This window comes from Paenibacillus germinis (assembly GCF_013141785.1).
Lineage (GTDB): Bacteria > Bacillota > Bacilli > Paenibacillales > NBRC-103111 > Paenibacillus_E > Paenibacillus_E phytorum.
Map to the genome: position 1 here is coordinate 1 of NZ_WHOC01000094.1, position 56,876 is coordinate 56,876.

General features: G+C 45.1%; 65 protein-coding genes (1 of these 65 running past the window's edge). 25 read left to right on the plus strand and 40 right to left on the minus strand.

The annotated features are described in order from the left end of the window. Positions 1–554: 554 nt before the first annotated feature. Both GC102_RS18785 and GC102_RS18790 read right to left on the minus strand, forming a co-directional pair. Positions 555–1,484, minus strand: coding sequence for a 1,4-dihydroxy-6-naphtoate synthase (locus tag GC102_RS18785; RefSeq protein WP_171690903.1), 930 nt, complete (start codon positions 1,482–1,484; stop codon positions 555–557). A gap of 2 nt (positions 1,485–1,486) precedes the next feature. After that, the gene (locus tag GC102_RS18790) at positions 1,487–2,125 is read right to left on the minus strand and encodes a futalosine hydrolase (protein ID WP_171690904.1); all 639 of its coding nucleotides are present in this window, start codon (positions 2,123–2,125) and stop codon (positions 1,487–1,489) included. 199 nt (positions 2,126–2,324) lie between these two features. On the opposite strand from GC102_RS18790, the gene GC102_RS18795 reads away from it, so the two are divergent. Then, positions 2,325–2,930, plus strand: a complete 606-nt coding sequence (locus GC102_RS18795) for a DUF2087 domain-containing protein (protein ID WP_171690905.1) — start codon at positions 2,325–2,327, stop codon at positions 2,928–2,930. 517 nt (positions 2,931–3,447) lie between these two features. Here GC102_RS18795 and GC102_RS18800 read toward each other — a convergent pair. Next, positions 3,448–4,713: a hypothetical protein gene (locus GC102_RS18800; protein ID WP_171690906.1), complete on the minus strand. Its 1,266-nt coding sequence runs from the start codon at positions 4,711–4,713 to the stop codon at positions 3,448–3,450. Between the two features lie 206 nt (positions 4,714–4,919). On the opposite strand from GC102_RS18800, the gene GC102_RS18805 reads away from it, so the two are divergent. The 7 genes from GC102_RS18805 to GC102_RS18835 all read left to right on the plus strand — a co-directional run bounded on the left by GC102_RS18805 (position 4,920) and on the right by GC102_RS18835 (position 8,546). Further along, positions 4,920–5,942, plus strand: a complete 1,023-nt coding sequence (locus GC102_RS18805) for a glycosyltransferase family 2 protein (RefSeq protein ID WP_171690907.1) — start codon at positions 4,920–4,922, stop codon at positions 5,940–5,942. 7 nt (positions 5,943–5,949) lie between these two features. After that, a complete protein-coding gene (locus tag GC102_RS18810; protein ID WP_246320996.1) occupies positions 5,950–6,396 on the plus strand; it encodes a GtrA family protein in 447 nt (148 codons plus the stop codon). A gap of 20 nt (positions 6,397–6,416) precedes the next feature. Next, positions 6,417–6,710, plus strand: a complete 294-nt coding sequence (locus GC102_RS18815; protein WP_171690908.1) for an alpha/beta-type small acid-soluble spore protein — start codon at positions 6,417–6,419, stop codon at positions 6,708–6,710. Between the two features lie 100 nt (positions 6,711–6,810). Then, positions 6,811–7,254 (plus strand): Hsp20/alpha crystallin family protein, encoded by a 444-nt coding sequence (locus tag GC102_RS18820; protein ID WP_171690909.1) that lies wholly within the window; start codon positions 6,811–6,813, stop codon positions 7,252–7,254. Positions 7,255–7,429: 175 nt separating this feature from the next. Next, on the plus strand, positions 7,430–7,648 hold the full coding sequence (locus GC102_RS18825; protein ID WP_171690910.1) for a hypothetical protein: 219 nt from the start codon (positions 7,430–7,432) through the stop codon (positions 7,646–7,648). An 8-nt stretch (positions 7,649–7,656) separates the two neighbouring features. Beyond that, positions 7,657–8,184 carry a hypothetical protein gene (locus GC102_RS18830; RefSeq protein WP_171690911.1) on the plus strand — a complete coding sequence of 176 codons (528 nt, stop codon included), beginning with the start codon at positions 7,657–7,659 and terminating at the stop codon, positions 8,182–8,184. A 26-nt stretch (positions 8,185–8,210) separates the two neighbouring features. Then, positions 8,211–8,546: a hypothetical protein gene (locus GC102_RS18835; RefSeq protein WP_246320997.1), complete on the plus strand. Its 336-nt coding sequence runs from the start codon at positions 8,211–8,213 to the stop codon at positions 8,544–8,546. A 20-nt stretch (positions 8,547–8,566) separates the two neighbouring features. Here GC102_RS18835 and GC102_RS18840 read toward each other — a convergent pair whose 3' ends face one another. The 10 genes from GC102_RS18840 to GC102_RS18885 all read right to left on the minus strand — a co-directional run bounded on the left by GC102_RS18840 (position 8,567) and on the right by GC102_RS18885 (position 19,540). Next, a complete protein-coding gene (locus tag GC102_RS18840; RefSeq protein ID WP_171690912.1) occupies positions 8,567–8,827 on the minus strand; it encodes a hypothetical protein in 261 nt (86 codons plus the stop codon). Positions 8,828–8,848: 21 nt separating this feature from the next. Next, complete coding sequence (locus GC102_RS18845; RefSeq protein WP_171690913.1) at positions 8,849–9,091, minus strand: spore germination protein; 243 nt, start codon at positions 9,089–9,091, stop codon at positions 8,849–8,851. A 539-nt stretch (positions 9,092–9,630) separates the two neighbouring features. Continuing rightward, a complete protein-coding gene (locus GC102_RS18850) occupies positions 9,631–9,942 on the minus strand; it encodes a 50S ribosomal protein L33 (protein ID WP_171690914.1) in 312 nt (103 codons plus the stop codon). Between the two features lie 193 nt (positions 9,943–10,135). Beyond that, entirely contained in the window at positions 10,136–10,360 is a 225-nt protein-coding gene (locus GC102_RS18855) for a DUF1128 domain-containing protein (protein WP_056831766.1), read from the minus strand. Between the two features lie 112 nt (positions 10,361–10,472). Continuing rightward, positions 10,473–11,768, minus strand: a complete 1,296-nt coding sequence (locus GC102_RS18860; RefSeq protein ID WP_171690915.1) for a purine/pyrimidine permease — start codon at positions 11,766–11,768, stop codon at positions 10,473–10,475. Then, positions 11,768–13,336, minus strand: coding sequence for a glutathione ABC transporter substrate-binding protein (locus tag GC102_RS18865; protein ID WP_376769385.1), 1,569 nt, complete (start codon positions 13,334–13,336; stop codon positions 11,768–11,770). Before GC102_RS18865 ends, GC102_RS18860 begins: the two co-directional genes overlap by 1 nt. 141 nt (positions 13,337–13,477) lie before the next feature. Continuing rightward, positions 13,478–15,034 carry a glutathione ABC transporter substrate-binding protein gene (locus GC102_RS18870; RefSeq protein ID WP_171690917.1) on the minus strand — a complete coding sequence of 519 codons (1,557 nt, stop codon included), beginning with the start codon at positions 15,032–15,034 and terminating at the stop codon, positions 13,478–13,480. Between the two features lie 529 nt (positions 15,035–15,563). Continuing rightward, positions 15,564–16,790 (minus strand): amidohydrolase family protein, encoded by a 1,227-nt coding sequence (locus GC102_RS18875; RefSeq protein WP_171690918.1) that lies wholly within the window; start codon positions 16,788–16,790, stop codon positions 15,564–15,566. A 43-nt stretch (positions 16,791–16,833) separates the two neighbouring features. Then, positions 16,834–18,318, minus strand: a complete 1,485-nt coding sequence (locus GC102_RS18880; protein ID WP_171690919.1) for an amidohydrolase family protein — start codon at positions 18,316–18,318, stop codon at positions 16,834–16,836. Next, complete coding sequence (locus GC102_RS18885) at positions 18,311–19,540, minus strand: amidohydrolase (protein WP_171690920.1); 1,230 nt, start codon at positions 19,538–19,540, stop codon at positions 18,311–18,313. The genes GC102_RS18880 and GC102_RS18885 overlap by 8 nt, the downstream gene beginning before the upstream one ends. Before the next feature lie 187 nt (positions 19,541–19,727). On the opposite strand from GC102_RS18885, the gene nikC reads away from it, so the two are divergent. From nikC to GC102_RS18925, 8 genes are all read left to right on the plus strand, one after another. Then, positions 19,728–20,627 (plus strand): nickel transporter permease, encoded by a 900-nt coding sequence (gene nikC, locus GC102_RS18890; RefSeq protein ID WP_171690921.1) that lies wholly within the window; start codon positions 19,728–19,730, stop codon positions 20,625–20,627. Positions 20,628–20,722: 95 nt separating this feature from the next. Then, positions 20,723–21,643, plus strand: coding sequence for an ABC transporter permease (locus GC102_RS18895; RefSeq protein ID WP_171690922.1), 921 nt, complete (start codon positions 20,723–20,725; stop codon positions 21,641–21,643). Positions 21,644–21,657: 14 nt separating this feature from the next. Continuing rightward, positions 21,658–22,704, plus strand: coding sequence for an ABC transporter ATP-binding protein (locus tag GC102_RS18900; protein WP_171690923.1), 1,047 nt, complete (start codon positions 21,658–21,660; stop codon positions 22,702–22,704). After that, positions 22,685–23,680, plus strand: a complete 996-nt coding sequence (locus GC102_RS18905) for an ABC transporter ATP-binding protein (protein ID WP_171690924.1) — start codon at positions 22,685–22,687, stop codon at positions 23,678–23,680. The genes GC102_RS18900 and GC102_RS18905 overlap by 20 nt, the downstream gene beginning before the upstream one ends. Before the next feature lie 89 nt (positions 23,681–23,769). Continuing rightward, positions 23,770–24,537, plus strand: coding sequence for a sensor histidine kinase (locus tag GC102_RS18910; protein WP_171690925.1), 768 nt, complete (start codon positions 23,770–23,772; stop codon positions 24,535–24,537). After that, entirely contained in the window at positions 24,537–25,235 is a 699-nt protein-coding gene (locus tag GC102_RS18915; RefSeq protein WP_171690926.1) for a response regulator transcription factor, read from the plus strand. The genes GC102_RS18910 and GC102_RS18915 overlap by 1 nt, the downstream gene beginning before the upstream one ends. Before the next feature lie 2 nt (positions 25,236–25,237). Next, positions 25,238–26,551, plus strand: coding sequence for a sodium:solute symporter family transporter (locus GC102_RS18920; RefSeq protein WP_171690927.1), 1,314 nt, complete (start codon positions 25,238–25,240; stop codon positions 26,549–26,551). A gap of 15 nt (positions 26,552–26,566) precedes the next feature. Continuing rightward, positions 26,567–27,454, plus strand: a complete 888-nt coding sequence (locus tag GC102_RS18925; protein ID WP_171690928.1) for a DMT family transporter — start codon at positions 26,567–26,569, stop codon at positions 27,452–27,454. A 62-nt stretch (positions 27,455–27,516) separates the two neighbouring features. On the opposite strand, the gene GC102_RS18930 is transcribed toward GC102_RS18925, so the two are convergent. The 3 genes from GC102_RS18930 to GC102_RS18940 form a co-directional block, all read right to left on the minus strand. After that, complete coding sequence (locus GC102_RS18930) at positions 27,517–28,158, minus strand: TetR/AcrR family transcriptional regulator (RefSeq protein ID WP_171690929.1); 642 nt, start codon at positions 28,156–28,158, stop codon at positions 27,517–27,519. A 59-nt stretch (positions 28,159–28,217) separates the two neighbouring features. Beyond that, a complete protein-coding gene (locus GC102_RS18935) occupies positions 28,218–28,859 on the minus strand; it encodes a YigZ family protein (RefSeq protein WP_171690930.1) in 642 nt (213 codons plus the stop codon). Positions 28,860–29,026: 167 nt separating this feature from the next. Then, positions 29,027–30,382: a glucose-6-phosphate isomerase gene (locus tag GC102_RS18940; RefSeq protein WP_171690931.1), complete on the minus strand. Its 1,356-nt coding sequence runs from the start codon at positions 30,380–30,382 to the stop codon at positions 29,027–29,029. A gap of 205 nt (positions 30,383–30,587) precedes the next feature. Between GC102_RS18940 and GC102_RS18945 the strand changes: the two genes are divergently transcribed. Then, complete coding sequence (locus tag GC102_RS18945) at positions 30,588–31,871, plus strand: NAD(P)-binding domain-containing protein (protein WP_171690932.1); 1,284 nt, start codon at positions 30,588–30,590, stop codon at positions 31,869–31,871. Positions 31,872–32,100: 229 nt separating this feature from the next. Beyond that, positions 32,101–32,769 carry a DNA-binding response regulator gene (locus GC102_RS18950; RefSeq protein WP_246320998.1) on the plus strand — a complete coding sequence of 223 codons (669 nt, stop codon included), beginning with the start codon at positions 32,101–32,103 and terminating at the stop codon, positions 32,767–32,769. A 314-nt stretch (positions 32,770–33,083) separates the two neighbouring features. Here the strand turns inward: GC102_RS18950 and GC102_RS18955 are convergent, their stop codons facing one another. From GC102_RS18955 to GC102_RS18975, 5 genes are all read right to left on the minus strand, one after another. Next, positions 33,084–33,218 carry an N-acetylmuramoyl-L-alanine amidase gene (locus GC102_RS18955; RefSeq protein ID WP_171690933.1) on the minus strand — a complete coding sequence of 45 codons (135 nt, stop codon included), beginning with the start codon at positions 33,216–33,218 and terminating at the stop codon, positions 33,084–33,086. A gap of 17 nt (positions 33,219–33,235) precedes the next feature. Further along, entirely contained in the window at positions 33,236–33,664 is a 429-nt protein-coding gene (locus GC102_RS18960) for a glycoside hydrolase family 73 protein (RefSeq protein ID WP_171690934.1), read from the minus strand. Further along, positions 33,661–34,059 carry a phage holin family protein gene (locus GC102_RS18965; protein ID WP_171690935.1) on the minus strand — a complete coding sequence of 133 codons (399 nt, stop codon included), beginning with the start codon at positions 34,057–34,059 and terminating at the stop codon, positions 33,661–33,663. Before GC102_RS18965 ends, GC102_RS18960 begins: the two co-directional genes overlap by 4 nt. 110 nt (positions 34,060–34,169) lie before the next feature. After that, on the minus strand, positions 34,170–34,994 hold the full coding sequence (locus tag GC102_RS18970) for a minor capsid protein (RefSeq protein ID WP_171690936.1): 825 nt from the start codon (positions 34,992–34,994) through the stop codon (positions 34,170–34,172). 496 nt (positions 34,995–35,490) lie between these two features. Continuing rightward, positions 35,491–35,910, minus strand: coding sequence for an ArpU family phage packaging/lysis transcriptional regulator (locus tag GC102_RS18975; protein ID WP_171690937.1), 420 nt, complete (start codon positions 35,908–35,910; stop codon positions 35,491–35,493). Between the two features lie 164 nt (positions 35,911–36,074). Here GC102_RS18975 and GC102_RS18980 point away from each other — a divergent pair, with 164 nt between their 5' ends. The 3 genes from GC102_RS18980 (at position 36,075) to GC102_RS18990 (ending at position 37,582) form a co-directional block, all read left to right on the plus strand. Further along, on the plus strand, positions 36,075–36,482 hold the full coding sequence (locus GC102_RS18980) for a helix-turn-helix transcriptional regulator (RefSeq protein ID WP_171690938.1): 408 nt from the start codon (positions 36,075–36,077) through the stop codon (positions 36,480–36,482). A gap of 205 nt (positions 36,483–36,687) precedes the next feature. After that, on the plus strand, positions 36,688–37,212 hold the full coding sequence (locus GC102_RS18985; RefSeq protein WP_376769388.1) for an ImmA/IrrE family metallo-endopeptidase: 525 nt from the start codon (positions 36,688–36,690) through the stop codon (positions 37,210–37,212). Then, entirely contained in the window at positions 37,205–37,582 is a 378-nt protein-coding gene (locus GC102_RS18990; protein WP_171690940.1) for a hypothetical protein, read from the plus strand. The genes GC102_RS18985 and GC102_RS18990 overlap by 8 nt, the downstream gene beginning before the upstream one ends. Positions 37,583–38,144: 562 nt before the next feature. On the opposite strand, the gene ppnP is transcribed toward GC102_RS18990, so the two are convergent. From ppnP to GC102_RS19010, 4 genes are all read right to left on the minus strand, one after another. Continuing rightward, positions 38,145–38,462 (minus strand): pyrimidine/purine nucleoside phosphorylase, encoded by a 318-nt coding sequence (gene ppnP / locus GC102_RS18995; protein WP_029199427.1) that lies wholly within the window; start codon positions 38,460–38,462, stop codon positions 38,145–38,147. Between the two features lie 75 nt (positions 38,463–38,537). Beyond that, complete coding sequence (gene tkt / locus GC102_RS19000; RefSeq protein WP_171690941.1) at positions 38,538–40,559, minus strand: transketolase; 2,022 nt, start codon at positions 40,557–40,559, stop codon at positions 38,538–38,540. 189 nt (positions 40,560–40,748) lie between these two features. Then, positions 40,749–41,648, minus strand: a complete 900-nt coding sequence (gene purU, locus GC102_RS19005) for a formyltetrahydrofolate deformylase (RefSeq protein WP_171690942.1) — start codon at positions 41,646–41,648, stop codon at positions 40,749–40,751. 67 nt (positions 41,649–41,715) lie between these two features. Next, complete coding sequence (locus tag GC102_RS19010) at positions 41,716–42,843, minus strand: deoxyribonuclease IV (protein ID WP_171690943.1); 1,128 nt, start codon at positions 42,841–42,843, stop codon at positions 41,716–41,718. 167 nt (positions 42,844–43,010) lie between these two features. Here GC102_RS19010 and GC102_RS19015 point away from each other — a divergent pair, with 167 nt between their 5' ends. Further along, complete coding sequence (locus GC102_RS19015; protein WP_057305039.1) at positions 43,011–43,439, plus strand: DUF2621 domain-containing protein; 429 nt, start codon at positions 43,011–43,013, stop codon at positions 43,437–43,439. Between the two features lie 551 nt (positions 43,440–43,990). On the opposite strand, the gene GC102_RS19020 is transcribed toward GC102_RS19015, so the two are convergent. Further along, positions 43,991–44,419, minus strand: a complete 429-nt coding sequence (locus tag GC102_RS19020; protein WP_171690944.1) for a hypothetical protein — start codon at positions 44,417–44,419, stop codon at positions 43,991–43,993. 138 nt (positions 44,420–44,557) lie between these two features. Between GC102_RS19020 and GC102_RS19025 the strand changes: the two genes are divergently transcribed. After that, complete coding sequence (locus tag GC102_RS19025) at positions 44,558–44,926, plus strand: helix-turn-helix domain-containing protein (RefSeq protein ID WP_171691072.1); 369 nt, start codon at positions 44,558–44,560, stop codon at positions 44,924–44,926. Between the two features lie 234 nt (positions 44,927–45,160). On the opposite strand, the gene GC102_RS19030 is transcribed toward GC102_RS19025, so the two are convergent. Further along, a complete protein-coding gene (locus GC102_RS19030; RefSeq protein WP_171690945.1) occupies positions 45,161–45,667 on the minus strand; it encodes a tyrosine-type recombinase/integrase in 507 nt (168 codons plus the stop codon). 243 nt (positions 45,668–45,910) lie between these two features. Between GC102_RS19030 and GC102_RS19035 the strand changes: the two genes are divergently transcribed. Beyond that, positions 45,911–46,228: a hypothetical protein gene (locus tag GC102_RS19035; protein ID WP_171690946.1), complete on the plus strand. Its 318-nt coding sequence runs from the start codon at positions 45,911–45,913 to the stop codon at positions 46,226–46,228. 45 nt (positions 46,229–46,273) lie between these two features. On the opposite strand, the gene GC102_RS19040 is transcribed toward GC102_RS19035, so the two are convergent. Further along, positions 46,274–47,140 (minus strand): metallophosphoesterase, encoded by an 867-nt coding sequence (locus tag GC102_RS19040; protein WP_171690947.1) that lies wholly within the window; start codon positions 47,138–47,140, stop codon positions 46,274–46,276. Between the two features lie 198 nt (positions 47,141–47,338). Here GC102_RS19040 and GC102_RS19045 point away from each other — a divergent pair, with 198 nt between their 5' ends. Next, positions 47,339–47,539 carry an anti-repressor SinI family protein gene (locus GC102_RS19045; protein ID WP_057305033.1) on the plus strand — a complete coding sequence of 67 codons (201 nt, stop codon included), beginning with the start codon at positions 47,339–47,341 and terminating at the stop codon, positions 47,537–47,539. 12 nt (positions 47,540–47,551) lie between these two features. Here GC102_RS19045 and GC102_RS19050 read toward each other — a convergent pair whose 3' ends face one another. The 12 genes from GC102_RS19050 to GC102_RS19100 all read right to left on the minus strand — a co-directional run. After that, positions 47,552–47,893: a helix-turn-helix domain-containing protein gene (locus GC102_RS19050; protein WP_057305032.1), complete on the minus strand. Its 342-nt coding sequence runs from the start codon at positions 47,891–47,893 to the stop codon at positions 47,552–47,554. 135 nt (positions 47,894–48,028) lie between these two features. Then, the gene (locus GC102_RS19055) at positions 48,029–48,436 is read right to left on the minus strand and encodes a VanZ family protein (RefSeq protein ID WP_171690948.1); all 408 of its coding nucleotides are present in this window, start codon (positions 48,434–48,436) and stop codon (positions 48,029–48,031) included. Beyond that, on the minus strand, positions 48,420–48,770 hold the full coding sequence (locus GC102_RS19060) for a helix-turn-helix domain-containing protein (protein ID WP_312879993.1): 351 nt from the start codon (positions 48,768–48,770) through the stop codon (positions 48,420–48,422). The genes GC102_RS19055 and GC102_RS19060 overlap by 17 nt, the downstream gene beginning before the upstream one ends. A gap of 125 nt (positions 48,771–48,895) precedes the next feature. Then, positions 48,896–50,014 carry a DegT/DnrJ/EryC1/StrS family aminotransferase gene (locus GC102_RS19065; protein WP_376769386.1) on the minus strand — a complete coding sequence of 373 codons (1,119 nt, stop codon included), beginning with the start codon at positions 50,012–50,014 and terminating at the stop codon, positions 48,896–48,898. 159 nt (positions 50,015–50,173) lie between these two features. Then, on the minus strand, positions 50,174–50,812 hold the full coding sequence (locus GC102_RS19070; RefSeq protein ID WP_171690950.1) for an acetyltransferase: 639 nt from the start codon (positions 50,810–50,812) through the stop codon (positions 50,174–50,176). Positions 50,813–50,828: 16 nt separating this feature from the next. Continuing rightward, on the minus strand, positions 50,829–51,425 hold the full coding sequence (locus tag GC102_RS19075) for a sugar transferase (RefSeq protein WP_171690951.1): 597 nt from the start codon (positions 51,423–51,425) through the stop codon (positions 50,829–50,831). Between the two features lie 56 nt (positions 51,426–51,481). Next, a complete protein-coding gene (locus GC102_RS40940) occupies positions 51,482–51,628 on the minus strand; it encodes a YwzD family small protein (RefSeq protein ID WP_512698991.1) in 147 nt (48 codons plus the stop codon). Between the two features lie 51 nt (positions 51,629–51,679). Continuing rightward, a complete protein-coding gene (gene galE, locus GC102_RS19080; RefSeq protein WP_171690952.1) occupies positions 51,680–52,726 on the minus strand; it encodes a UDP-glucose 4-epimerase GalE in 1,047 nt (348 codons plus the stop codon). 23 nt (positions 52,727–52,749) lie between these two features. After that, positions 52,750–53,823 (minus strand): EpsG family protein, encoded by a 1,074-nt coding sequence (locus GC102_RS19085; RefSeq protein WP_171690953.1) that lies wholly within the window; start codon positions 53,821–53,823, stop codon positions 52,750–52,752. Between the two features lie 20 nt (positions 53,824–53,843). Then, positions 53,844–54,728: a glycosyltransferase family 2 protein gene (locus GC102_RS19090; protein WP_171690954.1), complete on the minus strand. Its 885-nt coding sequence runs from the start codon at positions 54,726–54,728 to the stop codon at positions 53,844–53,846. A gap of 3 nt (positions 54,729–54,731) precedes the next feature. Beyond that, a complete protein-coding gene (locus tag GC102_RS19095) occupies positions 54,732–55,841 on the minus strand; it encodes a glycosyltransferase family 1 protein (RefSeq protein WP_171690955.1) in 1,110 nt (369 codons plus the stop codon). Beyond that, positions 55,826–56,876, minus strand: the 3' portion of a protein-coding gene (locus GC102_RS19100) for a glycosyltransferase family 4 protein (RefSeq protein WP_171690956.1). It continues 104 nt past the right edge of the window; 1,051 of the gene's 1,155 nt are visible here — the last part of the coding sequence; its start codon lies beyond the right edge, outside the window; the stop codon is at positions 55,826–55,828. The genes GC102_RS19095 and GC102_RS19100 overlap by 16 nt, the downstream gene beginning before the upstream one ends.

Consider the following 56,876-nt stretch of genomic DNA (forward strand, 5'->3'; position numbering starts at 1 on the left):
CTGGGAATCGTGTTCTCTGTTGTGTGGTGGATTTAGTGATGTTTTACATCGCTAACTGAGCACATTTCCTCTTCATGCACACTTTAGCGATGAAAAACATCGCTATGGCGAGTAGATTAGACTATTTCACTTGGGTTCGGTTGTTTTAAGGATGTTTTATATCGCTATCGAAGCTCATTTCCTCCTCATGCACACTTTAGCGATGAAAAACATCACTATAGCGAGTAGATTAGACTATTTCGCTTGGGTACGGCAGTTTTAAGCATGTTTTATATCGCTAACGAAGCGCATTTCCTCTTCATGCATACTTTAGCGATGAAAAACATCGCTATACGGGGCCTGAATAGCGTAAATCAGCTACTCTAACCTGCTCTCGCGCGCAAATATAAACGAAATCAGCCTTATAGGGACAAAAAAACCACCGTGATAGGGTTCGCTCCCTAAACGGTGGTCTTCTCAATGTTCAGAACTATACTGGCTGAGGGTGTCCACAGCCTCGTTATTTTGACCGCATAAGTGTTAACCCACTTATGCGGTTTTTCGATTTAATATCGTTACTTCAGCAATGCCGCATAATCCATCTGCGGCACAAGCCCTTCCTCCGCTGCCCGCTGGAGCAAGGTCAAGACGGCGCCATAGCCGCTCTCACCCAGATCAGCGGTAAACTCATTCACGTACAGGTCGATGTGCGCCTCAGCGACCTGAGGGTCCATCTCCTGCGCGTGCTGCATGACGTAGTCGCGCGATGCTTCCGGATGCGCCCACGCGTATTCGACTGAGGCGCGGGCCCAGCCCGCAAGCGCCTCAAGATCCATGGAGCGCCGCGCAATGATGGCGCCCAGCGGGATCGGCAGGTTGGTGTCTGACTCCCACCAACTGCCCAGATCTGTCAGAAGCGCTAACCCGTACGACGGGTAAGTGAAGCGCGCTTCATGAATGACGAGGCCGGCATCGATGAGGCCGTCCCGCACGGCGGGCATGATCTCGTGGAACGGCATGACCACGATTTCACCAACGCCGCCCGGAACGTTCTGTGCCGCCCAGAGGCGGAACAGTAAGTACGCGGTCGAGCGCTCGCTCGGCACAGCGACCCGGCGACCGCTGAGCATGGCCGGGTCTGGCACTGCTCCCTCTGTTCCCTCTGCTCTTGCTGTTTCCTCAGATCCCTCTGTTCCCGTTGTCCTCGCTGCTCCCTCAGTTCCCTCTGCTCCCTCTACGCCGCTGTTCTTCGTCAGCACCAGCGGTCCGCAGCCTCTGCCCAAGGCGCCGCCACAGGGCAGCAGGGCGTAGTCCTTCAGCACCCAAGGCAGTGCTGCGTAAGAGATCTTTAGGACATCCGGCCCGCTGCCTTCTGCAGCTAGCTTGTTCGTAACGTCGATGTCGGCATATAAGACATCCAGCTCGGGGGCACCTGGGATTAAACCATGCGCCCAAGCATGGAAAACAAATGTATCATTTGGACAAGGTGAATACGCAATCTTCATAATTAAAGCACCTCCGCTAGGACTGAACTTGCTGCTTCTAAAGCCTTAAAGGCATCACCGATACGCCAAGCGTCTCGGTCACGAGGACCAACCGCGTTGGAGATCGCGCGGATCTCCAACACAGGCACGCCGCGCTGCTGCGCAGCTGTCGCAATGCCGAAGCCTTCCATGGCTTCGGCAGCCGCTCCAGGCACGCGCGCAGCCAGCGCGGCCGCTGTAGCTGCCGTCCCGGTGGCCGTTGCCACCGTGAGCACTGGCGCCATCTGCGCCGGCAGACCAGCGGCTAACAACGCCGCTGTCACTCGCTCGGCCACATCCGCGGCAACACCAATGCGCGTCGAGCCGAAGCCAAGCTCGTCCAAGCTGCTGAAGCCATCCAGCAGCTCCACGCCAAGGTCCGCAGCGATGATCTCGCTCGCCACAACAAGCGAGCCTACCTCCGCTTGCCCCACAAATCCGCCGGCAATACCGGCGATAATAATCAAATCATATTCAGCTTTCGCAAGCTCTATCGCTCCGTTCACGGCTGCCGCAGCAAGTCCAACGCCAGCTAAGGCAAATTCAAACCTGCTGTCATGGCCAAGGCCGCGCTGGACTGCATCTCTTTCAGGAGCTACAGCTGTCATTACAAGTACACGCATCGTTATTCCAATCCCCTTTTATGATCAATAACCATTCCTATATACGATTATTTTACATGACCATGATCAAATAGGAAACTTTCGAGGAATGACCAACTTTCTCGATCGATTCCATTTTGTTGACATTTTTAGCTAATTTAATTATTATCTAATTAGATATTCATCAAACTAGATACTTTATTAAGGAGGTGCACCCACCATGCAATTAGATAAAATCATTACCTACCACAAGGCTCTCGCCGATGCAACACGTATTCGCATGCTCATTTTACTTGCAGAGGGAGAGCTGAACGGTCAAGTTCTTGCCGAGAAATTGGGTGTTACCCCAGCAACCATTACCCATCACGCAGCCAAGCTTCGCGAGGCCAGCCTCATCAATGAGCGTAGGGACAAGAACACGATTTACTTCGCTTTAAATGAGTATTTCATTCGCAGTAATGCCACCGCGACGGCTGATCTCATTTTCAAAAATAAGAAGGGAGATACAGAATCAATGAAAGATGAAGATCGTAATCAGAACCTCAAGCAATCTGTCATTCGGAACTTTATAACTTTAGATGGCAAGCTCAAGCATATCCCTGCTCAGCTCAAGAAAAAGCTTATCGTCCTAGAACATCTTGTAGAGCAGCTTGAAAAAGGACGCACCTATACAGAGAAGGAACTGAATGCATTTATTAAGAACTACCACCCTGATTTCGCAACGATTCGACGAGAATTCATTATGCACCAGTTCATGTTTCGCGAGAACGAGATATATGAACTCAATCCAGTGGAGATGTGGGCCAAATGGGAGAATTTATCCTAATTGAGATTGGATATGAGAAAACCTCTATCGAAGCCATTCACAGATAAGCGACCGCGTTTAACGAGGAGAGACTTTGGTCTACGACCAAAGATCCCTATATTAGGTTTTATCGCCAATAAGAAAGAGGCTTTCGTGACCCGAAAACTTATACTTTCTTATGTGGAAAAAAAAGGACGGTTCCCAGTCGATTACACGACCTAAGAACTCGTCCTTGCCTTTGTATCCCCCGCTGCTGCATACAAGGTGTTGGACACGTTACCTAATTTAATTATCCAGAGCAGGACATTCATCCATGCGCCCTCTAGTTGAATGACATATAGTAATTGTGTGAAGGGAGGGATTGACATGAGTTGTGGTTGCGGTCCTGCTGTACCTTATACTGGCACAGCTGTAGTCCTCGTTTTATACATCCTCTTGGTTATCGTTCTTAGTACTTTCGGATTTGGATGGTAATAAAATAATAAGCGGCTGGGACGATGATTCATGTCCCGGCCGCTTTTCGTTATTCCCCCCCTGTTTAGATAACAAAATAATACCCATTAAAAAAGCCAAGTGTCACGAAAACCTGTAGAATCATAAACAGCATCATATAGAAAATCCGGGCATTTTCCCACTTTTCGGTTAACGTCACTAAGTAGAAATAAAGCGGTATACTCACCATCATATAGCGTACGACGCTTACGAGAAATAAGGGTTGACTTGAAAATGGGATGACGATTAGCAGCAAGCCATAAACGAAAAATAGCAGCTCGTGCTTATTCATCAAAAGCTTTTTCATGTGAACAAAGAGGTAGCTCAAAAAGACTATAAATACAGCCGTCGATACGGTAAAAGCAATGAATCCGTTATCCCAGCCATCAGGCGTGGAGAAGTAAGGTTTTTTCAAATAACCAATATAATTGACAAATGGGATGGTTGTATACCGGAACCAGTGCAAGCTCTGTTCATGAAAAGGTGCCATGAAATCACCGGTGACGATTTTCATATGTAGGAGATAAATCCCCATTGGGATAAGGGACAAAATACTATACAACGACCATTTCAGGTAACGCCAGGTCCATTTGAACCCTTCGTCCATAAACACGGTACCCATAACTAAAGCAAGGTTGATAAACCCTGGTACCCTTGTTACGGTGGATAAGCTGGCAGCTATAAAGGCGAGTGCATACTTTTTGCTGCCTGCATAATAGATGGAAGCTGCCGAGAGCAGCAGAAACAGACTCTCTGTGTACGGCAGGGTATAGTAAATCGACGATGGGTAGATCACAATTAGCAATAGCACGGTTCCCGCTTGACGTTCACTGAGTCCCCTCTGTAATGCAATAAAATAGATATAAATAAGAGCTCCAAGCAAACATAGATTCGAAACGATCATACCGACTATCGCAGGCTCGAACCAAAATATTTTACCAAGCAAGAAAATCAGCAGCGGGAATAAGGGAAAGAAAACCCAATTAGCAGCCGAATGTGGTTCGTCCATCCGAAACTTATCATAGCCTTGTGTCGCTATTTTTAAATAGGAATACGTATCAAACTTGATAAAATCCTCTAACCTCAGCTTCTCCGTAGAAGCTAATTCTCCAGGAAGCTTCACCGTCCACTTGGACAAGGTGCCTGGCACATTCTGCATATACACCGGTACCTGAGAAGATTTACTGAACAAATTCATCCCGATATATCCAGTAAATAACATGAGTGCACGAGAAATAAGGACAAGCAAGACAATCGATAGAATCACATTGACCTTTCCTCTTTTTGGCGCTTTCTCTATCAGCAGTTCCATCCTTCATCTCTCCTATCCGAACATCATTTATCTTTTCTGTAAATTTACCTGATTCCTCCTCTTTTACCAAGTTAAGGATTCGTAAAGAGCTTATTAATATGGACGTTCATTTGTTAAAAATGTTTAATTTTCGTTAAAAATTAATATTTTACATACATTACGATATAATGAAATCCATATATCAACCTTTTAATCCCCTTTTCAGAATGGAGACGAGAATTGTGGTTTATCCCGTTTTGACCATTGTGGTCCCCTGTTATAACGAAGAAGAAGTACTTCCAGAGACGGTATTCCAACTTACCAATGTGTTACAAACTCTCATCTCTGATAAACTAATTGCTACCACAAGCACAGTACTGTTTGTCGACGATGGCAGCAAGGATGCGACTTGGACATTTATTGAACGCTTCCACGCCTCCAGTCCCTTTATTACTGGACTTAAGCTTGCAAAAAATGCCGGCCATCAAAGCGCTTTGCTTGCAGGGCTTATGAAAGCCAAATCCTATTCGGACTGCGTCGTTTCCATCGATGCCGATCTGCAAGATGACACGAATGTCATTCGCGAGTTTATCGTCAAATTCCACGAAGGATACGATATCGTTTACGGCATCCGACAGGATCGCTCAGCGGATACGTTTTTCAAGCGAGCCACAGCTCAAGGCTTTTATAAACTAATGACATCGCTTGGTGTGAAAATTCATTACAATCATGCGGATTTCCGTTTAATGAGCAAGCGTACCCTCGAAAATTTGGAGAAATTTCAAGAGGTCAATTTATTTCTTCGCGGTATGGTGCCATTACTTGGCTTCCCATCCACTCAGGTTTATTACGACCGTAAAGAACGCTTTGCCGGAGAATCCAAATATCCGCTTCGCAAAATGCTCGCATTCGCCTTCGATGGCATCACGTCGTTCAGTGTAACCCCTATTCGCTTCGTCACCTTGATGGGTTTCCTCCTATTCGCGCTGAGTGTCGTTGCCGGCTTATACGCAATTGTAGGCAAAATCCTCGGAGCGAACGTTACCGGTTGGACATCGCTTATTCTTTCGGTTTGGTTCATTGGAGGCGTTCAGCTTCTCGCTCTTGGCTTAATTGGTGAATACATAGGTAAAATATATAAAGAAGTGAAGCAGCGACCGCTTTTCGTTATTGAGAAAGATTTGACAGCATCTGGACAAGATCAGGAAGCGGTCCATACGCCATCCACCCAAGTAAGTTCCACACGGTGATCATACGATGAACCGTATAAAAGCTTTGTTGACTAGCAGCTTCGCGCGCTTCTTACTTGTCGGTCTGTTCAATACGTTGGTTGGCCTGTCAGCCAGTTTTGCATTCTTTAATCTGCTTCACCTAAATTATTGGGTTTCCACTTTCGCAGGAAATACCCTAGGCGCTATAGTAAGCTTCACGCTGAATCGTACATTTACGTTTCGTTCCAATGTCAGCGTCGGCAGCAGTTGGTGGAAATTTGCTGTTGTTATCTTGAGCTGTTATGGCGTCTCTTATGGTTTAAGTTGGGTGCTTGCAGAAGCAGCAAGCTCTGTCATGCCATCCGTGCGGGCAGATTGGCTGCACAATGCTGCCATTTTGGTTGGAAATGGCTTGTATACGATTGGAAATTATTTGGGACATAAATATTTTACATTCCGTACTCATGGTACGAGCAACCCTAGGGCATCCTAATCACCAAGAGGTGATGCCTAATGGCACGAAGAAGAAGCAACCGGGCCATCGTGCCCGGATCGGAACACGGCCTGGGACTGCTCAAGGCGCAAGTCATGAAGAATCAGGGGTATAACGTCAACCCAGAACGACCTGATCTCGTAAAATATGAGGTAGCCCGAACGCTTGGCGTTCCCCTTCAGCAAGGCTACAACGGGCAGCTTAGATCGGAAGACGCGGGCAAGGTCGGAGGTCCAATTGGCGGGGCAATGGTGCGTGAGCTTGTGCGCATGGCACAGCAGCAGCTCGCGAATCAGCGGCCACCACAGCGATAGGTTCGTGACAGACAGCCATATTCCGCCGCGGGTGTACATAAACTAGTAGCAAGCTGCTCGCAGCGCTACTTTCTATGTAGAAGTCAGGTGATGATGGCTGATGAATCCCCCAGGCAACCGAACGCCTAAGCCCGACTGGAAAGGGCTGTCGGCGCAAGCTGGCGATGTGCTGGGCCCCGAATTCTGGCAGGATATTGCCAGTATCATCCCGCTAACCGGGCCAAGAGTTGATATGTATGAGACACCACAGGAACTTGTTGTTGTGGCTGAAGTTCCCGGATTGTCTTCGCCCGAGCAGATTCAGCTTTCTTTCCGTGACCAATCGCTGCTTATGCGCGGGATGCTCGTTCGGCCTTACCAAGTACTCGATGAGCAAATGCGGTTGTCCGAGCGATTCTTTGGAGCATTCGAGAGAGTTTTCCGCCTGCCCAGTAACGCTATGACCGATCAAATGCGGGCGCAGTATCACAACGGTTTGCTCATCATTCGAATCCCGCTTGCTCCTCCGGATGGAGAGAAAGTTATCCCTATACAGTTCACGTAACGAGCACACTGTAAACCAAATAAAGATTACCTTCTAACCGGCCTTACTGGCTGATTAGTTGGTAATCTTTTTCATATCCTTAAATTAATCTTTACCAAAAAGAGAAATGATTCTCCCTTTGTCCCCATATAAATAAAGGAGATCGTTCGGAAATGCAGGATTGGAGGGATAAACTGTGGTGCGCATACAATTTCAATCTATACATATTGATGGAATCGCCGAAACATCCAGTGTGAATAGGGGTACGAATCGGATCATCGGAAGACGTCATTCCGAGAAGCTTAATCAGGGGCTCGGGGAAATAAGCGGGGAGCATAATGTAGTTCTGGGTGGCAAGCATACTGTCCAAGATGGCGACACCTTTGATGTTAAACCATCTACACGGAAGAGCTGAGAATACTCATGTGGTTTCAAAAAAAGAAAACGTCCCCGCCCAAAACGCAGCCAACTACAGGAACAGCTAAAGCTAAAGCATCAACCCCAGCTAGAACTGAAGCTAGTTCTGGAGCTAGATCAGAAGTTAAAGCCATGTCTCCCGTTCATGATCAGCATGTTCAGCAATTAGAACGGCGTCTTCGCAAATTAGAAGAAGAATTGGCTGATCTCACTGCCAAACACCCGAAGATACATATAGATACCCTGCATATCCATCAACCCGTTTTAGAAAACTTAACCTTTCGGCTGGATCAACTCGATATCAAGGAACTGAGCGGTTCATTGAATTTAGGCAACAATTTCGGTGCTAAGCCAAGTGAGAAAAGTGTACCCGTTGATGAAGCTTTTAAACGTGCTCAAGTGTCAAAAGAAAGTAAAGCCGCCGGCTCTCGTACAGCTGCTGAAGGTGTTGATGCTGCATCACAAGCTGCTGCCGCTCCGAAAACAGAGCGAACCTCGACCGGTTATAAATACACTCCACAGTCCAAATCATAAAGAGGTGATACAAGGTGTCCTCCTTCATGTCTCCAACGTTCATTATCGGCTCAATCCGCATCGGATCGGTTCAAAGCGCGTCCTGCCTCAATATGGGCAATAATTGGCCGACCGATTTTCAAAGCAATCAGAAAACGGTCCAAGGCTTTGGCGCAGTCGAAGGCGACAACAATCAGTTAGTCGGAACTCGCTCTATGCTCAACGACTCCGATTTCCTTGATATGCTCAATATCGGCGATAACGAAACGCCCGAGTGGCTGCAGAACATGATTGCCAACCAGGCTCAGACGTCCGGCTTTACCCCTGCTCCCGCCAGCCCTCAGGCTGAACAAACAACAAATACTCCGCTAACTGCTGATTGAAGCAGCGCGGAGCATTTTTTTTATATACGGCCAATGATTAAATCCCCTTTGGTATAAGGTGCATCGATGATGTCATTATCGTAAACTGTGTTGATATTATAAAGCACATAATTATGATCACCGTTTATTTCTCCAAGGCCGTTGTTCGCTTTCCCGCTTGTAAACCAATTCACTTGTGTATTGGTGCCAATAAATATACCTGATGCATCGGCTATGGAATTAACATGGATAGAATCAAATTCAATGAGCGGCGGCTCAAGTGGGTACGGTAATTTCAGCATGGCATTTCACCCACCATTCAACTATGCTTGGTTATTGACAGCTGGTTTAAAATCCTGATCATTAATTGGTGAATCAATAAAGTCGTTGTCATAGATGAAATTAACAATATTGGCGGAGACAGAATTGCCGATCCATTGACCGGTTCCGTAATTGTTTTTGCTGTGTGAATCCCAGCTGGATTGGGCATTTTCACCGATCCCGATGGTTGCATTAGTATTCTGATTATTAATATTAATCATGTTAAAAACGATGGAACTCGGCACACTGCTCACTCCCTGTATTTGGATAACTTCCAGCTTCTTCTGCCCAGCTTGAGGGACTTGGGCCGGAGACTTGTATGTTAGCCTATTCATCCAGAGCCGAAATGGTGCTTAAACTTCAAGTTCCCTTACAAATCTACATCTAGCTTTGCGAGTTAACTTCTACCAGATATAATATAAAATAACCAGCTTACGCCGTCCTTGGATGAGAATGTTACAAAAGTTGATGCAAAGCAAGCTGCGCCCATGAGACGTAATGCTTACTTATACGTGTAAAGTTGTACTTTGTACAACAATAGGCAAACTAATCCGCGTTATCCACGCGATTGTTGCAGAAAATACAACATTTCGAGCCAAAAGTAGCTCATTTGCCTCAAAAACGGGAAAATTGTTGTACGGCATACAACAAAACATAGCTTGCCCAGAAGAAATCAAGGAAATTGTTGTACGAAGTACAACTTCGCACATCTTAGGCACACTTGCCTTCCTAATTCTCCTTTTCAAAAAAAAGACCCTTTCCCCAATTGGGAAAGAGTCCTCCTTTACCAGAAGAATCCTGGACCACCGAAGCCGCCACCATAGAAGTTCCCTCCATATGGATAACCACCAAAGCCACCACCATATCCAAATCCACCATAAGCATAAGGTGCTGTGCCAATTGCTAACAGGTCAAACAAAACCAAAGGAATAATGGCTTTTACTTGAACCTTTTTGCCGTTTTGTGGAGCAACAATCAACGTGTTACCGCTGATCCGCACCAATTTACCAGTTACTTGAGTTCCGTCTTTCTTCAGAGCCACGATATTTTTCCCGACCAATTTCCGAACGTCGTCTTTACGAATTTTGGATGCCACGAACGTCCACCTCCTTCAGCTACCAGAGATACATTGCTCTACAGTGTACGGCTGTGTAGGTAACATCGCTTGGATAGCTGTCCACTCTCCAGTAAAAATACGCGGCTGCCCTCTCTCCATTCAACGCAAAAAAAATTGCCGGATCTCCAGCCCTAAGGCCAAGAAACCGACAATTTTATGGATGAGAAAGCACTTATGCTTTACGAATCTTACCAAGCTCTGTGGTAATCGCATCGATTTCGCTAATGCTGAAATTATTTTTGCTGACGACCAAATCGTACAAGTCCTTCAAGTCCTCGTATACTTCCTGCTTGACGTTCGAGGCTTTAATCGACCCACCGGTAGCCATGCGCAGCTTTCTCTTAATTTCTTCAAACATATATTCCACGTTTTCTTCCGACCAAATGTTCAAATCCATAGCTTTATGTTCTTCCTTCCTCTAAGCGCGTGTGCCACATTAAGGAGCAAGCTCCCCTTCTGTTATTCTAAAGCACTTATTGGATGTTGTAAAATGAAATCCATTGACTCTCTCATTCCTCAGCTTTCCATAGTTGCTCCAGCACGATCACGATCATCGTACCTACAAGCAGCCCATTGCTGAATACGTATTGCAGAATGGATGGAAGTCCTTGGAATACGGTCGAAGGAAGAAACATAAGTCCAATACTAATCAGCAGCGTGATACCCAAGATAGTCAGCCTGCGTTGATCTAGTGTTTCCCTCAGAATGGACTGAAAGGCAATTCCTATCATTTGGACAAAAGAGGCCATTAATGCGGCCGTTGCAATCGGTCCTGGAAGTAATGCCAAAAAGTTCACGATAGCAGGAACAAGTGAAATACCAGCGAAAACCAGACAAGCCACAAGGAATGGACGAACACGGGTCTGTTCTGTTAATCGAATAAAACCTGCGGAAACCGGTAACGGAACGACCCCGATCGTAGAAAACATAGCACATAGCATATGAGAAAATCCGCCAGCTATCCCGCCGCGATTAAGCGTTTCTTTTAATTTCCTAGGCGTTTCCGGTACAACTTGACTGACAGCCGAAACGGCAGCAATCGTATTGGAGACTAAAATAAAAGTAAACAGAATGATCGTAATTATAATTCCGGCATTCCATTGTGGAACTCCCCATGCAAAAATTTCTGGCAGCTTAACCCAAGATCCGTTCGCCATGAGAGTACCTGAGCTTTTGCCCAATACGGTATAGAGCAGCCACCCTGACAAGATCCCAATCAAAACGGCATAATTTTTGATCCATCCTTTACCTTTGACCGATAGAAGGATGACGAGAATAAAAACACCAAACGATAGAGCCGCCGTTCCATAATCCGGGAGGGACGTTTCTACGTGTAAGGCCATCATTCCTTTCATGAAAACACCGCTAAGTTGAAGGGCTAAGATCAGAAGAAAGGAACCATTAACCAGAGGGGTGAACAGGAATAACAACCGATGGAAATAACCGCTCAAGCCGAGAATGAGAAGCAGCAGGCCTGCAATAATGAATCCACCTTCCAAAATTTGCAGCGTTTCCTTCATGCTTTGACCTTGTCTGACAGCTACGTCAGCTAAAATTACAAACACACTGACCCATGAACCTGCGGGACCATCAGCAATCGGATACCGATGCCCCAACCATCCTTGGATGAAAGAACTCATGCCAACTACAAAAAATGTTCTTTGCATCAACGCCGATACTTCCTCCATCGACAAATGAAAAATGCCGCCGATAACGATAGGTAGTGCAACAGAATTGGCCAACAGGAAAATAAACCATTGAAATGTACTTAAGCTGCCGTAGAACCGATGTTTCTGTGTCTCCATTACTTTACGGTAACATCGTTAAGCATCAGATATCCTACTGGATTTAACGAGAATCCTTTTACACTTTTAGACGTTGCTGCAACGTGATCAATCGTTCGGATAGGAATCAGAGGACTATCTTTCATCTCGATTTCTTGCGCTTTAGCGTAAATGGCTTTGCGTTTCTCCACATCTTTTTCACGACGACCTTCTTCGATTAGCTTATCCACTTCCGGATTGGTATAGAAAGCAAGATTGCCTTTGCTTCCATGAGAAGAACTGTGAAACACATTATATTGATTATAATCCGCATCGCCGGTCGCGTTCCCCCAACCTCCGATAAACATGTTATGTTCGCCTTTGCCGGTTATATCTAGATAGGCGCCATATTCCATCACCTTAATTTCGAGATCGATGCCAATCCCTTTCAATTGAGATTGAATAACTTCCGCTAGATTGATGCGCTCTTTTCTATCATCGGTAACAATTGACGTTTTAAATCCATTTGGGAAGCCTGCCTCGGCAAGCAGTTCCTTTGCTTTGTTGACGTTGTAATCGTAATCGTGCAAATTAGGGTTAAAGCCAATCATCTTAGGAGATAAGGCTGAGGTGGCTCTACTGCCCACACCGTTATATACACCTTTGATAATGGACTCCTTCTCAATGGCATAGGCGAATGCCTGACGAACGCGTACATCGTCAAACGGTTTTTTCTTCACATTAAACCCGATGTATTCTACCCCCAGTCCTTCGGCGCGAGCCAGCGTCATGGAAGAGGAATTTTGCACGCGATTTAATTCAGTTACAGGCAATTGGTCGCTGATCTGAACCTCTCCGGATTCCACCATCGCTACACGCGTAGTATCCTCAGGCACTACTTTATAAACAACCTTATCTACCTTCGGTACATCTCCCCAGTAGCTATCGTTTTTGAGGAGGATCATTTCTTGGCCTGGCGTCCAAGACTGAAATTTGAATGGACCTGTTCCAATAGGGTTTTTCGACAGCTTGTCAGCTTGTTCCGCAATGGCTTTCGGGCTAAGGATACTGCCTTCGTTGCTCGCAAGGATCGACAGAAGAGGGGCATACGGGTATTTCAGAATGAATTGCACCGTATAGTCATCCACAGCCTTCACTTCTTTTACCATGGAGAAATTGCTCGCGCGTGGCGAATTTACTTTCGGATCCAGAGCGCGTTCCATGGTCTTCTTGACGGCTTCGGCAGTGAAAGGCGTTCCATCGTGGAAGGTCACGCCCTTGCGCAGCTTGAATTCCCAAGTTAAATCGTCGACCAGCTTCCACTCTGCTGCTAGAGCAGGCTTGTAATCCATATTCTTATCCGTCTTGATTAGTCCTTCGTAAACTTTACCAAAGATGTAGTTAGCTGAAGGAATGTTCGTAATAAATTGCGGATCCAAGTTGTTGGCGTCCGCCTTTCTAGCGATGGTCAGCGTCCCGCCTGCCTTTGGAGCTTCAGCAGCTTTCCCACTATCTACTGACGAATCTGATGAAGAAGAGCATCCGGCTAGCGCTGTCATACCAACGAGAGACATGGCAAGAAGACCGCCGAGTATAAGATTTCTTTTCAAAGTAAACCCTCCTGTTTCAATCATGTTGAAGTTGCAGCGAATATGCTTATAAGCATTATAAAAAATAATAGCCAAAGAGCCTTGCACGATCTTTACGTCTATTTACATTATCTTTACTACTTTTCGTTATTTTTACATCCTTTATTTCATCGTCACTTCATTAATTTCAATGTACCCAGAAGGGCTGATCCAAACACCTTGCACGTTTTTGGCAATTGCCGCTAAATTCTCCGAGCTGCGATAAGGCAATAAGGCTACGTCATTGATTTCGATCGCCTGTGCTTTTTCATAAATTTGCTTGCGTTTTTCTGGGTCCGCTTCTTTACGTCCACTTTCGATAAGCTTATCTACTTCTTTGTTGGCATAGAAGGAGTGGTTTCCAGGAACACCGTGAGAATTGCTGTGGAACAGGTTGTACTGGTTATAATCAGCGTCGCCTGTGGCATTCCCCCAACCGCTAATGAACATTTCAGTCTGAGCTTTCGATGCTGCGTCGAGATAGGCTCCGAATTCCATCACTTTCACTTGGAGATCGATTCCGATCCCTTTTAATTGCGATTGAAGCACTTCCGCCACATTGATTCGCGCTTTATTATCGTTCAAATACACCGTAGCCTTTAATCCGTTCGGATATCCGGCTTCTGCAAGCAATTGCTTAGCTTTGTTCAAATCGTAGGTAAACCCTTTGATATTGGGACTATAACCAATAACCTTCGGACCCAAGCTCGAATTGGATACCTTGCCGACATTGTTATAAACACCTTTAATGATCGCTTCTTTATCAATGGCATAAGCAACGGCCTGACGTACACGAATATCGTTAAACGGCTTCTTGCTCGTATTAAAACCAATATGATCCACAGCATAGGCGTCATATCGGCCAAGACTCATGGTAGAGGAAGATTTTACGCGGTCGATTTCGGTAACCGGCAGTTGTTCAGCAACCTGAGCTTCTCCGGTTTCAATCATGGCAATGCGAGTCGTATCCTCGGGAACTGTTTTAAAAATGACTTTATTAAGCTTTGCTTTATCTCCCCAGTAGCTTTCATTTTTCACAAGTACGATTTCTTGCCCGGGAGTCCACGATTCGAATCGGAACGGTCCTGTACCTGTAGGGTGTTTCGTTAATTCTTTTCCATACTGTTCAATCGCCTTGGGACTAAGCATACTGCCTTCCGCACTTGCTAATATGGATAGAAGCGGAGCAAACGGATACTCAAGAATGAACTGAATCGTATAATCGTCCACCGCTTTGACTTCTTTAATCATCGAAAATAGATTCGCTTTCGGCGTAGGTTGATTCTTATCCAGTACGCGTGCAATTGTCTTGCGCACCGCATCTGCGTTGAATGGCGTACCGTCATGGAACGTTGCATCTTTGCGTAGTTTAAACTCCCACGTAAGATCATTCAACTGTTTCCATTCGGTTGCAAGCAAAGGCTTGTACTCACTGTTCTTATCCAGTTGAACAAGACCTTCATAAATCTTATGCTGAATCACGGCCATGGAGTTGATCTGTGTGCTGAAATGCGGATCAAGGTTGTTCGCATCGCTCAGTCTAGCGACGACTAGTGTACCGCCGTTCTTCTGTGCCACATTGGTTGTTTCCTTGCTGTCGCCACTTGCTTCTTTAACGGAGGAACAACCGGTTAAGGCCATGGATACAATTAAGAAAGCGCTAACAATTTGTTTTATCATACAAAGTCCCCTTTTCCACTTTGAATTTATCTTCTTATTTAGATAATAAATAATTTTCAGATTATTTAGTTTCATAATCTTTACTTCTATTTATATAATCTTTACTTCTTTTGAAAAAGGATCAGGTTTATCCCGAAACTCTTATGAGGGGGAACCTCGATTCGCTATTTCGAGAAAATCACCCTAATTCTTGAGTATGAGGAACTAGGAGGCGCTATATCAATGTTTTTGCCTAAAAATCGTTCAATTTGACCAAATAGAGCACTCACGTTCCGCAACATTCAATTTACAGCACTTTTTTTGAAAATAGCGCCTCCTCGTTCCTCACGATTCGTTTGAGCCATTTTCTACAACCCAAAACATGAGAAAACCTCTATCGAGGCCATTCAAAGATGAGCGACCGCGTTTAGATGTAGGTTTTATCGCCAATAAGAAAGCGGTTTTCGTGATCCGAAAACTTATACTTTCTTATGTGGTAAACAAAAGGCATATCCCCCTCCCTGATGAGAGAAAGCTATGCCTTTGATGCCTACAACGAACCAGAAACAATATTCCCGCGATATAACACCGCTTGGCGCTCGGCTCTGCGCGCCACCGCTTGCGCCGAGCAACCGGCGTGAACAAGAACCGCACTTGCCTCATCGCCGACGACCGGCCAAACGCGGACGCCTTCCTCGGATAGCGGAACCTTTCCTCCTGTAATAAAGCCCAGCGCCTCCGAAAGCGAGCGCTCGTCACTCCAGCGGAATCGCTCTGCCAGACGACCCGCTCTTTCCAAGCTGTCCCCTTGACCGAATGGCGACCAGTGATCTGTGATGCTATCGTCGCCTAGAGATACGGAGACGCCTTTTTGCTTCAGAAGCGGAATCGGTATCGTCGCCCGGTTAATGGGCACGGTCGATGTGATGGCGATTCCGAGCTGAGCAAACAACTCTGCCACCTCGCTTTGCAGCTCTACCGGAACGTCGGCCAGACCGAGGGCGTGACTGACCGTCACGCGTCCTTGCCAACCCGCTTCCTCCGTTAGTGCGGCAAGCCTTTTGAAAGTGAATATGCCTAAGTGACCTGGGTCGTGAATGTGGATGTCGACGTCAGCATCAGCCTCTACAGCCAGATCCATAATGGTGTTCAATGATTTCTCAATGTCCTGATCAACCGAGGCCGGATCTACGCCGCCCATTGATGTCGCCCCCATTCGCAGCGCCTCACGGGCCATTTCCACAACGTTGCTGCGCAGCAGACCGTGCTGAGGGAAGGCTACAATTTCGTGAGAAAGCTTGCCTGAAAAAGTTTCAAAAGCTTGCAGGGTAGCTTCAAGATTTTTCAAGCCAATATAAGGATCAATGTTGCAATGGGTTCGGACATGCGTGGTGCCGTTCTTCTGCAAAAGCCCAAGCATCGCTTCCGCCCGCTCCCTTGCTGTCGGCAGCAGACGAGTAAGCAGCGTCTCTTCTTCCTTTAAACGAGTAAAGATATTCACGGGCGGTGAACAAGCTTTCCAAGGCCCACCATAATACGTTTTATCGATGTGAATATGCATGTCGCGGAACGCTGGAAGCAGGAGCAAGTTCTTAGCATCTTGCTTAGGCAGATCGCTATCTAAGGATGTGTCCGCAGATACGATTTGTGCAATCTTCCCATTCTCAATGAGGATATGGCAGATCTCCGTCTCCGTTCCTACAATTCTTCCATTGTCATAGCGATAGCCACTCTCCAGACAGACGTTGGTTAGCCAATAAGTCGAAGTCATACTCATGATGGTTACACCCACCCTTTCTTCCTATATAATTTGCAAACTCTTACAGCAGCTCAGGATCAAAACGTTTCTCATCCACATAAGCCCTAGCGTGACCCCAGAAATATTTGGTCGGTTCCATATACTTCTGCAACCCGGCGCGTTCAATCGTCCGCTTTGCTTCTTCATTAGCTTCATCAAGCGCCGTTAGTTCGTCAACCGTGAGCACCTTGCGGTCTTCCATCACGATTTTCCCATTCACAATGACGTTGTCTACGTCGCTCGCCACCGCTTGATGCACCAACCGATGCACATACATATATTCAGGTGTCAAATGAGGCTGGCGCATGTTGACCGTGATCACATCCGCTTTTTTGCCTGCTTCCAATGAGCCTAGTTCATCATCCCAGCCAACACAGCGCGCCGCATCAATCGTTACCATTTCCAGCAGCTTGCCGGCCGGCAAATAGTAGTAATCTTTTAGTGCCGCCTGATGAATCATCTGCGTCTTGCGCATCGCTTGAAACATGTCAAAGCTGGCTGCCGGGGAGGTACCGTCTGTGGAAATCGCCACCGTTGCGCCCATTTCAATCAGTTCCGTTATCGGAGTTCGTGCATTAACTTGTCCAAACCCTGGAGCAGAGCTAACATTCGTACCTGTTTCAGCCAAAATTCGTGCTTCGTCAAATGAAATGCCGCGACAATGCTGCAGATGCACGTCTGGCCCCAGCAGAGCGTTTTCTTTATCTTGAATAGCTAGATGGATCATGCCTCCAAAGGCGTCCGAGTGAATCCGCGTTTTGTATTTCCGGGCGATCTCGCGAATCTTTTTCGCTTGATACCGATCATGCTCGGTTAAACCGTACAACTGGTCCGGCGGAGTCGGGGCTGAAGGGTTTACGGAAGTAACGATAACAAAAGGTGTGATAAAGGCACGAATATGGTCGTCGTGAGCATGATTGAGCGCTTCGATAACGGCCTCGGCACCCATCAACACCTCTTCATAAGTCACGTCTCTGGTTACGCGTTTCCCATCCACCCAGCGGCTGAACGAATGCGGCCATGGCGGATTGCAAGGACCCGTACAGACGATTTCTCGTATGCCAACTTCGGCATAAGCTTTGGCATGGTTCAATGCAAAGATAGGATCGTCCGAGCGAGGCATAGAACCAAGCACACACGCGCCTGTCGTAATCCCTGCCTTTAAGCGCTCAAGCGCATTCAGCTTTCCTTCGTAATACCAGAACTCATCCGTAACAAAATGCTTATACGTATGCGTCATGATTGGCATCCAGAAACTGATGTTATCCATGGCGATGGTCTTGAACATCGAGTGACCGCCATGACCGTGGGCATCAATCAGTCCAGGCAATACACAGTGATGGCTGCAATCTATCGTTTTCTTCGCTTCATACTTCGCAAGTATCAGCTCGGTGTCATCTACTTCCAGAATTCTTCCATTGTGGATGGCGACAGCTCCATTCTCGAGAATTCGCCGTTCTTGATCCATCGTGATGACAACACCGTTAACGAGCAATAAATCAATCATGATTTAACACTCCCGCAACCAGTCTCCCTTGGTAAAAGACCGCTCTGCGTTCGGCTCTTCTAGCTACCGCCTCCGCTGTAGAGCTAGCATCCACCAGCACCATGCTCGCCTCATCTCCAACTTTCGGCCATACTCGATTACCTTCCCTATCCAGCGGTGTCTTTCCTCCAGTAATGAAACCAAGCGACTGTGACAAGGAATACTCATCAATCCAGCGGAAGCGTTCCGCTAAACGGCCTGCTCGTTCCAGAATGTCCCCGTTACCGAAAGGCTGCCAATTGTCAAAGATATTATCGCAGCCAGCAGCAACAGACACCCCTTTATCGTGCAGAAGTGGAACCGGTGGCAGCGTTCTGCTATGAGGAACACTTGTAACAATCGTAATACCTGCCTCCGCAAGCACGGCTGAAAGGTCGGCTGCCTCTCCTGCTGGCACCTCTCCCAACCCGAATGCGTGGCTGATCGCCACTCTACCTTGTAAGCCCGCTTCCATCGTAAGCGCTGCCAAACGTCTCATTGTAAACGTGCCTAAGTAATCCGGATCATGCAGATGTAGATCAACGCCCGCATTAGCTTCAACGGCCAGCTCCATCATTTGTTGTAAAGATCCTTCAATGTCCCCGTCTACCGTTGCAGGATCAACGCCGCCTATCAGGGTAGCGCCTTCACGAAGAGCTTCTCTGACCAGTTCTTTGGACTTAGAACGCAGCAAACCATGCTGCGGAAAAGCTACAATTTCATAAGAGAGCTTCCCCTCATAATTTTCTAAAACCTGACGCACAGCTTCCAAGCTGCGCAAACCTACTTCCGGATAAATATCTACATGCGTTCGCACTTCAGTCGACCCTGCGCTCAGCAGAGTATCCAGCAAAAGGCCCGCACGCTCGTTGATCGTGGTTGGCAGCGTAGGTAGAATCCGTTTCTCCAATTCGCAGCGTTCCATGATATTAGCTGCAGGGGTGACAGCACGCCACGTTTCCCCGATCAGCGTCTTATCCAAATGAACATGTTTCTCAATAAATGATGGCAGTAAAAGCAGGTTCTTTCCGTCTCGCTTCGGAAGATCCGAGTCCAAGGGGGTGTCAGTTGAAATGATTTCACGGATGACACCATCCTCTATACATAGATGACAGATTTCAGTCTCTGTCCCGGAGATCACGTCATTTTCAAATAAATAACCGCTCTCCAAACGAACACTGGTTAACCAATAGGCAGAACTCACGAAATGCTCACCCTTTCTCTTCCAAAATTCGGTGTGATTTGCTCGTACAACCTCAATTATAAAGAATATTCTGTGTTTTATTTTCACAATCTTTACTTCTATTTAAGGTATCTTTACGAGTTGCACAAAGCTTATTTACTTCGCTTCGTTTTCTGATAACTTTAACTTAACAAAGGAGGTTTGCTAGATGAATGTTGAATATGCCGATAAAAAGCAAGCGCTACCAAATCAGATTCTCTCCTATCGTCCTAGCAAGTGGAGAACATTTTATTTAAAGCTTCGGAGAAATAAGTTGGCGATGGTGGGCGGTTATGTCATTCTTTTCTACTTCCTTGTCGCGATCTTCGCTCCGCTTCTAGCTCCATATGATCCCTATCATATTGAATTAGTGAACAAACTAAAACCTCCCTCAGCCGAACATTGGATGGGGACGGACGATAAGGGCCGCGACGTGTTAAGCCGATTGATCATCGGGACACGCCTCTCACTCTCCGTAGGATTCGTAGCCGTGTTTATCGGAGCCTTCTTCGGAATCGTTCTAGGATTATTTGCTGGCTATTACGGGAAATGGGTGGACACGATCATTATGCGCGTGATCGACGTATTGCTTGCTTTTCCGGGCATATTGCTCGCACTCGCCATCGTTAGCGCTTTAGGCCCCAGTTTAATCAACGTGATGATTGCGATCGGCGTGTTTTCCATTCCGATGTTCGCTCGGATCGTCCGTGGTTCGACCTTATCAATTAAAAAGTTGGAGTATATCGACGCCATTCGCTCTTTGGGAGCAAGCGATCTTCGGATTATTTTCGTACACATTTTTCCAAACATTTTGTCACCGATTATCGTTCAAGCCACTCTAAGACTAGCAACGGCCATCCTCTCTGCCGCGGGATTGTCCTTCTTGGGACTTGGCGCGCAACCGCCATTGCCTGAATGGGGTGCCATGCTGAGCAACGGACGCGATTTTTTATTCACAGTACCTTATCTGGCATTGTTTCCTGGACTTTCCATCTCCACATTAGTCATAGGCTTTAACGTATTTGGAGACGGGCTCAGAGACGCATTGGATCCAAGGATGAAACAATAAGCTTATTCTTTCGAAGCTAGCTTTCCTGACGGAAAGCTCTAAGCGTATGCTTACGAAGACAGTTTTCCTAAAGGAAAACTCTAAGGGGGATATCCATGTTCGTATACATCATTCGCCGGTTACTTCAGATGATCCCGGTTCTGTTAGGCGTCATTCTAGTCGTCTTCTTGATTATGCAGCTCGTTCCGGGCGATCCGGCCGTTCTACTTGCAGGAGAAGGCGCTTCAGCGGAGACGGTTGAACGCATCCGACATCAATTGGGGTTAGATCAGCCGCTCTTTATTCAATATTTCCAATACGTCATCGACGTGGTCCGAGGAGACTTTGGGGTATCCCTTCGTTCCAATCTGCCTGTCTTTAGCGAAATCATGACCCGATTACCTACTACCATCGAGCTAGCCGTGGCCAGTATATTCATCACTATTGTCTTCGGGATGCTTGCCGGAATCATTTCGGCTACTAAGCAATACAAAGCATCGGATATTACCATCATGATCATCGCTCTGCTCGGCGTATCCTTGCCCAGCTTCTGTCTCGGACTCTCACTAATTTACTTTTTCTCAGTAAAAATGCACCTCTTTCCTGTCGCAGGTTGGGGAACATGGAAGCATGTTGTGCTCCCGGCTATCACCTTAGGCGCTTCAGGTGCCGCAATTGTCGCACGGATGACGCGCTCCACCATGCTGGATGTCATTCGCCAAGATTATATACGGACAGCCAAAGCTAAAGGGTTAAAATTACACGTTGTTATTTATAAGCACGCCCTCAAGAATGCATTGATTCCTGTCATTACCGTGGTGGGACTACAGTTCGGAGTACTACTTGGCGGTACGGTATTAGTAGAATCTGTCTTTGCCATTAACGGACTAGGACGGCTTATTGTTGATGCCATTCGAATGCGCGACTTGCCCATGGTACAGGGTGGCGTGCTGGTCGCTTCCGTCATTTTCGTCATGGTTAACCTTGCGGTTGACGTTCTCTATCGTAACTTCAACAAACGTATCGAGCTGGATTAAAAGGAGGGAACGAGATGCTTAAACAACAAGAAAAGGTTTTGGAAGTAAGCAATCTTCAGACACACTTCTTTACCGACGAAGGCGTAAGCAGAGCTGTTGACGGCATTGACTTCACGCTTCATAAAGGGGAAACACTTGGACTTGTAGGCGAATCGGGCTGCGGTAAAAGTATTACATCACTTTCTATTCTGAGGCTGATCGCCAGCCCTCCGGGGCGAATCGTTAATGGAGAAATCCTGTTCAAAGGACAAGACTTATTGAAAAAAACGGATAAAGAGATGGGTGCCATCCGCGGCAACGAAATCTCGATGATTTTCCAAGAACCCATGACTTCCTTAAACCCGGTCTACTCGGTTGGGGAACAAATAGCGGAAGTGTTCCGCCATCACCAAAAGCTCGGGAGAAAGGAAGCCTGGGAGAAAGCTGTCGATATGCTGCGTCTAGTCGGCATCCCCTCCCCGGAGAAACGCGCCAAACAAGAGCCGTATGAACTGAGCGGCGGGATGCGGCAGCGGGTAATGATCGCCATGGCGATGGCTTGCAATCCAGAGATCCTTATTGCCGATGAGCCGACCACCGCTCTTGATGTAACGATTCAAGCCCAAATCTTGGATTTGATGAAGCTGCTGCAAAAGCAATTGGGCATGAGCATCATTATGATCACCCACGATCTCGGGGTCGTTTCTGAAACATGTGATCGCGTAGCCGTGATGTATGCCGGCAAGATCGTGGAATATACCGCTGCGAGCGAGTTATTTGCTAATCCCAAACACCCCTACACAGTAGGATTGCTTAACTCCCTGCCTCGACCGGACCAAGACCGTGAAGAGCTGCAGGCGATTCAGGGAAGTGTTCCCAGCCCCTACAACATGCCTACGGGATGCCGGTTTGCTCCACGCTGTCCTCAAGCCAGAGAACTTTGTCAGACAACGCTGCCCGAGCTTAACGATGTCGGAGGCGGCAGTCAGGTCCGCTGCTGGATCTATACGCCGGAGTGGGACGCACAACCAAAGTTGCAATTGAAAGATAGGGGGCATTCAAATGATAGTACCTGTGGTTAGTACCAATGATAAGCAGGTTTTAGTTGAAATCAACCATTTGAAACAATACTTCCCGATCAAAGGCGGTATCTTTGGCCGAACAGTGAACCACGTAAAGGCTGTTGATGACATCAGCTTTACCATCTATGAAGGAGAAACGCTTAGCATCGTTGGTGAGTCCGGCTGTGGCAAATCAACCACGGGACGAGCTATATTACGACTCGATGAGCCTACCAGTGGAGATATCCACTATCAGGATAAGGATGTCCTCGCTCTGAACAAGAGCGAGCTCCGGAAGCTGCGCAAGGACATGCAGGTCATTTTCCAGGATCCTTTCGCATCGCTGAATCCAAGACAAACCGTCCGCCAAATTCTCGGCGAAGCGTTGACCATTCAAGACGTCATCCCGAAGGAAAAGCGGACAGACCGTATTAAAGAACTGCTTGACAATGTCGGGTTACGGTCTGACCATATCGACCGATACCCGCATGAATTCAGCGGCGGCCAGCGCCAACGCATCGGCATCGCACGGGCACTAGCTGTGGAGCCCAAGCTGATCATCTGCGACGAAGCTGTTTCCGCACTCGATGTGTCTATCCAGGCTCAGGTGCTGAACCTGCTAAAGAAGCTGCAGCGCCAATATAAGCTGACTTATTTATTCATTTCCCATGATTTAGGCGTAGTACGGCACATTTCCGATCGGGTTATGGTTATGTACCTAGGTAAAATCGTAGAAATCGCAGATAAAAAATCACTATTCGATAATCCACAGCACCCTTATACGAAAGCTCTTCTTTCTGCCATTCCTGTACCCAATCAGAAAGAAAAGAGAGAACGCATCCTATTGACAGGCGATGTGCCTTCTCCCATCAATCCACCTCAGGGATGCCGTTTCAATACGCGCTGCCCGTTTGTCGTCGAAATGTGCAGATCACATGAGCCGGAGCTTCGCTTTAGCGGTGAGGGACACCAAGTAGCTTGCCACTTGGTTACTTAAAAATGTTGGTTACTAATTCGCTTTAACAGGACGAATAAATTAAAATGGTAGTGAAACTATAAATTAAAACCGTATGCAGAAGGGATCTCATGCTTAGCTTTGAGGGTTTTACCTTACTCATCTTGTTGTTTATTTTAGCTCCAATCATTGGAGCTTTTACTTTATTATTCTTGTTTGTCTTTGAGAAACGCATTGACCTGCTGGAAAATAAAACGAAGAAGATCGAGCTGGAAAAAGAGCTCCAGCAATCGCTTTACAACCAATTAAATCAACAAATTCAGCCCCATTTTTTATTCAACTCATTGAACGTGATTCTAACCTTGGCGCGACTCGAACGTACGGAAGAATTGGTAAGAGCCCTTGAGGTCTTCTCCCAATTCCTTAAGTTTAAGTACAAGACCACGGAACCCGTGATCCCACTTCGGGAGGAGATTCGTTACACGGAGTACTATATCGAGATTCAGAAGCTGCGTTTCGGCACTCGCCTTACGGTAACACTAACGTGTGATGAAGAAATCGAGGAAGCCTATATCCCGCCTTTTGTTTTGCAAACCATTGTTGAGAATGCCTTTAAGCATGGGCTGGAACGGAAAATCGGACCCGTGAACCTTAACATCCATTTTTCCCTCGATCATGATACGGCTAATCTTCTGGTCTTCGATAATGGCACGATAGAGCAAGAGGCCGTGGAAATTGAGTGGAAAAATGGGCATGGCTTGGATAACATTAGACGCCGTTTGCATTTATACTTCGCCGATCGAGCCAGCATACAGATTCAATCTATCCCCAACACTGGTACTAATGTGCAAGTCAAGTGGCCTTTCATCTCAGAACCTAACTTAAAAGAGGTGCCCTAATGAATGTATTACTAGTGGATGATGAGCCCCTTGAGCTGGAACAACTTGAATATCTGATTCACCCGCTTTTTCCGTTTTGGAACTTGCACAAGGCATCCGACAGCTGCCAGGCTATAGCTATTAGCCAAAAGGTAAAGATTCATCTTGCCTTTCTGGATATCAATTTACCAGGCAAATCGGGACTGGAGCTTGGAGAAGAACTGCGTCAGCATCATCCAGATATCGACATCATTATCGTCACTGCCTACCAAAACTTCCATTATGCCAAACAGTCCATCCGGCTAGGCGTGGTTGATTATATGACAAAGCCGGTCATTCAAAGTGAATTGGTTGATATTCTAAGCAAATACCGCAACAAGATGCCACAGTCAAAATACTCCCATGTTATTCATGATGCGCTCACGATCATTCATGAAAAATATGCAGACAAGCTCGCACTTGCCGACCTTGCCGCGGAGGTGCACATTAACCCAACCTATTTAAGTCGCCGTTTTCATGACGAGGTGGGTGTATCATTCTCCGAATATTTGATGCAATACCGCATTCAGATTTCCAAAAAATATTTGGTTTCTCATCCCGACTGGAGTATTTCTACGGTCTCAGAGAAAAGTGGTTTTAACAGCCAACATTACTTTTGCACCATTTTTCGCAAGAGTACGAGCCAAACACCTAAAGAATATCGCGAGAAGGAGAAATAACTTTGTTTTACCAATCATTTCGTGAATATGTTCAGGGAGCAGCTAAGATAGGCATAGGTCTGGGAGTCATATCGATCTTGGCCAGATGGGTAACCGGCATTACCATCTTCGCCTCCCCCGAAGCGCTGGTCAAATATGGCATATTTGGCGGAATTGGCTATGCTCTTATGGGGGCCATTGCTCTAATGGCTTTTGGCTGGCTTGGAAAAAGAGTGCGTAAAGAGTATGGCGAGGGTTTGACCATTGGGGATTTTTTTCAATTTAAACTTCACCGCCTCGGCTACTGGATGATGATCGCTGTCCTGCTTATCACCAGTATTGAGGGCTTGTTTATGCAGGGAATGGCTGCAGGCGTGCTTGTCAATATTTTGTTTGGTATCCCGATTTCTATCGGATTGCTTTGTTTCTTCTTGTTTTGCGTCGTATACGTCGGCTTTGGCGGGATTGTCCTTATTCAGCGGTTGGCGTTCGTTCAAGTCATATGTATGTTTGCCGCAGCCATCCTCATCCCTCTCTATTTCTTCATCGAAAAAGGGGTTGAAAACGTTTATCAGGGGATTCGTCTCTATCATCCCTATCTGCTCGTGCTCAACAATCACGAAGGATTATTTTTTATGTGCACAGGACTATTGATTGGCTTCGGGCAGGTTTTCGTCGACCAAGCAACGTGGCAGCGTCTATATATGCTTGAAATTAAAAAAGTCGTGCCCACCTTCCTACTTTCTGGGCTCATCTGGGCAACCGTTCCGTTGGCTTTCTCTTCGCTAATCATGGTCGTTATATTTACAGGCAGTTTTCATAACATTTATTCGCTCTTATTTGATCTTATCCGCAAGATTGATACGGTATTCTTGTTGGTTTTGTTCGGCCTTTGTTCATTCGGTGCCGTTACCTCAGCCTTCGGGGCAGGGATGCATTCCATGATCAGTCTCATTGCGGGTAACGTGTATCCACTCTTTAAACCTGACGCCAATGAGAAGCAGAAGATGCGTATGGGATACTTGCTGGCGGTAGTGATTGGCGTTCTGTCTTTTGCGCTTACCTTTTTTTTCACACCTACACTTCTGGAGTTGCTTTTTTTCTTTGGAATTATTTACGCTGCGCTCATTGTCCCTGTTCTGTTCATTGTGTTCAGCAGAGGAAAAGTGGACAATTTCATACCTCTCTGCGCATTGATCGGATTGATCGCGGGCTATACAAGTCGATACAAGTTAGGGAACTTAGATGCCGTCTGGGTTAGTATGATGGTTTCCAGCCTACTCGTAATTGTGTATTGGAGCGGTAAGTTTATAAAGAAACGCCTGGGAAATCATTGAGAGGAATCCACTTATATGCTTCGTTCCTATTTGTTATTAATCGTTTGCGTTACGGTTTGGGGGAGCAACTTTGTCTTCGGAAACATACTCGTCAAACAGTTTTCTCCTCTGTTTCTAGTCATGGCTCGCTTGTTGTTTATCTCCTTGTTTCTAATTTGCTACACACGGGTTCGACATCGTTTCGTTCCCGTTCGCAAACAAGAGTGGCAGCTGCTCATTCTGCTTGGCATTATCGGCGTCTTTATTAACCAGTGGTCATTTTATCAAGGCTTACAAACAGCCGACCCTACCACCTCGGCGCTCATTCTCGCACTAACTCCCATTACGACTGCGCTTTTAGCAGCCCTATTTCTAAAAGAAACTTTAACGGTAAACATGCTAGCTGGTTCGCTCGTGGCAATCTCGGGTGTGTTTCTCGTCGTTTATAATGGGGCCAGACTTGAATTTAATATCGGTCACCTCTGGATCTTTATCACGATGATTACGTTTGCTATCTCCATTGTACTAGTACGTCTGCTGGCTCGAAGGCTGCCCCCCATCATTACCACGGTTTACTCGACCTTGATCGGGTTCGGCACGATGGTACCGGTCGTACTGGCAAATGGAACAGGGTGGACAATCAGTCACGAAGCATGGGCATGGGTCATGTTAATTTTCACCGCTATTCTGATGCACGGAATGGTTACCCTCATTTGGAACGGCCAGCTGCACAAGGTTGGAGCGGCGAAGGCAGCGATGTTCTCGAACCTGGAACCGTTTGTCGCGATGATTGTCGGATATGTGATACTCGGCCAGCTCGTTACCTCGCAGCAGTTGTTTGGTTCCCTGTTCATTGTAGGTGGTGTTACGTTGGCATCTTTATCTCTATCTAAAAGAAAGTCTCAGAGGGCGCTTCCCCTGTGACGGATTGACAAACAAAGTCCCTGTTTTCGTTGCTATGAAGCAACTAAACAGGGACTTTTTCTTTATGCAGATTCTGTATTGAGTAATGTCACAAGCGGGCGCTGCTGTTCATGGGAATCTAAATCTAAGCTGACACAGATGAGGCGGATATGCTCTTCAGCCAGTTTCCGCGCATCCTCGTAGGATTGTTTAAACTGAATGCAGTAGGAGATAAAGCCATGTAAGGACATGAACAAATTCCACGGAAGTGTAAACTTCCTGCTCTCGGCTCCCGGTTGATCGGCCATCACTTGACGGATGACAATAGCAAACATTTCCAAGGATTGTGCTTGCTCAGTTCGCGAATATTGCTGCAGCTCTGGCTCGTTAATCATGAACATCATTTCGTAGTGATGCGGATTGTTCAAACCAAACCAGACGAACTCCATCATCAACTTTTGAAGCAGATTCACGCTAAACCCTTGCTCACGAACAATCATTTCCCGCTGACGCTGTACTAATTCGGAGAAATCTTCCTTGATTAATGCATAAAACAGTTCAGCTTTCTCATTAAAATGGTAATATAACGCACCATGGCTGTACCCCATTGCTTTTGCGATGCTGCGCATCGTTAAAGCGCGATAGCCAAAAGTAGCGAATAATTCCCGCGCTTCCGCAAGTATTCGTTCTCTGCTAAGCTCTTGCGCGACTGCTTTCCTAGCCATTCCTATCCCTCCGCATCCTTAGCTTCTATGAAATTAGTTGTGCCTTGTCCCGAGCCTGCCTATTCCGGCAAGCTCTTATGAACCATGTATTCGTTCTCTCCTGCAATAACAACGCCTTGACCTTGTGTAAAATCTGTTGCCCAGTTGATAAATGCTTCCGCTGCCGCTGCCAAAGGATAACATGCTACAGTCACTTTATCCGTAAACTGAATGTCCCCTAAGAGCATCCCCTGACTTCTCAGCTCGTTCTCGAGTTTGCCATACCACGTATAATCCACCTCAATCAGCACTTGCTGATGATTGACTTTATAAATTGGCTGTCCTGCTTCAATACCTACCACGGCTCCATCCGTATAAGCCCGAATGAGTCCGCCCGCGCCAAGCATGATGCCGCCGAAATAACGGGTAACGACGATAACGATATTCTTAAGTCCTTGATGCTTAATCACTTCCAGAATCGGCTTTCCTGCTGTACCACTCGGTTCCCCATCATCAGATTGCTTCTGAATCTGATCCCTTTCTCCGATGACATAGGCGCTGCAGTTATGTGTGGCCGACCTGTGTTCCTTCTTGATAGCTTCAATAAATAGGGTAGCTTCTTCTTCTGACTCTACCGGTTTGGCATGACCGATGAAACGCGACTTCTTGATGATGATTTCCGACGATCCGTACGAATGGATAGTTTTGAAATGTGCTAGCATAGCCGACCTTTCTTGGTAGAAGGAAACATCTGTTTCATTATATTCTACACACATCCTTTGACTTCGACAATATAGAAAGAAAATTTACCACATAAATAATGGAAATTTTCAATGGTAAAAACGACCAATCCCATCGGATTGGTCGTTCTGTGCTTTGCATTCATGAATTATTGCTGCAATCGTGCTTCAAGCTCGGCTTTTTCTTTCTCATAACCCGGTTTGCCTAAGAGAGCAAACATATTCTTTTTATAAGCTTCAACGCCCGGTTGGTCAAAAGGATTCACACCCATCAGGTAACCGCTGATACCGCATGCTTTTTCGAAGAAATACACCATATATCCGAAGGAGTAAGGCGTCATATCCGGCAGCGTTACGATCAGGTTCGGTACGTTACCGTCCGTGTGAGCAAGCATCGTACCTTGGAAAGCCTTCTTGTTCACGAAATCCATTGTTTTCCCACTCAAGAAGTTGAGTCCGTCCAAATCATCGGAATCTGTGCCAATCGTAATATGATCAGCCACTTGATCAACTTGAATGACCGTTTCAAATAGAATCCGGTTGCCATCTTGAACGAACTGACCCATCGAGTGCAAATCCGTCGAGAAGTCTACCGATGCTGGATAAATTCCTTTGTAATCTTTTCCTTCGCTTTCACCGAACAGCTGCTTCCACCATTCCGATACGAAATGCAGGGAAGGCTCGTAGTTGACGAGAATTTCGATCGTTTTTCCTTTGCGGTAGAGCGAATTTCGAACAGCAGCATATTGATAAGCTTGATTCTCGCTCAACTTCGGATTAGAGAACTCGTGCTGCGCATCCGCCGCGCCTTTCATAATCGCTTCCACATTAATGCCTGCTGTCGCGATTGGCAATAAACCAACAGCTGTTAATACCGAATAACGTCCGCCTACATCATCTGGAATGACAAAGGTTTCGTAACCTTCTGCTGTAGCGAGTGTTTTGAGCGCACCCTTCTCTTGATCCGTTGTAGCATAGATACGTTTGCGTGCAGCTTCCTTGCCATATTTCTTCTCTAACAACTCACGGAAAATACGGAAAGCAATCGCTGGCTCTGTTGTCGTACCGGACTTCGAGATCACGTTCACAGAGAAATCTTTGCCTTCAAGCAGTTGAAGCAAATGCGTAACATATGTAGAGCTGATGTTATTTCCTACGAAATAAATCTCAGGCGTCTTACGTTTATCTTTTGGCAAAATATTATAAAAAGAATGAGACAACATCTCTAGAGCCGCGCGTGCGCCCAAATAGGAACCGCCGATACCGATAACAACAAGCGCCTCGGAGTCGGATTGAATTTGTTTAGCGGAAGCCTGAATACGAGCAAATTCCTCACGATTATAATTCTCAGGAAGATCGACCCATCCTAAATAATCGGAACCTGCACCCGTTTTGTTATGCAGCTGTTCATGCGCTAGCTCTACTTGAGCCGCCAAATAATCAACCTCATGCTGGGATAAAAAGGATAGTGCTTTACTGTAATCAAATTGTAGTTTCTTACTCACTATGCTCGCCTCCATCTCTATTTTTTTCCTTTTCCTAGCATACTTATTTGCCTGTCCAAAAGCAAGTAAGCTTTCCTATATTGAATGATATTCAACGATGAGCGATCGCGTAAGCGGAGAGACTTTGGTCTCCGATCAAAGAGCCCTATAAAGTAATTCACAGGTTATAATTACCATGATAAAATGAATCTAGAGGTGAAGGATCATGAAACGTATCGGCTTTATTGGACTTGGCACTATGGGCAAACCCATGGCTGCTAACCTTATTCAAAAAGGTTTTATGGTAACTGTATATAATCGGACTGCTGAAAAAGCGGACGAGCTCGCCCATCTTGGTGCTGAAGTGGGTTTGACCCCTGCTGAAGTAGCTCGCAGTTCGGATGTGCTGATTACAATGCTTAGCAATGACGCTTCACTACTTGAAACGTTCTACAGTGAGCAAGGCATTCTGAGTGGAGTTCATCCCGCGCTGACGATTATTGACTCCAGTACCGTAGCCCCACAAACAAGTCAAAAGCTGGCCGAGGAGCTCGCAGCGCATTTCGTCGACTTCCTCGACGCGCCTGTCACTGGCAGTAAACCTGCTGCCGAAGCAGGCACGCTTACTTTCATGGTCGGCGGCAGCCAAGAAGTGTTCGATGAGCATCAAGATGTATTCCTCGCACTTGGCAGCAAAGCACTTTACCTTGGTCCGAGTGGCTCCGGTTCGTACGCCAAGCTTGCCCACAACACGATGGTGGGCATTAATTTAGCCGGCTTAGCCGAAGGCTTATCGATTGCAACTAAAGCAGGTGTAAACCCTGCTCAATTCTTAGAGATTGTTCGTTCCGGCGGAGCGAACAGCATGATGGCCCAGCTGAAAGGCGATAAGATTATCGATCGCGATTTCAGCAATCAATTCTCCCTGAAGCTGATGCTGAAAGATCTCCAGCTTGCTCAGGAAATTACGGGCAAGTTCCAACTGCCAACTCCCATGCTGCAATCGGCTACCAACTTATTCCAAATCGGCCTAAGCAAAGGCCTCGGTGAAGAAGATTTGAGCTCCGTCATTCAGTGTTATGAGGAATGGATGGGGCAACAAGTCGTTCGACCTAGCGAGCCTGTCGTTGCTTCAGAAAAACCGGCCTCGCCGCTTTCTGGCCGCGAACGCCGCCGGAACACGCGCGTGAAGCTGGACATCAGCCTGAAGCTGTCCATTTACCAATGGGAGCAGGAAGGTTCCTTCTCCGGCCAAAACATTGACGGCACCCTCTTCGACTTGTCCGAGAGCGGACTGCAGATCACATCTGCCGCCCCGCTTGCGCCGGACATGTTCATCGTCATCCACTTCCCGCAGGAAGCGGAACTGCCGCCAATCACGGCTCGCGTGATTCGCATCGAGCCGGACGGCCGCAACTTCCGTTATGGCTGTATGCTGTCAGCCTTGCCGCCTTATGTACGGATCAAGCTGGAGCAGTATATTGAGGATCATATTGCGTATGCTTTTTAGGAAATAGCAATTTAAAGAAATAGTGATAATACATTAATGAAATAGTGATATAGATTTACGCGACGCGTGAAGAACATGCCGCCTTTCCCTTTTGGGAGAGGCGGTATTTTTATTTTCCAGGGGAGGTTAGGACTTCACTTCACACACCAGGCTAGGCCAAACCACAGCTCAGCTTAAAGTTGAACATAGCGAGAAAATAAGAAAAAACACTTTATAGTCGGAGGTTGGAATGATGGAGTTTGTAAAAGAGCATGAAAACTTTGTAAGATTCCATGAGGAGAAACGCTCAGGAGAGCGATTGCGCCGGTTAAAGGAGGGACATGGTCATGCTGAAAAGCAATTTATGCAGCAAATCTGGTGGCCGCTCATTGGACATTTTCTCCATCTTCATCCGGAATATGAAGTTAGGGATTTTCAGGACAACACCAGATTTGTCGACTTTGTATATCTCCGTCCGCCACATCGGATTTGTTTCGAGATCGACGGTTACGGTCCGCATGCTCGAGATGTTGACCGCTCTCGTTTCGGGGATAACCTGATGCGGCAGAATCAGTTGGTTTTGGACGAATGGAAGGTTTTTCGGTTCTCACTCGATGATATCACCCAGCATCCGCGACGCTGCCAACAAGTCGTCCTCAACATCATGGCGCGTTGGTATGGCGATCAAACTCAACTTATATCACTCACACATCGAGAAAAAGAAATTGCTCGGCTGGCTGCGAATACCGTAGATCCACTTAAACCGCATGTAGTCGCTGAACATCTGGGCATCCGTGTTGAGCACGCACGAAAGTGGCTTCACAGCCTGCATAGCAAAGGGATAATAAAGCCTGCAAGTGGGGAGCAGAGAATTCGCTCATACATTCTGGATCCAAAAGGAAGAAATTTGTTTATTTAGGCTTATATAGGGACGGTGACGGCCAAAATAGCTCGTTTTCCCAGAATAGAAGTCTTTTGGGGCTTCTATATGTGCCAATTTACGGATTTAAATGAAAATAGAAGCTTCTAGAGACTTCTATTTGTTAAAAAAGATGCACCAGATTGGAATATTGGTGCAAATAAGAGTCTTTGGAGACTTCTATTTACCTCCAGTGAAGAGAAAATGCCAAAATAAGAGTCCCTAGGGACTCTTATTTTGATTCGTACTGAAGAGTTACTTGCTTTACGCCAACAGCTTGATGATTATCGCATCGTTGTTGAGAATTCAGCAGCTTACTGCTGCCCAGATGTTTTCCTAAGCTCATCAGCCAAACGGTGAAACTCCACTCTAGCTTCTGCATCCTCTGTGCTCATCCAAGCAGCCGATAAAAAGTTAATAATCTTATTCGCATCCTCAGAACTCATCATATACCCTCTTTCCTCCTCTATTTGATCAAAACGAGTAGCTCGCTCCCTTCAATAATCCGAATCAGCTTGTCCGCATACTGCGGATCTGTTGCATATCCTGCACGCTGCAGCTCTTGACTAGCACATCTGTAGTCTCTTTCATGTAGCACATTTGCGTATCTGGGATTGTTAGCAAGATGCAGCGAATGATCACGAACGCTATCGCGCCAGTTGTCGTATACTCGAAAGCCATCCACAATTTGTATCCACTTGCCGTTAATAAATTCCTGCGTAACTTGCTGCTGACCGCTTCCTTTGATCCCAAACAAATTGTTACCAGGAGCTGAGCGACCCCAGCCACTTTCCAGAATAGCCTGAGCGATCGTGACACTAGCTAAAATACCAAACTCCCGCATATCCGCTTGTGCAGCTGGAGCTAATTGATCAATAAAGCTTTCCTTGCTCATAACCTTTCCTCCTTGCCTCGCAGCACTTGAATCATCTGCTTCAAAAAGCTGGGCAGCGGCAGTCCTAATCGTCCGTAATTCTCAGTAATAGAAATAAACTCATTCGCCAAATAAAAATAAATCGCTCCCGTTCTCATCAGGTCTGTATCCATCAGAATATCCATGCGGTGAGCCAGTATAATCACGAGCAGCATCAGTCCTTTGCGGGCAAGGCCCCAGTAGCCAACTTGGCTATTAAGGCCACGCTGTTCCTTCATCGAGGCTGCAATGCCCGTTACATAATCGACGAGTATCGCCATTAGAAATAGGCTAAGAAGTTCGTTCCACTCGCCGAAGGCATTGGTCGCGAGCGCTCCGAGTGCGCCTGAAATCAGGTTAAAACCGATTTGATTCATTCGTTTTTTCTCCTTTCTGTTCAGATTGGTCGGGGAGGCTGCTGTCGGGATTTTTGGCTTCCTGACAATCTTTCGAACTCGCTCACCATGTTATGAATGTGATATTTTCCTCAATTATGAATTCTTGTTGCTGTCTGAACGCCAGCGATGAGAGGTAACGAGCCTTGCGGAGCTGCAGCGGCGCCCGTTAAAGTAACGGTTAGAATCCCCGTGGACAAATCCCCTGAGCGAATCGTTGCACTGGAATTAATCACCGTTAACCACCTGCTACCAGCGCCTCCCATTGGCAATTTAGCTTGTTCAGCCAGTCCCAGCAGTAATATTTGAGCCGCCAACTGATACTCATTGGCCGACCTCGCAGCAATCTGCCCAACGAATTGTTTCGTAAGCTGGCATGCACCTCTTGACTCCGACGCACTCCGTACGCTCAAACACTGCCATGAGACGCTAGGTCGACACGTACCGTTGAATCCACGGTATACGCGCCACTGTGAGCCTAAAGCCGCTTCGGTAAATACGGTTATAGCTTTCAGCCAAGTTTCTAGCACAGGCTTTACTTGCCGAAGGATCAGGGCAGATTTCATGAGGCACCTGCCTGCCCCATCCTTGTCCTGCACAGCAGGCAGCACAGTAATTTGAACCGTGTAGGTTAGCCCGTCCACCTCGATGACACCGTCATCCGGATTGAGCAGCTTGTTAATAGCGCTCCAGATGCGATCCTGCGCCCCCACCGGCGTTGTGCTTCTCACGTTCAAGCTCAGCTTGCGCCAGCTACCCGGCGCGTCTAGCTTAAACTCCGAGCTGCCACCAACGTGACTAAGCCATATGGCCTCATCTGGGGTCTGTGGAACACCGTCCACGAACATGTCGCTCCCGAGTGTTCCCACACCTTCAGACTGAAGATATAGCGCTAATTGATTTGCCATGTTAATCATTCACTTCTCTCACCTCCTTTCTGTGTCAGATATGCTTGGTGATGGTTATGCTTTTCTGTAAGCATGTTTTACAACGTCTCGCGACGTTCCCACCGCCGAAGCCCTCTATAACGATGATAAACATCGTTACTGCACTGCACTCCAGCATTCCCTCTTACAACAAATCCTCAAGCGTGATTGAGTGAGTGAAGTGTGAGTTCGCAAATGTTTTGAAATTCAAAACATTTTTTTCTTTTCAAAAAGCACACTGCCTAAAAGACCTAACTACCACTCGTTTCACTCCTTCCATTCGTCCCCTAAGCAGCTCTCACAATCTGCTCGATCCGGACCTTATCCTATGCGCCCTTTTCAGCATAATCACCTCCCTCATTACTCTACACAACAATCTTATCACACCAATATTTGGATGAAATGCCAACGAACGGCCAAATTGATGATCACCTTGTACAACTTCAACATCTATATCCATCTGTCGATAGCCACCCTACTTGAGTCGTCACTGAGAGACTATTTCCAACCGAAGCATATATGCCAGTTTTGCTATTGCCTTAGCCTTCACCCTGCGATATGTGCGCTCACTCATATTCAATTCATGAAACAGCATGAAATCGAATTGCTTATCTTTTTGCAAGTAACGTTTGCGAATAATCTCCTGTTCGTCTACTTCTAATATGGATAGGGCATGTTCACACTCTGAATTTAACCTTATCATCAAATCCTCAGACTCAGTCTTGTGCCCAGTAGGACTTTCCATCTCTATACAATTCAGCTTCATGTCCAAAATAGCTCCGTTCTCTCTCCTCACAGCCCCCATCGACTTATAAATACGAAGAGCTTCAAGGACTTTTTCCACTTGTTTGCGTGTCGCTTTTTGATCTATTCGTTCTTTTTCTATATGTAAAATACGTTCTACCATCTGTTCATCATCTCCTAAAATTTAGTGTTTTGAAATTCTAAACAAATCATAGCCCTTCTCGTTTTAAAATTCAACACAAATGTTTTGAAATTCTAAACATTTTTATTTGTTCCTCTTGTTTTTTATATCTACAACCATTTACAATAGAGATAGGTGATGAAGCGATGAAAGATATGGTGCAATTTGGCATTCGAATTCGGGATCTGCGCAAGATGAACCATTTCTCACTTAGAGAGCTCGGGGAACGATCCGGTGTCAGTTATTCATTTATACACTCCATAGAAAATAACCGCTTCAATCCATCCAGAGAAACGGTTATCGCCTTAGCCGATGCTCTTACCAGCTCGGAGAAGGATGATCTTCTATTGCTTGCCGGGTTTGCTCCGACAGAAGAAGAGGCCCTCGAAGGACCCTCTGACCCGATTCAAGCTACAGAAATCGATGACCCCGAGGTTAGCTTATTTTTTAAAGATTTCCAAAACGCTCCTAAAGAGAAGCGAGACGAAATGCTCCGCTTCTGGAACTTCATCAAAGAGCAGCAGATGACCCGCAAACCAGATAGTCAGCAGTAACAGTGGCTTAAGTGCCATATCGATGAACGTATCCTTTTACAATAAAGCCAAGCCCTCACGGGCTTTTCTTTACCTTAAATAAACGAACATATATTCCTATAACGAGGTGTTTGTCCTGTTCACTCACTACCAAACCACCCCTTTGGAACAATGGGTCGAAGCTTTATATTTCCAACATGATATCACAGAGCCAGCCCAGCTTAGCATGACCAATTTGGCCGCTAAATTGCATATTTGGGTTTATGCGATGGATATAAGCAGCATGGCTGTCGAAAATAACGGACAATTCAGCATCAACGTAGACCGTCGATTATCTGCCAAAGAGCAATGGGAAGACTTCCTTCATGAACTTTGTCATGTGCTTCGCCATTCCGGCAACCAAATGATCATGCCAGATCGCTATGTCGATTGGCAGGAGCAGGACGCATCGGCTTTCCAGCTTTATGCGGCAATACCCATTTCTATGCTTAAGAAACTGCCATTGCCCGAGCAAAAGAACGAAATGATTGCCCTACTCTCCGAAGAATTTCAAGTAACCCATCGGCTTGCAGCAGCGCGTATAGAACAAATTCAACGGCGCGTCCTACAAGGCATTTTAGATCATGAATACCAACTATTTACACAAAGCCAAGCTAGCAAATACAATCCAGACAATTGGTCCGAAGCCACTCGCCTTATCATGGACAAGCTTGAGCATCTGAAGCAAAAAGGGGCACCGTCTGATGGCTAAACTTACTGTTTTTTATGACTTCCATGAAGAGCGCATCCAGCCATTTCTCATGGCGCTTCGTTTTCGGCCTAACGAGCTAGATTGGAACAAAACTTCGATGTACGTTCCATTAGGCGCTCCATTTCAGCAGCTAAAAATGGAAGAAATTCCAGACTTAGAAGCAGGAATTACCGTCCTGCTGGATGACCTCGTCATTAATCCAGGACACCCCCAATGCATCGGCGTCAGCATCTCCAGAATTCAACAGCGACATATGGCGCTTCCACCTGATGCTCTACAAAGCATCCAGCAGCTATGGATACGCATGAGCGACATCGAAGAAGTGCTGCAGATGGATACCCGCTCCCTCTATCCCTGGTCATCCAAATAAATCCGCCAAAAGACAAATAAGCGCGGAAAACGCGCTTATTCTGAACCGCCCGAGCAAATAAGCGCGAAAACCGAGCTTACAGCGAGAGCTCTGCGAGCCGTAGCTCGCCAACAGAGACTGAGAAGCTGAAAATCGACTTCTCAGCAGACCATCCTGCGCTTCCGCGCTGAATAAGCTCGGAATACGCACTTATTCAGGAGCGCCCGAGCAAATAAGCGCGAAAATCGCGCTTACAGCGAGAGCTCAGCGAGCCGAAGCTCGCCGACAGAGTCTGAGAAGCCGAAAATCGACTTCTCAGCAGACCATCCTGCGCGTCCTCGCTGAATAAGCTCGGAATACGCGCTTATTCAGGAGCGCCCGAACAAATAAGCGCGAAAACCGCGCTTACAGCGAGAGCTCTGCGAGCCGAAGCTCGCCAACAGAGTCTGAGAAGCTGAAAATCGACTTCTCAGTAGACCATCCTGTGCGTCATATAAATTCTAGCGAAAAAAATCCCATACATCATCGGACAATATGTCCGATAGAAGTATGGGATCTGAAGGGATATCTCTTCCCTATTTAATTACTCATGAATATAAGAGCAAATATAATCGCTAACTGTTTTCACTTCAAGCTTGAATTTTGCGTTGGCTGGAACTGTGAATTCACCTTGGCCGCTAATGGTAATCCATTCGCTGCTGCCTGGAAGCAATACGTTCAGTTCACCAGCTTGGATTTCCATGATTTCTTTAACATCTGTTCCGAATTCATACTCACCCGGGAGCAAAATGCCGAGTGTTTTTTTGGTGCCATCGGCGAATTGAACGGTGCGGCTAGTTACTTTACCGTCGAAATAAACATTAGCTTTCGTTAATACAGTTACATTTTCAAAGCTAGACATGGTGATTGGTTCCCCCTCTAAAATGAATAAGAATAAAGCCAAGCCCACGCGGTGGTGGGCTGTGGCTACTTTTAACTAAGACAATAGAGCTTTCACTCTAGCTGCTACGTTTTCTGGGTAGAATCCGTATTCTTTGAGAACCAAATCTCCTGGTGCGGATGCTCCAAATGTAGAGATACCGAGGATGGATCCTTGGTCACCAACGTAACGTTCCCAACCAAGTGGGTAAGCCATCTCAACAGCTAGACGCTTCTTCACTTCCGGCAGAATGACAGAGTCTTTATATTCTTTGGACTGTTTCTCGAACAGCTCCAAGCTTGGCAAGCTGACGACACGAACGTTAATGCCTTCGGCTTCAAGAAGCTTTTGCGCCGCGACTGCCAATTGTACTTCGGAGCCTGTTGCCAAAATTTGTGCAACTGGCTTACCATTTGTAGCATCGGATACTACGTATCCGCCTTTGCTTAGGTTTTCTTTCGCGCCTTGGACTGTTCCTTCAAGAATCGGCAGGTTTTGACGAGTCAATACGAGTGCAACTGGTCCCCTAGCTTGGGAAATCGCATAGCGCCATGCTTCTGATGTTTCGTTTCCATCAGCTGGGCGAATAACAGTGATGCCCGGAATGACACGAAGCGCTGGCAATTGTTCAACCGGTTCATGCGTCGGTCCATCTTCACCAACAGCGATGCTGTCATGTGTTAGAACGTAGATAACCGGAAGCTGCATAAGAGCTGCAAGACGAATCGATGCACGCAGATAATCGGAGAATACGAAGAATGTAGCCCCGTATATTTTAACTCCGCCATGCAGAGCCATACCGTTCATCGCTGTACCCATACCGAATTCACGAACACCAAACCATACGTTGCGGCCTGCATAGTTGCTAGCGCTGTAGTTGGATTCGCCTTTGATCATGGTGTTGTTCGAGCTTGCCAGATCCGCGGAACCGCCGATCAACTGCGGCAAATTAGGTGCAATCGCATTGATTGCATTACCGGAAGCAACACGAGTCGCCATAGGCTTATCTGATGTGCTGTAAACCGGGAGATCTGCATCCCAGCCTGCTGGCAATTCATTGTTCACTGCCGCGCTGAACTGGTTACCCAATTCCGGATATGCTTTGATGTAGTCATTCAACAAGTTGCTCCATGCTTGTTCAGCTGCAGCGCCTTCTTTTTGAATTTCTGCATAGTGCGCTCTTACTTCGTCCGGAACTAAGAAGTCCGGCTCTTCCGGCCAGCCGTAAGCTTGCTTCGTCAGCTTCACTTCTTCGCCGCCAAGCGGAGATCCGTGAGGTCCAACGTGTCCGCCTTTGCCGCCTTTGTTCGGGCTGCCGAAACCGATTGTCGTTTTCACTTCAATCAAAGTTGGACGCGTTGTGTCAGCTTTCGCTTCAGCAATTGCTTTGGAAATCGCCGCAAGATCATTCTGTTCTTCTACTCGCAGCACTTGCCAGCCGTAAGCTTCAAAACGCTTCTCAACGTTCTCGGAAAATGCCATATTAAGCTCGCCATCCAGCGAGATATCATTGGAATCGTACAACATGATTAATTTGCCCAATTTAAGGTGAGCGGCCAAGGAAACCGCTTCAGATGAAACGCCTTCCATCATATCGCCATCACCACAGATTGCATATGTATAGTGATCAATTACAGGGAAATTCTCTTTATTGTAAGTCTCTCTCAGGTGAGCTTCCGCCATGGCCATACCAACTGCCATACCAATACCTTGTCCAAGTGGACCCGTAGTCGCGTCAACACCTGCTGTGTGACCGTATTCCGGATGCCCTGGTGTTTTGCTTCCCCATTGGCGGAAGTTTTTGATCTCTTCCATTGGCAGATCATATCCACACAAGTGAAGCAGACTGTATAGAAGCATGGATCCGTGGCCGGCAGAAAGCACGAAACGGTCACGATTGACCCATTTAGGATTAGATGGGTTGTGCTTCATATGCTGTTTCCACAGCACGTAAGCCATTGGCGCAGCCCCCATGACCATACCTGGGTGACCTGATTTGGCTTTCTCAACGGCGTCGATACCCAATGTACGGATCGTGTCGACCGCTAATTGTTCAATTGTTTTGTTTGTTACTGTCATTCGAAAATTCCCTCCTATATTTCTGTATTTTCGTCAATCAATGACTTGTACATACAAGTGACTTCTATCGCTTGCATTATTGTACCATTTGCTTTAAGGCTTTGCCACAATAACCCGCTAAAACATCATCTGCCTAAGCGGTCACTAGCAAATAGGCTGCATCCAGCAATGGACACAGCCTAATCTACCCTAGTTAAATACAACTGTCTTGTTATTATGCACAATAATACGATCTTCTACATGCCAAGCTACCGCTCTAGCAAGGACGATCCGTTCAATATGTCGACCGATTCTTTTCAAATCTTCGACGTTATCACGGTGGCTAACCCTTTGAACGTCCTGCTCAATAATAGGTCCGCCATCCAGTTCATCCGTCACATAATGTGCGGTAGCCCCAATGATTTTCACCCCACGATTATGGGCTTGCGCATAAGGCTTCCCGCCGACAAAGGCAGGCAAGAAGGAGTGATGGATATTAATAATACGGTTAGCGTAGTGTTTAATAAAAGAAGGCGAAACGATCTGCATATAGCGAGCCAATACGATCGCATCAACATTGTCTCCAACGACTTCAAGCTGGCGACGCTCGGCTTCAGCCTTCGTATCCGCGGTAACCGGAATATGGTGATATGGAATTCCGAAAGGCTCTACCAGCGACTGCATGTCCGGATGGTTACTAATGACCATCGCGATATCTGCGTTAAGATCACTCGCGCGCCAGTGCCAAAGAAGCTCAAGCAAAGCATGATCTTCCTTCGATACGAAGATAGCGATGCGCTTCTTCTGACTAGCAAGAGAAAGGCTCCAATCCATGGAGAACTTGTCCGCAACGACAGAGAAATCCTTTCTCAACTGGTCAACTCGGCTCCCAAGCTCCATTAAATCGAACTCGATCCGGATGAAAAACATGCCGCCTTCAGGATCCATTGTGTATTGATCGGATTGCACGATATTCGCACCATATTCAAACAAAAATTGTGAGACCGCCGCGACGATTCCCGGCTGATCCGGACACGAGATCAACATTCTTGCCCTATTCACCATCACGCTCTCCCTGCGCAATGAGTTATTCGTACTTCCCTGTTCCATGTTAATCCCCCTAATAGCTTTAACTTTCTGTAAGAAAGCTTTCTTTTTAGTCTACTGTTTATCTATATTATGCTTTCTTGAGTATATCTTTACCTGCGAGCCAAACGATCAATCGTTGATTAATCTGCTCCTCGCTTAGATCAGAGAAGAGATTCTCTTCATGTAGAATATCATACAAACGCTCCAGCGGCTCACGTCCGTCCGCTTTCTTGGCTTTGGCATCATTTTTCAATAATTCCCATGTATTCAGAACGAAATCACGGAAATGAATCTCTTTTTTGCCTAACAAATAGTCAATTCGCTCTACATGATCCAAGAATTCACCGCCAAAACGTCCATTGAGGTTTCCTGAGAGCAGTGCAATTTCTGCTTCGTACATCGGACGCTGCGTTTTATCTTCTTTACCGATCCAAGGAGTTTCAAGAATCATAGGCAAATGCTGCAGCTTCTCATGGTTGGCAACATTATTCATAGCCTCAAAGCCAATCCAGCCTGAACCAAGCGGCGCATGACGATCCTTGCTGGCTCCGCGAGGATTTTTACTATCATTCAAGTGAATAACACCAAGCTTTTCTAGACCGATTACTTTGTCAAAATGATGCAGAACGCCATCGAGGTCGTTCACAATATCATACCCGGCATCATGAATATGGCAAGTGTCCAGACAAACGGATAATTTGTTGTTAAACTCTACTTGTTCCATAATTTCAGCTAATTCCTCAAAGCTGCGGCCAATCTCCGTCCCTTTGCCAGCCATTGTTTCCAGCGCGATGTTCACATTCGTATCTTTAACCCCTGCAAGTACTTCGTTCAGACCTTCCGCGATTCTGGCAATGCCATACTCCGCATCCTTGTCCGTGTAAGCCCCAGGGTGAAGAACGATACTGCGAACGCCAATGTAGTCTGTCCGACGAATTTCTTCCTGAAGGAAACGCACGGCTAACTCAAAGGTATCTTCTTTATAAGAACCTAGATTAATAATGTAGGGAGCGTGTACGACGATTTCGTTCATCGCATGCTTCTCCATGACTGCTTTACCTTCTTCGATAAATTGATCCTCAATCGGTTTACGGCGCGTATTTTGCGGGGCACCAGTGTATATCATAAATGTGGAAGAACCGTATGTGACTGCCTCTTCTGCTGCATTTAACAAGCCTTTATCTGAGAACGAAACGTGTGAGCCAATTTTGGGCATAATGGTTAACTCCTTTTTGTATGTCTACTACGCAACTACTTAAGGTATGGAAGACCAAAGTAGTTACATCTACTACCTTCCTATTTTACTAGGATTGTCGCAAGAAATCTAGAAATAAGGTATAATTCTTATGATATATTGATGCAGGCTAGTGAGGTGACAAATAAATGGCTAATGATTTTTTCATGTGGTTCATCATTTTCTGGGTATGTGTCCTGCTTTTGTTCATGTCCATTGGCGGATATTTTATGTTTCGGAAGTTCCTAAAGGTGCTGCCCAAGGAAGACGGTAAGTCGAAGCTGGATTGGCAAAATCACTACGTAGACAGTTCGCGGCACTTATGGACAGAAGACTCTAAAACGTTTCTCGATCAATTGGTATCACCTGTACCAACAGCCTTTAGAGATATTGCTAAGCATTCTATCGCAGCTCGCATTGGACAGGTTGCCCTGGAGGCGCATGCAAGTGAAGTAACGCGTGACCACTGTATTCAAGGTTACATTCTCGCAACACCGAGGCGCGACTATAAGAGCTTGACTAGCTTCCTCGAAAAGCAGCAGATTGACTATAGTGCGCATAAGCATTTACTCCAATAAAATAAAAAAAGCCATTCCGCTTTTTACGTAAGAGGAAGGCTTTTCTTTCATATATTTTGAAAGCGTTTACCAAATGAACAAAAAAAAAACGATCTTACACCACCCTTTCACTAGAAAGACAAGGGCAAGGCAAAATCGGAATAACACTTATGGGAATTGCTTATAATTTCTATACTTAACCTGTTCTCCTCCGTGGAAACGCACGTTTTGCAGAGACAAAGTGGAATTGTTGTATGATAGAAACCCGTCTTAAATATCTGATCTGAATTACCTCTACCTATAATCGAACTACATTGAATACAATATACTATATCCGAATTCATGATATTCCTCCCCTTTGAGTGCTCAAAATGTCGTATGTTGTTACATTCTGTATATATATTGATTATAAGATACGTTTTGTAACATTGCAAGGGGTTGAATTCATTTTCTCGTGTATGTATACAGAAATTATGTATTCGCACATTTTAATTCGACATTCATTGATTTTTATACTAACCTTATGAGAGCAACAAACGGATTAGCACAAGCAGAGCGGCTTTATTTCTCCCTCAACATATCAAATTAACTGTATTTACAGCTGAAGAAGGTTCTGGCGTGTAGCTTTTAGAAAGCTTAACGTATTCCGTATTCTGTGTGACCGCAAGTTGATTGATGGCATAGAGCATTTCGGAATCAACATGATCTTCAGATTGAATAACTGCTTTATAAATGTATTCATTGTCGTTATTACTTTCTAGTTCTATGCTACCATTAACTTGAAATGATTGACCGAAAATCGTAAATTCAAAACCGTAAGTGACTTGATGGCTGGTGGGCAAACATAGGGGACTAGCAAATGTGAATTGGGACTTTCCAATTGCTATAATTTCGATTAGTGCATATTTGCTATTAATGAGTTGATTTCGAATACGAATAATATTCAACTTTCCATCCAATGGTACGACTAATGATAATTTACTTTTTTTCTCCAACGCCATTTGCCTCATCCCTCCTTTTTGTTACATCTTGTATCTAGTCAATGAATCTTTGCTTTGTTATAATAGTTCTCTGGTATATAGCGGGAAAAACAATGGTAATAATGTTAAAGAATAATTAAACAGTGAGGAATGATCACGCTGAAATATGGAGATCGCATTGCCCTTTTACGCGAAAAAAGAGGATTAACTCAAGAAGAACTATCTACTAAAATTGGAATCTCTAGAGCCGCTCTTTCTCATTACGAAACAAATCGACGTGAGCCGGACTACGAAACGATTAATAAGATCGCCAATTTTTTTAATGTTACCGTTGATTATTTACTTGGCCGGACTGACCAGCCACAAACGGTTCTAGACAATGATGTTAGAGAGTTCGTAGAGCATCTCGATTTAACGGATGAGAGCATTTTGAAAAAGTTTTCATTAACCGTGGATGGTCGAATACTGACCCCAGAGGAAGCAAAACGATTCATCGCTTTTGTAAGAGCTGAGCGTTCCTTGGAGTAGATTGTGAGGAAGACATCATAACTTGATTCTGAAACTTCTGCTGGTCGATCCCTAACTGCTGAAGAACATGATGAATTTCTACTGAAATCTTTTCTTCTTGTTTCATAAGAAACTCCACTCCCAACGCTCAGCTATTAACTTTAAAAAGAATTACAATAACACTAATAGTCATGATTACGTTATGTATCTACCTCGAGCCACTACTTTCACCAAAAATCAACTTAGATTGATCCTCTATTCCTTCACGCCAATATACTTTAAAGTCACTGATGGAGCCGATTGATTGAATAAATCTCTGAGGACCGAAACATTTTTCGTTCTTAGGTAATAATGATAGCCATATGTTTTTCGAAGTGTGTGTGTACCTATGTCGTTTAGCCCAACTTGCTTGGCTGCTTCATTTAAAATACGGTAAACCCGGATTCTTTTGATCGGATTGCCCGTTCGTTGGGATGGAAATAAATAAGCATCACTATCCATATATTGGATATATTCTTCGATATAAGTTTTAAGCTGTGGAGAAAGTTGAAACGTCTTTGCTTTACCCGTTTTTTCTTCCTTTATGCTAACTACACTTCGATCCTTCACATCGCTCACTTTCAAAAACAATAGATCGCTTAGATGAAGCCCCGAATTTATCCCAATTGTGAAAAGAAGCCAGTCTCGAATCGATTGTTCTTTCAAAACGGCCTGTATCTGTTCAATTTTCTCTTGTTCTCTAATAGGTTGAACAACCTGCATGAGTTGCACCTCGCATGATTTTAATCAGTTCCGTTTGTTTGTTACGAATTGTATCTTATTTCAGCTAGAAAACTCTTATTTTAACTCTATCATTCCCCCTACCTGTATTATGTTACATATTGTATCATAAATTAAAAAAATGATCTATGCCTTTTATAGTTCTCAAAACCTAATTCTTGTTGTATAATTCTTAATAAAGAACGAATTTCGTGAAATAATTCTTCGGAAGGGAGGTTATGTTCAGTGTTAAAAATCGTTCGACTATCTTGTCTGATTTTACTCTTTAGTGCAATCATCTTCCCTGCATATGCTTCAGCTTTAGGTAATGAATCAGGAAGTTCTCAGAAAAACAGCTTTCTTTCTAAGTTTATTTCAATTGTTACAGTTAATAATGGGAATAGTAATAACAGCAATAACAATAACAATAACAACAACAACAACAACAACAACAATCACTGGGACAACATCAAATGGGATGACAAAGACTGGGACGATATCAAATGGGATGATATTGATTGTATGGATTCGTTTGATATTTGGAAAAAATGGTTTTGTTACTGATGAATACATACTCCGTTGGCTTCGGCTAACGGAGTTTTTATGTGCTTATGGCAGCTTCTTTTCTAGGACAAACACCGTAATTTCTGGTCGACAATTGAACCGAATTGGGAACAAGGTCGTACCTAGTCCACGGTTAGTATAGACGTGAAACTCACTTTCTTCGAAGGTGTATAAGCCAACAGGGTACTTTTGTCCTAGTTCCGGCGTAAAAATACTGCCATAAAATGGAATCCTAATCTGCCCGCCATGGCTGTGACCAGAGAGCTGCAAATCGACCTGGCTGGTCAACGACGTATCTGCGAAATCTGGTTCATGCGCAAGCAGCAGCACGAAATCTTCCCGCTCTACACCTTGCAATGCTAGCGGCAGATTCGGTTTACCGTGAAGCATTTCATCTATACCGACGACCCGTATGCGCCCGTTTCCCCGTTCAATAGATCGGTTTCCATTGACTAAGACAGTAAAGCCAGATCGCTCGAGTACATCCCTTACACGATTGGAATCTAGACGCATATCATGATTGCCGAGCACCGCGAACTTACCCATTTCTGCTCGGAGCCGCGATAGGATCGGAATCACCTCATCACTCACTTCACCGAATTTGGAATCAAATAAATCTCCTGTAAAACAGATGATGTCCGGCTCTTGCCGCTGCAGTAGATCGACCACTTTGTTCATCTGTTCCAGACTATAATACTTGCCGATATGCGTATCACTGAATTGGACAATACGCACGCCCTCAAATGATGCAGGATAACGACGGTACGAAAGACGAACCGTTGTCGACTGAATCCAATACCGCTCTCCGAAGATGCCATATAATCCGCTAACTCCCGTTAGTATGGCTAAGGATTCAACCGCAAACAGACTTTTTTTGAGAAACGTCCTGCGATTTATGCGATCATTCTTCACTTTAGGTTTCCCTACCCTCATCTAGGTTTTGAGTCTATATCTAATTATTTACGCGTTTTTTGTCGAGGGGAGCCATTTGAATGGCGATACAATTTGTATAATTTTAATGTTTTCGGGATTGATTTCACAGAAAAAACGTGCGATAATAAGTCAACGGATACAAATTGTATCGCGATAGATGATTTGGAGGGGTCGTTTGTGAATCGGATAAACCAGGTGGATACCGAAGAATTTGATATGGAGTGGGTCAATCTTATTATGAGCGCGCGTAAGATGGGTCTTACGATGGAAGATATCCGCGCATTCCTAAGAAGCCCATTCCAACCCACGACTATATCACTTTCAACTGAAAACGATCGCTTCATGTCCTCAAAGGAATTCATTAAACAATCTTCCTAGAACTAAATAAGACTATTCATCGTTTGGACGCTTCATTCTCCATTTATTGAAATCCAAAAACTCTCGAAACTGCTGCTTGTCAACACCAGAAGTCATGGCTTCTTTAATGATCTCATACCATTCCTGATCGAGCTCACGGTCATTAGCAGCCATCTCTTCTTGGTCATCAATTAGCCTGTCGACAGGTACTTTCAGAACAGCTGCAATTTTTTCAAGAAACTGAATCGAAGGATTCTTCTGAATATCCCGCTCCAAGCTGCTAATATAAGATTTAGCAACCCCTGCACGTTCGGCCAGTTCTGTAAGAGACAGGCCTTTCTCTTTCCTCAATTTTTGAACTCGTTTTCCAATCATTTCGGATCTTCCCTTATAATGGAGTAATGTTGCTCTTGATGTTATTATATCAGAATTTCTTCCAACGAACAAATTTGTTTCATATAAAGAACAATAAAGCCCCAAAAAGGGGCTATTTTGAGTAATCTCACTATTTTATCGTGTTCTTATATAAACGATAATTCTAAGAAATATCAGCGCTGCTAGTGAATCCAACAGCACATCCTGGACTAATGCGGACCTTCCCGGTACGTATGACTGATGCCATTCATCTACTACGGCCACCAAAGTCGTGCAAACCCAAGCGAACCAGATCGATTGCCTTCGAATCACGATATAGAAAAAGATACTGAGCAAGCCAAACATAAGGACATGGGCAGATTTGCGAATAATCGCATTAGTAATATAGGCATTATGTTCATTCATACCTGTTATCTGCTGGATTTGCTCTTTCGTATGCTCTCCGGTAAAGGTCTGAAGTGCAGTGAAAAGAAATATGGCTCCTACGAACACAATTAGTAGACTCCACCAGAATAACGACTTCATTCTACTTAATTTTCTCATTGTTCCACTTCATAAACTCAATCAAAATTTTAAATTCATGAATCCGTTCCTTATCAATGCCTGACTGCTTCAAATCAGAAATAAAATCCATCCACTCTTGATCCAGCTGTTGGCTTGTTTCCACATCCGCGGCAATTTTTAATAGCGTTTTCAAGTCTACTTTTAGAACCAAAGCTATTTTCTCCATGACATGAATGGAAGGGTTCTGTTTGAGATTTCTTTCTATATTACTTAAATAGGACTTGGAAATACCGGTCCGCTCTGAAAGCTCGGACAACGTATACCCCCTTTGCTTACGTATACTTGAAATGTTTTGACCGATCATCGTTATCATCACTCCACAGTGACACTTTTGGGTAGATTTCTTTCTTCGAAGTTCGCTTTAACTAGGATATCCTTCGCCCCTAGATTTCCGATATAACCGGTAATTCCACACATATAATTAGTTCCTCCCATTTATTAAATAATGACCTTGAACGGCATCGTTTGCATAATTGTTTTCTTGATACAAGTGATCACCTTCTGTTGTTCATCTGCCATTAATTGTGACCCGGATGGTAAGCATATTCCTGTTTGAAACAATCGTTCCGACACACTCTCGTTGTTGCTATGCGGATAGTACCGAGCCCCTTCAAAAAGCGGCTGCAGATGAAGCGGCTTCCAGACTGGACGTGCTTCGATATTTAGTTCTGTTAATGCTTCCAACACTTCCTGAGCGGTTACCCCAGCTTCTTTCTCCTCTAGCGTTAACACGGTGAGCCACCGATTCGAGCGTGTGTTTGCTAGTTCCGGCATGAATTGAATGCCTGGCAAATGGGATAAGGCTTCATCATAACGGTTAAATACCGCTCTTCTGGCATTGACTCGCTCTTCCAACACCTCAAGTTGTGCTCTGCCTATTCCAGCCAATACATTGCTCATTCGATAATTGAATCCCAATTGGCTATGCTGGTAATGGACGGCTTGATCCCGTGCTTGCGTAGCTAAGAAACGAGCTTGCTTTAATCCCTCTACATCATCGGAAACCAGCATTCCTCCGCCAGAAGTGGATATAATCTTATTCCCATTGAATGAATAAACGCCGTATTTTCCGAAAGTCCCACTTGCTCTTCCTTTATACATAGAACCCAGCGATTCCGCTGCATCCTCAATAATGGGAACATCGTAGGATTCACATAACGACATGATTTCGTCCATTTTTGCACTTTGGCCATAGAGATTCACAACAATAACGGCTTTAGGCAATTTCCCCTCTAGAGCAGCATCCTGCAAAGCGATTTCTAATGCCCTAGGAGACATGTTCCATGTCTCGGGTTCAGAATCAATAAAGACCGGCCTCGCTCCACAATAAACAATCGGATTTGCACTAGCCACGAAGGTAAGACTTGAGCAGAATACGCTGTCCCCTTCATTGACACCTATCAGTCGCAATGCCAGATGGATTGCCGCGGTCCCTGAACTAACTGCTGTAGCAGCATTTGACCCGACATGTGAGGCAAGCTCTTTCTCAAATGCATCCACATGCGGGCCCAGAGGAGCGATCCAATTCGTAGCAAAGGCATCCTGGATGTAGCCCATTTCGTTCCCGCTCATGTGTGGAGGAGAAAGATAAATTCTTTTGTTAGGTGTAATCATGCGCCTTCACAGCCTTCCCAAAGGTTAATAAAACACAAATAGCGCCATTCGGCGCCTCAAAGATAATGTCACTCGCCAATCTAGGATGGGCGCGTTTATCAACTATGCAAACATGGCTCTTGCAATTAATCTCGCAGGAGTTCCAACAGCTGATCTATAAGCGGGAATATCACTGATAACCGTAGCGCCAGCCCCTATGACCGCCCACTCGCCTATCTTTTTCCCGGGAATGACGGTCGCTCCCGCACCTATCATAGCTCCTTCGTCCGCGATTACAGAGCCTGTAAGCGTAGCTTTCGGCGCAACGTGGACATAATCCCCAAGTTGATTATCGTGCTCTACGATCGCTCCTGAATTAATAATGGCATGATCGCCTATCACTGCGTCGGCATTGACAATCGTACCCGCCATGATAACCGTTCCATCCCCGATAGAAGCACTCGTGCTGATAATAGCTGTATCATGTATGAGTGAAATATAGCTTTCCTTGGATAAGCCAAGCTTCGATACAATCAACTTTCGAACTTCGTTATTCCCTATCGCGATAACAAATTTGAGATAATTCAATTGATTCAATAGAAGGTGTGCAGAAGAAATTGGACCTATGTATATACCATTGATTACGGTTAATTCATCGTACTTATCGTCCAAGATGGCCACGATCTTGTAGTCACTCTTAGAACGAATTAATTCCCTTATCACTTTACTGTGACCGCCTTCACCAATAACAACAAGATCCATCTTGCCTCACCTCTTTTCATGAAAGATTTGAGCCTGAAAATTTCTCCATGGTCACATGATTTCCGTGACTGATCCCATCCGACTTGACTACTTTAACAAAAGTTAATGCTAGAATTTTGAGATCCAGCAGAAAGCTTTGATTTTCCACGTACCAGACATCCAGCTTAAATTTATCTTCCCACGAGATTTTGTTCCTGCCATTGATTTGAGCCCATCCGGTAATTCCGGGTCGAACTTGATGTCGTTTCGCCTGTTCTTCGGTGTATAGAGGTAGATAATCCATCAACAGGGGCCTTGGCCCAACTAAACTTAAATCTCCTTGGATAACATTAACCAATTGCAACAATTCATCTAGGCTATATTTTCGAAGAAACATGCCAAATGGGGTTAATCTGATCGAATCGGGCAATAAATTCCCTTCATGATCCCTTGTTTCCGTCATGGTCCTGAATTTATAAATATTAATAGGTTTTCCGTGTAATCCCGGTCTTAGCTGCTTAAAAATGACCGGAGATCCCAATTTTAACCTAATCAATACGGCAACGATCCCGATAATCGGAAGAAAAAGTACGAATAATGGAATGGATACCAACAAGTCACACAATCGCTTCATGAATGATCTACTCCTACTGATTTGGGCTGAAATACTTTGATTTGATACGGTCAAACTCATTTCCCTCTTAAGACGGAAATGATCTGTTGTTTAATTTCTTCTATCAGTTCTTTGGCCTCGAGATGTTTCGATTCATTTCCTATTTTGTAAGCATGAATTACAATTTTCTCCATTTGTTGCTCTGTCAATGCAGATATATCCATGAATATGACCTCAGTATACAATTAGTTAATTGCACCATACATGCACGAATGTCACGAAATGATAGATTCAACCAGGATAGTATCCTCTTCAACATAGCCGCACGGATTATTGGACTGCCATCGCCAAGCATCCAGACACATCTCATCAATGCCTTTCTCGGCGATCCATCCCAGCTCACGTTCAGCCTTGGTCGGGTCTGAATAACAAATCCCGATGTCTCCCGGTCTTCGATCCGTTATCCTATAGGGAATGCGCCTGCCAATTACTTTTTCGAAAGCAGAAACCATTTCAACAACACTGTAGCCCCGTCCCGTCCCAAGGTTGTAAGCTTCCACACCTGTGTTTGCCATGACCTTCTCCAGCGCCTTCAAGTGTCCTCGCGCTAGATCCACTACATGGATATAGTCCCTTACACCTGTTCCATCCAAGGTCGGGTAGTCATTCCCATAAATCTGCAGTTCCTTTAATCCCCCAACCGCCACCTGCGTGATAAAGGGCATCAGATTATTCGGTATGCCGTTCGGATCCTCGCCTAATCTCCCACTACTATGGGCTCCAATAGGGTTAAAATATCGCAGGATGGCGATGCTCCATTTCGGATCGGAAACGTGCATATCCTTCATGATTTCTTCAATCATTAGCTTCGTGCGCCCATAGGCGTTCGTTGCACCAAGTGGAGCATCCTCCGCAATCGGTACGGATTCCGACATTCCATATACAGTAGCTGATGAGCTGAATATCATTCTTTCCACTGCGTACTCCTGCATAAGATCACAAAGCACGAGCGTCCCCGTGATATTATTATGGTAATAGCGAAGCGGTAAACGAACCGATTCGCCTACGGCTTTGAGCCCCGCGAAATGAATCACAGCTTCAATCTTATTTTGCTTAAATACAACCTCGAAGTCCTTCCGACTTAAAAGATCAATCTGATAAAACTTGAAGTCTTTACCCGTTATTTCTTTTACCCGCCTTAAAGATTCCGAGCTGCTGTTGCAAAGGTTATCCACAACTACTACTTCATATCCAGCATTCAATAACTCTACGCAGGTGTGACTTCCGATATAACCGGCTCCACCGGTCACGAGGATTGCCATGGTTTGAACCCCCTAACTGTTGGTTAAAAGTTTAAGTAATCACTTTTATAAATAATGTTTAAGGTAACTACGTTCTCATAGTAAAAATAAATCAAATAAAAGAATAATATTGCAAAGTACATGAATTTTTGTTGTCTTTTCACAAATAAACTGATAACCCATGACATGAGAATGACATTGTATAAACCAAAATAGATCGTAAACCTTGCAAAAATCCAATTTTGTGTAGCGACTGCCATGACAATAAAATTCAATAGCGACATGTTTACGACGTAGTCACTGTGGGGAAATATCTCCCGCAGTTTTTTTCTACCTAAGTATGCAAAAACCAGAGGAACAGCCCCAATAGCAACCCTGATAATGTTAGCTCCTCCTTCTTGAAATTCCTTATATTCGCTATATTTAGTATCTGAAATAGCTGAAAATAGGACATCAGATAGGACATTGTATCCTAGAATTAGCATCACAGCTAGAAAGACTAGAACGAAAGTGGATGACGTCCACGCCTTTCTTCTCACAATAAAATAAATGGGAATAAGGATAAGGGCACTCTGATGAAAAGTAGAGGCAAAGGCAACCACGAGAAAGTATTTCAGCCATTTTCCTTCAAATAAATATTTGGTAGCAGCGAATACAATAGCTGAAGCCAGAAATTGCCTGACGCCGTTCATCGAAACTATGTAAAGTCCCGAGGTTATGTAGATATAGATACTTATTTCAAAAAATCTCGAATACTTGTATAACACAAAGACGATAAGAACATTGGTCACTAACGCCGTAAAAAATATTAACAACTGAGGATCATCCGTGAATGATTTTAATATCATTTGTAAGATACCGAAACCAATTTCCTGTTTGTTCTTAATTTCATCCCATGTAAAATCACTTAACGTGTAGGAGTGCATATAAAAAAAGGTATCACCGATGTTTTTGCGAAGTCCGGCTATCAATACGAATGTTACCATCACAATGGCAGTCAGCCATTTATTAGGCCTAAACGAAATAGGACCAGGACCGATTGTAATTGGTGAAGCCAAATACCTTGAGAAGAAAGATGCAATATAGACAACAATCAGATTAACCCACAGTATGGCCATATTTGATTCCTTTCAAGTACTTAAGAGATTCTTGTTTTTCTGATCACATACCAATAGAGTATGACCCCAAGTGGAAAAGCGAGAACGGTAAGGATTTTGGCAGGAGTTTCCCTCATAAACCTGCGATTTCCGGAAGCCATACTGCTGGATACATAATGGATCGATTGTTTGAATTTAAAAAGTAAGCTAGCGAAGGGCAGTTTCATAAGTTCCTTCCGGTAAAAAGCAAATCCGTTAGGGTTCTTGCGGTATTGTTTAAACATGTTCATCGAGGAACCATCCGGTAAATATTCAACGCAGCAAAGGACTTCGTTCATGAGCAGCATTTCATACTTCTGATCCAGCATGTAGTACTTATAGGCCAGACCTACATACTTTTCATTTTCGAAAATGGGGTAAGGATACTGTCGGGTTAATTCTGTCCGATAAACAAGCTTCTTATCACCGGTCACACGATGTTTACTATACAGCTCAAAAAGTGTTGAACTCTTGAGCTCTTCCGGCAATCTTGAGCCAATGATGCGGCCATCTGTAAAAGCGTCAAGACCGATGATGCCACTCACATTCTCACTGCCGTGCAGTTCCCAAAAGGTGTTTATTTGTTCCACGGCGCCATCCGGCATATAGTCGTCAGAGTCAATACATACATTTAACTCCGTATCGATTAGCCTGTAAGCTGTATTATGAGCTCCATGCATACCCTGATTGTCCTGCCGATGATAACGTATAGGGATTTCATTCTCTGCCATCCAGCCAGCTACCAAATCCTCCGTTTCGTCCGTAGAGCCATCATCTATAATTAACCAAATGAAATCTCTGGATGTTTGCCGCTTCAGACTCTCGTAACACACGTGAAGACAATAAGCTCTATTATAAGTCGGTGTAAATACAGTAAGCTTCTTCATAGTTCACCTCGATATACCTAAATAAAAACCCTCTGTCCAAGCTGCTGTATTCTTAATGTCGTAGCCCTTATTCGATAAGGATAATGCTGGTATCTGCCTTGGCATATTCCTTGCAATTACGCGCTTCATTTGGTCTACCCAAATCTGTTTGTCAGCGAGCGATAACCGTTCTACCAAATTAATCCCCATATCCACTTCTTGGGTAATTTCTTCCGAAATGAGACAAGGCAGCCCAGCTCCCTGTGCCTCTATGAGTGTAACAGGCAGTCCTTCATGTAAGGAGGGGAAGACAAACATATCAAAGGCTTGTAACAGTCGAGTAATGTCACTTCGCACTCCTAGGAACCTTACTTTATTTTGCAGATTCAATGTGATTACTTTCTTTTCGATCTCTGGGCGCAATGGTCCATCCCCTACTAACACAAGTAAGGTATCTGGTTTTGCTTTATTCATTTCCGCGAAAACTTCGATAAGGAAGGAATGATTTTTGGGAACATTGAATCTTCCAACATGCCCCATTACAATACTATCTTTAGTAAGTTTTAATTCCTGTCTTACTTGCTGTCTAATCTCCGGTGAAAACTCAAACTTTTCACATTCAATCCCATTCTTTAAGACAATTGCTTTATTTTCCTTTCCTGCGAATAACCATTTAGCTGCATTAGTTGAGCATGCAATAAAGTGGGTAGTGTTTGGAGCAATAAATTTACCTGCAACCCACTTGTACGATTTGGATAAAATTCCTCCCTCACTCCTAGTACTATGACTGTGTGCAATTCGTATGGGTGCTCCCGCTTTTTTTGCAGAACGCAATACGAATCCACTCATTTTGTCCATATGAGCATGCACAATTTTGTAATTCGGATTTTCCGTAAAGAATTGATCCAAAGCTTGGATGTATTTGGTATGGCCAATATCCGATACATAGGGGATTCGATGGATGGTTCCGCCCATCTCCGTAATCTCGGTATCATAGGCTCCCACTTTACTGGTTAGAAAGTCGAATTGAACCTTGGAACGATCCACATTACGATATAAATTCATGAGGAGTGTTTCCGCTCCACCTCGATTCATATTGACTACAACGTGTAGAATTCTTATTGGATCGCCCACATGCCCTCCACCTTTTCGCCCATATATAGGGAATATATCGTACTCTTCTCATTCAATACCTGCTGGGTGGCGTATCTTCTTTCAACCATTTCTCTACCCCACATACCCAGCTTCACCCTTAATTCCTTGTTATTAGCTAGCAGCATGATCTTCTCTGCCATTGCCGCTTGATCATTAGGCGCTGTTATCCAACCATTATAGTCATTCTGAACAAGTTCTTTGTGCCCTCTGTTCTCACTAGCAATGATGGGAAGGCCACAAGCCATAGCTTCCATGATATTCACAGGTAGTCCTTCACGAAGACTGGATGCAACAGCAATATCACACATCGGTAATAAGCGATCTATGTCATTTCGATAACCCAGAAAATCAACCTGATCCCCTATTCCCAGCTCCTTGGCTAGATCTTGACATTGTTCTTTCAACGGACCCTCACCAGCAAGCAGGAGTTTGACATTTGGAACGTCATCTTTAACCAAAGCTAGTGCGTGAAGGAGCAATTGTTGATTCTTGTTCTGATTAAATTCAGCCGCATAGAACAGGAGGATATCATCCGGGTGATATCCGTTTGTTAGCTTCAATTCACTCTTATGGGATTCATAGACGGGTCTGAAGCGTTCTGTATTCACACCTACGCCATGTACGTGCTCAATTCGACTTGCTCTGAATCGACGCTTAACGGCTAGTTGGTAGTCTTCCTCGTTAATGGTAATCAAGCAATCCGTGAAATAAGAAAGAACTTTCTCAAGGGGATAATAAACTAACCATGGAACGATCGGCGCTCCTTGGCAAAAGTGAAAACCATGAGCGGTATATATGACCTTTGTCCCAATTTTCCGTGCATTCCGTGCAGCTAAACGAGCCAGAACACCCCCCATTGGGGTATGGCAGTGGATGATATCATATTTATTTTCGTCAATAATTGACTTTAGCTCTGTATAAGCCTTCATGTTGTTTAGTTTAAAAGGTGACCTTTGGATAGGAATGTTAAACTTTGCGTCGACATAAGGAAGGTTCATATTCCCGTTAGCGGCA

Bases quoted from the DNA above. Each gene is read 5' to 3' on its own strand.
- GC102_RS18785 (WP_171690903.1), bottom strand. From the start codon at position 1,484: ATGAAGATTGCGTATTCACCTTGTCCAAATGATACATTTGTTTTCCAT.
- GC102_RS18790 (WP_171690904.1), bottom strand. From the start codon at position 2,125: ATGCGTGTACTTGTAATGACAGCTGTAGCTCCTGAAAGAGATGCAGTC.
- GC102_RS18795 (WP_171690905.1), top strand. From the start codon at position 2,325: ATGCAATTAGATAAAATCATTACCTACCACAAGGCTCTCGCCGATGCA.
- GC102_RS18800 (WP_171690906.1), bottom strand. From the start codon at position 4,713: ATGGAACTGCTGATAGAGAAAGCGCCAAAAAGAGGAAAGGTCAATGTG.
- GC102_RS18805 (WP_171690907.1), top strand. From the start codon at position 4,920: ATGGAGACGAGAATTGTGGTTTATCCCGTTTTGACCATTGTGGTCCCC.
- GC102_RS18810 (WP_246320996.1), top strand. From the start codon at position 5,950: ATGAACCGTATAAAAGCTTTGTTGACTAGCAGCTTCGCGCGCTTCTTA.
- GC102_RS18815 (WP_171690908.1), top strand. From the start codon at position 6,417: ATGGCACGAAGAAGAAGCAACCGGGCCATCGTGCCCGGATCGGAACAC.
- GC102_RS18820 (WP_171690909.1), top strand. From the start codon at position 6,811: ATGAATCCCCCAGGCAACCGAACGCCTAAGCCCGACTGGAAAGGGCTG.
- GC102_RS18830 (WP_171690911.1), top strand. From the start codon at position 7,657: ATGTGGTTTCAAAAAAAGAAAACGTCCCCGCCCAAAACGCAGCCAACT.
- GC102_RS18835 (WP_246320997.1), top strand. From the start codon at position 8,211: ATGTCTCCAACGTTCATTATCGGCTCAATCCGCATCGGATCGGTTCAA.
- GC102_RS18840 (WP_171690912.1), bottom strand. From the start codon at position 8,827: ATGCTGAAATTACCGTACCCACTTGAGCCGCCGCTCATTGAATTTGAT.
- GC102_RS18855 (WP_056831766.1), bottom strand. From the start codon at position 10,360: ATGGATTTGAACATTTGGTCGGAAGAAAACGTGGAATATATGTTTGAA.
- GC102_RS18860 (WP_171690915.1), bottom strand. From the start codon at position 11,768: ATGGAGACACAGAAACATCGGTTCTACGGCAGCTTAAGTACATTTCAA.
- GC102_RS18870 (WP_171690917.1), bottom strand. From the start codon at position 15,034: ATGATAAAACAAATTGTTAGCGCTTTCTTAATTGTATCCATGGCCTTA.
- GC102_RS18875 (WP_171690918.1), bottom strand. From the start codon at position 16,790: ATGAGTATGACTTCGACTTATTGGCTAACCAACGTCTGTCTGGAGAGT.
- GC102_RS18880 (WP_171690919.1), bottom strand. From the start codon at position 18,318: ATGATTGATTTATTGCTCGTTAACGGTGTTGTCATCACGATGGATCAA.
- nikC (WP_171690921.1), top strand. From the start codon at position 19,728: ATGAATGTTGAATATGCCGATAAAAAGCAAGCGCTACCAAATCAGATT.
- GC102_RS18895 (WP_171690922.1), top strand. From the start codon at position 20,723: ATGTTCGTATACATCATTCGCCGGTTACTTCAGATGATCCCGGTTCTG.
- GC102_RS18900 (WP_171690923.1), top strand. From the start codon at position 21,658: ATGCTTAAACAACAAGAAAAGGTTTTGGAAGTAAGCAATCTTCAGACA.
- GC102_RS18905 (WP_171690924.1), top strand. From the start codon at position 22,685: ATGATAGTACCTGTGGTTAGTACCAATGATAAGCAGGTTTTAGTTGAA.
- GC102_RS18910 (WP_171690925.1), top strand. From the start codon at position 23,770: ATGCTTAGCTTTGAGGGTTTTACCTTACTCATCTTGTTGTTTATTTTA.
- GC102_RS18915 (WP_171690926.1), top strand. From the start codon at position 24,537: ATGAATGTATTACTAGTGGATGATGAGCCCCTTGAGCTGGAACAACTT.
- GC102_RS18925 (WP_171690928.1), top strand. From the start codon at position 26,567: ATGCTTCGTTCCTATTTGTTATTAATCGTTTGCGTTACGGTTTGGGGG.
- GC102_RS18930 (WP_171690929.1), bottom strand. From the start codon at position 28,158: ATGGCTAGGAAAGCAGTCGCGCAAGAGCTTAGCAGAGAACGAATACTT.
- GC102_RS18935 (WP_171690930.1), bottom strand. From the start codon at position 28,859: ATGCTAGCACATTTCAAAACTATCCATTCGTACGGATCGTCGGAAATC.
- GC102_RS18945 (WP_171690932.1), top strand. From the start codon at position 30,588: ATGAAACGTATCGGCTTTATTGGACTTGGCACTATGGGCAAACCCATG.
- GC102_RS18950 (WP_246320998.1), top strand. From the start codon at position 32,101: ATGATGGAGTTTGTAAAAGAGCATGAAAACTTTGTAAGATTCCATGAG.
- GC102_RS18955 (WP_171690933.1), bottom strand. From the start codon at position 33,218: ATGATGAGTTCTGAGGATGCGAATAAGATTATTAACTTTTTATCGGCT.
- GC102_RS18960 (WP_171690934.1), bottom strand. From the start codon at position 33,664: ATGAGCAAGGAAAGCTTTATTGATCAATTAGCTCCAGCTGCACAAGCG.
- GC102_RS18965 (WP_171690935.1), bottom strand. From the start codon at position 34,059: ATGAATCAAATCGGTTTTAACCTGATTTCAGGCGCACTCGGAGCGCTC.
- GC102_RS18970 (WP_171690936.1), bottom strand. From the start codon at position 34,994: ATGATTAACATGGCAAATCAATTAGCGCTATATCTTCAGTCTGAAGGT.
- GC102_RS18975 (WP_171690937.1), bottom strand. From the start codon at position 35,910: ATGGTAGAACGTATTTTACATATAGAAAAAGAACGAATAGATCAAAAA.
- GC102_RS18980 (WP_171690938.1), top strand. From the start codon at position 36,075: ATGAAAGATATGGTGCAATTTGGCATTCGAATTCGGGATCTGCGCAAG.
- GC102_RS18985 (WP_376769388.1), top strand. From the start codon at position 36,688: ATGACCAATTTGGCCGCTAAATTGCATATTTGGGTTTATGCGATGGAT.
- GC102_RS18990 (WP_171690940.1), top strand. From the start codon at position 37,205: ATGGCTAAACTTACTGTTTTTTATGACTTCCATGAAGAGCGCATCCAG.
- ppnP (WP_029199427.1), bottom strand. From the start codon at position 38,462: ATGTCTAGCTTTGAAAATGTAACTGTATTAACGAAAGCTAATGTTTAT.
- tkt (WP_171690941.1), bottom strand. From the start codon at position 40,559: ATGACAGTAACAAACAAAACAATTGAACAATTAGCGGTCGACACGATC.
- purU (WP_171690942.1), bottom strand. From the start codon at position 41,648: ATGGAACAGGGAAGTACGAATAACTCATTGCGCAGGGAGAGCGTGATG.
- GC102_RS19010 (WP_171690943.1), bottom strand. From the start codon at position 42,843: ATGCCCAAAATTGGCTCACACGTTTCGTTCTCAGATAAAGGCTTGTTA.
- GC102_RS19015 (WP_057305039.1), top strand. From the start codon at position 43,011: ATGGCTAATGATTTTTTCATGTGGTTCATCATTTTCTGGGTATGTGTC.
- GC102_RS19020 (WP_171690944.1), bottom strand. From the start codon at position 44,419: ATGGCGTTGGAGAAAAAAAGTAAATTATCATTAGTCGTACCATTGGAT.
- GC102_RS19030 (WP_171690945.1), bottom strand. From the start codon at position 45,667: ATGCAGGTTGTTCAACCTATTAGAGAACAAGAGAAAATTGAACAGATA.
- GC102_RS19050 (WP_057305032.1), bottom strand. From the start codon at position 47,893: ATGATTGGAAAACGAGTTCAAAAATTGAGGAAAGAGAAAGGCCTGTCT.
- GC102_RS19055 (WP_171690948.1), bottom strand. From the start codon at position 48,436: ATGAGAAAATTAAGTAGAATGAAGTCGTTATTCTGGTGGAGTCTACTA.
- GC102_RS19060 (WP_312879993.1), bottom strand. From the start codon at position 48,770: ATGATAACGATGATCGGTCAAAACATTTCAAGTATACGTAAGCAAAGG.
- GC102_RS19065 (WP_376769386.1), bottom strand. From the start codon at position 50,014: ATGGGCTACATCCAGGATGCCTTTGCTACGAATTGGATCGCTCCTCTG.
- GC102_RS19070 (WP_171690950.1), bottom strand. From the start codon at position 50,812: ATGGATCTTGTTGTTATTGGTGAAGGCGGTCACAGTAAAGTGATAAGG.
- GC102_RS19075 (WP_171690951.1), bottom strand. From the start codon at position 51,425: ATGAAGCGATTGTGTGACTTGTTGGTATCCATTCCATTATTCGTACTT.
- GC102_RS40940 (WP_512698991.1), bottom strand. From the start codon at position 51,628: ATGGATATATCTGCATTGACAGAGCAACAAATGGAGAAAATTGTAATT.
- galE (WP_171690952.1), bottom strand. From the start codon at position 52,726: ATGGCAATCCTCGTGACCGGTGGAGCCGGTTATATCGGAAGTCACACC.
- GC102_RS19085 (WP_171690953.1), bottom strand. From the start codon at position 53,823: ATGGCCATACTGTGGGTTAATCTGATTGTTGTCTATATTGCATCTTTC.
- GC102_RS19090 (WP_171690954.1), bottom strand. From the start codon at position 54,728: ATGAAGAAGCTTACTGTATTTACACCGACTTATAATAGAGCTTATTGT.